The sequence below is a fragment of the Halomonas sp. 72 genome, from assembly GCF_052379785.1.
Taxonomy (GTDB): domain Bacteria; phylum Pseudomonadota; class Gammaproteobacteria; order Pseudomonadales; family Halomonadaceae; genus Vreelandella; species Vreelandella citrativorans.
In genome coordinates, this window is the sequence record NZ_JBQSYY010000008.1 from 56,285 (window position 1) to 113,955 (window position 57,671).

Annotated in this window: 46 protein-coding genes and 2 tRNA genes (2 of these 48 running past the window's edge); 30 read left to right on the forward strand and 18 right to left on the reverse strand. The window is 55.4% G+C overall.

Annotation, left to right across the window (positions count from 1 at the left end; all coding sequences use genetic code 11):
- The 5 genes from hslU to ACT3T6_RS09745 all read right to left on the reverse strand — a co-directional run.
- On the reverse strand, positions 1 to 717 hold the 5' portion of the coding sequence (gene hslU, locus ACT3T6_RS09725; protein ID WP_172117388.1) for an ATP-dependent protease ATPase subunit HslU. 606 nt of this gene lie to the left of the window's left edge; only the first 717 of its 1,323 coding nucleotides appear in the window; the start codon lies at positions 715 to 717; the stop codon falls past the left edge of the window.
- Between the two features lie 10 nt (positions 718 to 727).
- Complete coding sequence (hslV, locus tag ACT3T6_RS09730) at positions 728 to 1,261, reverse strand: ATP-dependent protease subunit HslV (protein ID WP_172117389.1); 534 nt, start codon at positions 1,259 to 1,261, stop codon at positions 728 to 730.
- A gap of 174 nt (positions 1,262 to 1,435) precedes the next feature.
- A complete protein-coding gene (locus ACT3T6_RS09735) occupies positions 1,436 to 2,191 on the reverse strand; it encodes an SPOR domain-containing protein (protein WP_193053293.1) in 756 nt (251 codons plus the stop codon).
- 3 nt (positions 2,192 to 2,194) lie between these two features.
- Positions 2,195 to 3,880 carry an arginine--tRNA ligase gene (argS, locus tag ACT3T6_RS09740; protein ID WP_172117391.1) on the reverse strand — a complete coding sequence of 562 codons (1,686 nt, stop codon included), beginning with the start codon at positions 3,878 to 3,880 and terminating at the stop codon, positions 2,195 to 2,197.
- A gap of 168 nt (positions 3,881 to 4,048) precedes the next feature.
- A complete protein-coding gene (locus ACT3T6_RS09745; RefSeq protein WP_193053292.1) occupies positions 4,049 to 6,268 on the reverse strand; it encodes a primosomal protein N' in 2,220 nt (739 codons plus the stop codon).
- Positions 6,269 to 6,416: 148 nt separating this feature from the next.
- Between ACT3T6_RS09745 and rpmE the strand changes: the two genes are divergently transcribed.
- Together rpmE and ACT3T6_RS09755 are read left to right on the forward strand one after the other, a co-directional pair.
- Positions 6,417 to 6,632: a 50S ribosomal protein L31 gene (gene rpmE / locus ACT3T6_RS09750; protein ID WP_087105934.1), complete on the forward strand. Its 216-nt coding sequence runs from the start codon at positions 6,417 to 6,419 to the stop codon at positions 6,630 to 6,632.
- Between the two features lie 356 nt (positions 6,633 to 6,988).
- On the forward strand, positions 6,989 to 8,260 hold the full coding sequence (locus ACT3T6_RS09755; RefSeq protein WP_172117393.1) for a malic enzyme-like NAD(P)-binding protein: 1,272 nt from the start codon (positions 6,989 to 6,991) through the stop codon (positions 8,258 to 8,260).
- A 109-nt stretch (positions 8,261 to 8,369) separates the two neighbouring features.
- On the opposite strand, the gene ACT3T6_RS09760 is transcribed toward ACT3T6_RS09755, so the two are convergent.
- Positions 8,370 to 9,197 carry an acyl-CoA thioesterase gene (locus ACT3T6_RS09760; protein ID WP_193053291.1) on the reverse strand — a complete coding sequence of 276 codons (828 nt, stop codon included), beginning with the start codon at positions 9,195 to 9,197 and terminating at the stop codon, positions 8,370 to 8,372.
- 107 nt (positions 9,198 to 9,304) lie between these two features.
- Here ACT3T6_RS09760 and tadA point away from each other — a divergent pair, with 107 nt between their 5' ends.
- Positions 9,305 to 9,757, forward strand: a complete 453-nt coding sequence (gene tadA / locus ACT3T6_RS09765; RefSeq protein ID WP_217883834.1) for a tRNA adenosine(34) deaminase TadA — start codon at positions 9,305 to 9,307, stop codon at positions 9,755 to 9,757.
- Positions 9,758 to 9,887: 130 nt separating this feature from the next.
- Here tadA and fni read toward each other — a convergent pair whose 3' ends face one another.
- Together fni and mltF are read right to left on the reverse strand one after the other, a co-directional pair.
- On the reverse strand, positions 9,888 to 10,931 hold the full coding sequence (gene fni / locus ACT3T6_RS09770; RefSeq protein WP_193053290.1) for a type 2 isopentenyl-diphosphate Delta-isomerase: 1,044 nt from the start codon (positions 10,929 to 10,931) through the stop codon (positions 9,888 to 9,890).
- Between the two features lie 357 nt (positions 10,932 to 11,288).
- Positions 11,289 to 12,755, reverse strand: a complete 1,467-nt coding sequence (gene mltF / locus ACT3T6_RS09775; protein ID WP_193053289.1) for a membrane-bound lytic murein transglycosylase MltF — start codon at positions 12,753 to 12,755, stop codon at positions 11,289 to 11,291.
- A 182-nt stretch (positions 12,756 to 12,937) separates the two neighbouring features.
- Between mltF and purL the strand changes: the two genes are divergently transcribed.
- The 8 genes from purL (at position 12,938) to nadA (ending at position 23,283) form a co-directional block, all read left to right on the forward strand.
- Positions 12,938 to 16,873 carry a phosphoribosylformylglycinamidine synthase gene (gene purL, locus ACT3T6_RS09780; protein WP_193053288.1) on the forward strand — a complete coding sequence of 1,312 codons (3,936 nt, stop codon included), beginning with the start codon at positions 12,938 to 12,940 and terminating at the stop codon, positions 16,871 to 16,873.
- A 128-nt stretch (positions 16,874 to 17,001) separates the two neighbouring features.
- Positions 17,002 to 18,762, forward strand: a complete 1,761-nt coding sequence (locus ACT3T6_RS09785; protein ID WP_193053287.1) for a DEAD/DEAH box helicase — start codon at positions 17,002 to 17,004, stop codon at positions 18,760 to 18,762.
- Positions 18,763 to 18,884: 122 nt separating this feature from the next.
- Positions 18,885 to 19,802 (forward strand): segregation and condensation protein A, encoded by a 918-nt coding sequence (locus ACT3T6_RS09790; RefSeq protein WP_172117567.1) that lies wholly within the window; start codon positions 18,885 to 18,887, stop codon positions 19,800 to 19,802.
- Entirely contained in the window at positions 19,799 to 20,611 is an 813-nt protein-coding gene (gene scpB / locus ACT3T6_RS09795; RefSeq protein WP_172117398.1) for an SMC-Scp complex subunit ScpB, read from the forward strand. Before ACT3T6_RS09790 ends, scpB begins: the two co-directional genes overlap by 4 nt.
- Positions 20,598 to 21,464 carry a 23S rRNA pseudouridine(2605) synthase RluB gene (gene rluB, locus ACT3T6_RS09800; RefSeq protein ID WP_172117399.1) on the forward strand — a complete coding sequence of 289 codons (867 nt, stop codon included), beginning with the start codon at positions 20,598 to 20,600 and terminating at the stop codon, positions 21,462 to 21,464. Before scpB ends, rluB begins: the two co-directional genes overlap by 14 nt.
- 274 nt (positions 21,465 to 21,738) lie before the next feature.
- A tRNA-Lys gene (locus ACT3T6_RS09805) sits at positions 21,739 to 21,814 on the forward strand.
- 54 nt (positions 21,815 to 21,868) lie between these two features.
- Positions 21,869 to 21,944, forward strand: a tRNA-Lys gene (locus ACT3T6_RS09810).
- Positions 21,945 to 22,251: 307 nt separating this feature from the next.
- Entirely contained in the window at positions 22,252 to 23,283 is a 1,032-nt protein-coding gene (nadA, locus tag ACT3T6_RS09815) for a quinolinate synthase NadA (RefSeq protein WP_172117400.1), read from the forward strand.
- 83 nt (positions 23,284 to 23,366) lie between these two features.
- Here nadA and ACT3T6_RS09820 read toward each other — a convergent pair whose 3' ends face one another.
- Positions 23,367 to 24,827 carry a M48 family metalloprotease gene (locus ACT3T6_RS09820; RefSeq protein ID WP_193053286.1) on the reverse strand — a complete coding sequence of 487 codons (1,461 nt, stop codon included), beginning with the start codon at positions 24,825 to 24,827 and terminating at the stop codon, positions 23,367 to 23,369.
- 155 nt (positions 24,828 to 24,982) lie between these two features.
- Here ACT3T6_RS09820 and ACT3T6_RS09825 point away from each other — a divergent pair, with 155 nt between their 5' ends.
- Together ACT3T6_RS09825 and ACT3T6_RS09830 are read left to right on the forward strand one after the other, a co-directional pair.
- On the forward strand, positions 24,983 to 25,243 hold the full coding sequence (locus tag ACT3T6_RS09825; protein WP_193053285.1) for a sulfurtransferase TusA family protein: 261 nt from the start codon (positions 24,983 to 24,985) through the stop codon (positions 25,241 to 25,243).
- A complete protein-coding gene (locus tag ACT3T6_RS09830; protein WP_193053284.1) occupies positions 25,243 to 26,340 on the forward strand; it encodes an AI-2E family transporter in 1,098 nt (365 codons plus the stop codon). Before ACT3T6_RS09825 ends, ACT3T6_RS09830 begins: the two co-directional genes overlap by 1 nt.
- A 106-nt stretch (positions 26,341 to 26,446) precedes the next feature.
- Here the strand turns inward: ACT3T6_RS09830 and ACT3T6_RS09835 are convergent, their stop codons facing one another.
- Positions 26,447 to 26,923, reverse strand: a complete 477-nt coding sequence (locus ACT3T6_RS09835; RefSeq protein WP_193053283.1) for a peroxiredoxin — start codon at positions 26,921 to 26,923, stop codon at positions 26,447 to 26,449.
- Positions 26,924 to 27,174: 251 nt separating this feature from the next.
- Between ACT3T6_RS09835 and dapA the strand changes: the two genes are divergently transcribed.
- The 3 genes from dapA to purC all read left to right on the forward strand — a co-directional run bounded on the left by dapA (position 27,175) and on the right by purC (position 29,885).
- Positions 27,175 to 28,059, forward strand: a complete 885-nt coding sequence (gene dapA, locus ACT3T6_RS09840; protein ID WP_193053282.1) for a 4-hydroxy-tetrahydrodipicolinate synthase — start codon at positions 27,175 to 27,177, stop codon at positions 28,057 to 28,059.
- Positions 28,060 to 28,154: 95 nt separating this feature from the next.
- A complete protein-coding gene (gene bamC, locus ACT3T6_RS09845; RefSeq protein WP_193053281.1) occupies positions 28,155 to 29,138 on the forward strand; it encodes an outer membrane protein assembly factor BamC in 984 nt (327 codons plus the stop codon).
- 30 nt (positions 29,139 to 29,168) lie between these two features.
- Positions 29,169 to 29,885 carry a phosphoribosylaminoimidazolesuccinocarboxamide synthase gene (gene purC, locus ACT3T6_RS09850; RefSeq protein ID WP_172117407.1) on the forward strand — a complete coding sequence of 239 codons (717 nt, stop codon included), beginning with the start codon at positions 29,169 to 29,171 and terminating at the stop codon, positions 29,883 to 29,885.
- 9 nt (positions 29,886 to 29,894) lie between these two features.
- Here the strand turns inward: purC and tsaA are convergent, their stop codons facing one another.
- Positions 29,895 to 30,626, reverse strand: coding sequence for a tRNA (N6-threonylcarbamoyladenosine(37)-N6)-methyltransferase TrmO (tsaA, locus tag ACT3T6_RS09855; protein WP_193053280.1), 732 nt, complete (start codon positions 30,624 to 30,626; stop codon positions 29,895 to 29,897).
- 100 nt (positions 30,627 to 30,726) lie between these two features.
- On the opposite strand from tsaA, the gene ACT3T6_RS09860 reads away from it, so the two are divergent.
- A complete protein-coding gene (locus ACT3T6_RS09860) occupies positions 30,727 to 31,257 on the forward strand; it encodes a GNAT family N-acetyltransferase (protein ID WP_172117409.1) in 531 nt (176 codons plus the stop codon).
- Positions 31,258 to 31,288: 31 nt separating this feature from the next.
- On the opposite strand, the gene nadC is transcribed toward ACT3T6_RS09860, so the two are convergent.
- Positions 31,289 to 32,143: a carboxylating nicotinate-nucleotide diphosphorylase gene (gene nadC, locus ACT3T6_RS09865; RefSeq protein ID WP_193053279.1), complete on the reverse strand. Its 855-nt coding sequence runs from the start codon at positions 32,141 to 32,143 to the stop codon at positions 31,289 to 31,291.
- Positions 32,144 to 32,250: 107 nt separating this feature from the next.
- On the opposite strand from nadC, the gene ampD reads away from it, so the two are divergent.
- From ampD to ACT3T6_RS09900, 7 genes are all read left to right on the forward strand, one after another.
- Positions 32,251 to 32,835 (forward strand): 1,6-anhydro-N-acetylmuramyl-L-alanine amidase AmpD, encoded by a 585-nt coding sequence (gene ampD / locus ACT3T6_RS09870; protein ID WP_193053326.1) that lies wholly within the window; start codon positions 32,251 to 32,253, stop codon positions 32,833 to 32,835.
- A gap of 382 nt (positions 32,836 to 33,217) precedes the next feature.
- On the forward strand, positions 33,218 to 35,890 hold the full coding sequence (aceE, locus tag ACT3T6_RS09875; RefSeq protein ID WP_172117411.1) for a pyruvate dehydrogenase (acetyl-transferring), homodimeric type: 2,673 nt from the start codon (positions 33,218 to 33,220) through the stop codon (positions 35,888 to 35,890).
- A 59-nt stretch (positions 35,891 to 35,949) separates the two neighbouring features.
- On the forward strand, positions 35,950 to 37,980 hold the full coding sequence (gene aceF / locus ACT3T6_RS09880) for a pyruvate dehydrogenase complex dihydrolipoyllysine-residue acetyltransferase (RefSeq protein ID WP_193053278.1): 2,031 nt from the start codon (positions 35,950 to 35,952) through the stop codon (positions 37,978 to 37,980).
- 310 nt (positions 37,981 to 38,290) lie between these two features.
- Positions 38,291 to 38,944, forward strand: coding sequence for an adenylate kinase (gene adk / locus ACT3T6_RS09885; RefSeq protein ID WP_172117413.1), 654 nt, complete (start codon positions 38,291 to 38,293; stop codon positions 38,942 to 38,944).
- 105 nt (positions 38,945 to 39,049) lie between these two features.
- The gene (tsaB, locus tag ACT3T6_RS09890; protein ID WP_172117414.1) at positions 39,050 to 39,748 is read left to right on the forward strand and encodes a tRNA (adenosine(37)-N6)-threonylcarbamoyltransferase complex dimerization subunit type 1 TsaB; all 699 of its coding nucleotides are present in this window, start codon (positions 39,050 to 39,052) and stop codon (positions 39,746 to 39,748) included.
- The gene (locus ACT3T6_RS09895; RefSeq protein ID WP_172117415.1) at positions 39,745 to 40,452 is read left to right on the forward strand and encodes a class I SAM-dependent methyltransferase; all 708 of its coding nucleotides are present in this window, start codon (positions 39,745 to 39,747) and stop codon (positions 40,450 to 40,452) included. The genes tsaB and ACT3T6_RS09895 overlap by 4 nt, the downstream gene beginning before the upstream one ends.
- Positions 40,453 to 40,502: 50 nt before the next feature.
- Positions 40,503 to 41,630 carry a phospholipase D-like domain-containing protein gene (locus ACT3T6_RS09900; protein WP_172117416.1) on the forward strand — a complete coding sequence of 376 codons (1,128 nt, stop codon included), beginning with the start codon at positions 40,503 to 40,505 and terminating at the stop codon, positions 41,628 to 41,630.
- 26 nt (positions 41,631 to 41,656) lie between these two features.
- Here ACT3T6_RS09900 and ACT3T6_RS09905 read toward each other — a convergent pair whose 3' ends face one another.
- A complete protein-coding gene (locus ACT3T6_RS09905) occupies positions 41,657 to 42,325 on the reverse strand; it encodes a YecA/YgfB family protein (protein ID WP_172117417.1) in 669 nt (222 codons plus the stop codon).
- A gap of 69 nt (positions 42,326 to 42,394) precedes the next feature.
- Here ACT3T6_RS09905 and ACT3T6_RS09910 point away from each other — a divergent pair, with 69 nt between their 5' ends.
- The 3 genes from ACT3T6_RS09910 to ACT3T6_RS09920 all read left to right on the forward strand — a co-directional run bounded on the left by ACT3T6_RS09910 (position 42,395) and on the right by ACT3T6_RS09920 (position 46,031).
- Positions 42,395 to 42,976, forward strand: coding sequence for a SprT family zinc-dependent metalloprotease (locus ACT3T6_RS09910; protein WP_193053277.1), 582 nt, complete (start codon positions 42,395 to 42,397; stop codon positions 42,974 to 42,976).
- A gap of 170 nt (positions 42,977 to 43,146) precedes the next feature.
- The gene (acs, locus tag ACT3T6_RS09915; protein WP_193053276.1) at positions 43,147 to 45,096 is read left to right on the forward strand and encodes an acetate--CoA ligase; all 1,950 of its coding nucleotides are present in this window, start codon (positions 43,147 to 43,149) and stop codon (positions 45,094 to 45,096) included.
- Positions 45,097 to 45,368: 272 nt separating this feature from the next.
- Entirely contained in the window at positions 45,369 to 46,031 is a 663-nt protein-coding gene (locus ACT3T6_RS09920) for a LuxR C-terminal-related transcriptional regulator (RefSeq protein ID WP_016916171.1), read from the forward strand.
- Positions 46,032 to 46,104: 73 nt separating this feature from the next.
- On the opposite strand, the gene ACT3T6_RS09925 is transcribed toward ACT3T6_RS09920, so the two are convergent.
- From ACT3T6_RS09925 to ACT3T6_RS09940, 4 genes are all read right to left on the reverse strand, one after another.
- Positions 46,105 to 50,049 carry a hybrid sensor histidine kinase/response regulator gene (locus ACT3T6_RS09925; protein ID WP_172117420.1) on the reverse strand — a complete coding sequence of 1,315 codons (3,945 nt, stop codon included), beginning with the start codon at positions 50,047 to 50,049 and terminating at the stop codon, positions 46,105 to 46,107.
- A gap of 90 nt (positions 50,050 to 50,139) precedes the next feature.
- A complete protein-coding gene (locus ACT3T6_RS09930; protein ID WP_172117421.1) occupies positions 50,140 to 50,661 on the reverse strand; it encodes a hypothetical protein in 522 nt (173 codons plus the stop codon).
- 102 nt (positions 50,662 to 50,763) lie between these two features.
- Positions 50,764 to 52,560, reverse strand: a complete 1,797-nt coding sequence (locus ACT3T6_RS09935; protein WP_193053275.1) for a sodium:solute symporter family protein — start codon at positions 52,558 to 52,560, stop codon at positions 50,764 to 50,766.
- A 6-nt stretch (positions 52,561 to 52,566) separates the two neighbouring features.
- Positions 52,567 to 52,827 carry a DUF4212 domain-containing protein gene (locus tag ACT3T6_RS09940; protein WP_087105999.1) on the reverse strand — a complete coding sequence of 87 codons (261 nt, stop codon included), beginning with the start codon at positions 52,825 to 52,827 and terminating at the stop codon, positions 52,567 to 52,569.
- A gap of 720 nt (positions 52,828 to 53,547) precedes the next feature.
- On the opposite strand from ACT3T6_RS09940, the gene ACT3T6_RS09945 reads away from it, so the two are divergent.
- The 3 genes from ACT3T6_RS09945 to ttcA all read left to right on the forward strand — a co-directional run bounded on the left by ACT3T6_RS09945 (position 53,548) and on the right by ttcA (position 57,092).
- On the forward strand, positions 53,548 to 55,362 hold the full coding sequence (locus ACT3T6_RS09945) for a putative nucleotidyltransferase substrate binding domain-containing protein (RefSeq protein ID WP_172117424.1): 1,815 nt from the start codon (positions 53,548 to 53,550) through the stop codon (positions 55,360 to 55,362).
- Positions 55,363 to 55,370: 8 nt separating this feature from the next.
- Positions 55,371 to 56,021 (forward strand): DNA polymerase III subunit epsilon, encoded by a 651-nt coding sequence (locus ACT3T6_RS09950; RefSeq protein WP_193053274.1) that lies wholly within the window; start codon positions 55,371 to 55,373, stop codon positions 56,019 to 56,021.
- A 159-nt stretch (positions 56,022 to 56,180) separates the two neighbouring features.
- Positions 56,181 to 57,092: a tRNA 2-thiocytidine(32) synthetase TtcA gene (gene ttcA, locus ACT3T6_RS09955; protein ID WP_193053273.1), complete on the forward strand. Its 912-nt coding sequence runs from the start codon at positions 56,181 to 56,183 to the stop codon at positions 57,090 to 57,092.
- Here the strand turns inward: ttcA and fnr are convergent.
- Positions 57,079 to 57,671, reverse strand: partial view of a fumarate/nitrate reduction transcriptional regulator Fnr gene (gene fnr, locus ACT3T6_RS09960; protein ID WP_087106005.1) — the 3' portion only. Its footprint extends 160 nt past the window's final position; the window shows 593 of its 753 coding nt (coding positions 161-753); its start codon lies beyond the right edge, outside the window; the stop codon is at positions 57,079 to 57,081. The genes ttcA and fnr overlap by 14 nt on opposite strands.

Sequence of the window (57,671 nt, forward strand, 5' to 3'; positions counted from 1 at the left end):
ACGCGCTTTGATTTCATCTTCATTCACCAGCTTGCCGGCTTCTTCATCGCGCAGCAGTACCAGCGCTTCTTTGACCGTTACGCGGCGCTGCTCGCGTTTCTGCTGGCCCATGTTGGAAAACAGGCTCTGCAGTTGATTGGTCATCTCTTCCATGCCGGGCGGCGTCATGATGTCGACACCCGCGCTCTGGGAAGAGACCTCTATATCGATCTCTTTATCATCCAGCTGGCCTTCGCGCAGTTTTTTGCGGAAGCTCTGACGCGTGCTGGAGTCTTCACGAGGCTTGTCTTCCTGGCCGCGGGGCGGCGGCAGAAGCGCATCAAGCACGCGATCTTCAGCGGCATCATCGGCACGATGGCCAACTTCCTCTTTGGCATGCTCGCGCACCATTTTCATGGCCGATTCCATCAAATCACGAATGATGGATTCCACATCGCGGCCAACGTAGCCTACCTCGGTAAATTTAGTGGCTTCTACTTTGATAAACGGCGCACGGGCGAGTTTTGCTAAACGACGCGCAATCTCGGTTTTACCCACACCGGTTGGCCCGATCATCAAAATATTTTTCGGGGTTACTTCAGGACGCAGGTCGTCGTCAAGCTGCATGCGGCGCCAGCGATTGCGCAGCGCAATGGCAACGGCGCGCTTGGCGTCTTGCTGGCCGATGATGTATTGATCAAGCGCGTGGACGATTTCGCGGGGTGTCATCTGAGTCATTAAGTCAGCCTCAACGTTCGTTGGTATTCAGCTCTTCGAGCGTCACGTGATGGTTGGTGAATACACAGATGTCACCGGCAATTTGGAGCGATTTCTCGGTGATTTCACGCGCGGAAAGCTCGGTATTCTCAAGCAGCGCTCGGGCACTTGCCTGGGCAAAGTTGCCGCCTGAGCCAATCGCGATAATGCCGCGTTCAGGCTCAACGACATCGCCGTTGCCGGTAATGATCAGCGAGGCGCTGTGGTCAGCGACGGCAAGCAGCGCTTCCAACCGGCGCAGGGCGCGGTCGGTGCGCCAGTCTTTGGCTAGCTCAACGGCCGCCTTGGTCAAGTGACCCTGGTACTTTTCAAGCTGGGCTTCAAAGCGCTCAAACAGCGTAAATGCGTCAGCGGTGCCGCCTGCAAAACCGGCGAGCACTTTGCCACGGTAAAGGCGACGCACCTTGCTGGCGTTGCCTTTCATCACGGTGTTGCCAAGTGATACCTGGCCGTCGCCTGCCAGGGCAACCTGATTACCGCGACGTACGGATACGATAGTGGTCATGGAGATAACTCCTTGGGGGAGGCGTGCTCCCGATAACTGAACGGCCGCTTAAACGATGATAGAGCGACCGCCTATAAAAGACGATGAACAATAAAATGCGGGCGGCTGATAAAAAATCAACCGCCCGCTGGGTAACGCCTACCGCTTTATTCGTTTGAGGCCCGGTTCTTAAAATCAGTTTTGCAGCTGTATCAACAAGGGTTCAATGCCTTGCGTGGTCATTAAATCCTGGGCGCGGTTCAACTCGCGTGTGTCTTCGTAAGGGCCTACCTGGACACGGTGCCACGTATCGCCGCCCGCTTGCACTTCGCTGATTTGCGCCAGTAGGCTCAAATTACGTAACCGGCTGCGTAGTTGCTCGGCATCGCTTAGCTCACGAAACGAAGCGGCCTGCAATACGTAGCGATTAGGCGCGCTGGTGCTGGTGGGGGCTGTCGGCTGCGCGGTACTTGCCTGCTCTTCCGGCCGCGTGTTGGCCGCAATCACCTGAGCGATAGGGTCGTCAGTTGATGATGTTTGGGGTGAGGCGCGCTCGGCGGCTTGCACATCAACTTGCTCGGCAACTTCCGGGCGGGTAACGCTTGAAGGAAGCGTGACGCCTGGGGCAATGACCTCGGTCTCAGGCAGCAAGGTATAGAACTCGAACGTGGGCATCGAGGGTTCGCTTGCAGTTTCGTTTTCCCTGGCGGCGGCACGCTCGGCACTTTCGGGTTTGGAGAGTACCGTTGCCTGCGGCTGGTCACTTGGCGTGTCCTGCCAGGGCGCCGTGCCGTGCTGGTGCTGAGCAAGGAAAAAACCTGCGGCCATACCGGCAAGACCCCATACCCACCCCGGCAGGCGAAATCCTCTGCCTTTGGAGGAGCGAGGGGCTTTACGCTGCGAGGTAGCGCCCTGGCGAGGGCGAGCAGGCTTTTTGCGCGGGCTGGCCATGGCTTACATCTCCTCGGGGGCACTAACGCCCATCAAGTCCAGGCCATTACGCAGTACCTGACGGGTTGCCAGACCCAGCGAGAGACGCACGTTACGAAGCGTATCGTCTTCGACCATGACTTTGACCGCGTTGTAGCAGGTATGGAAATCCCCCGCCAGGTCCAGTAGATACTGCGCCACTTGCTGCGGTTCGCGGTTTTTCGCCGCGTTTTGAACCACTTCTGGATAGCGCGCCAGGCGGTTAAGCACGGCTTTTTCCTGGTCGCTTCCCAGCAGCGCGAGATTGGCAAGCGCCAGGGCGTGATCAAAAGGCTGGCCCGCTGCCTCTGTTTTACGCAGCATGCTGCTTACGCGCGCGTGGGCGTACTGAATGTAGTACACCGGGTTGTCGTTGGACTGTGAGCGCGCCAGGTCAATATCAAAAGTTAGCTGGGAGTCGGCGCGGCGTGCCGCGAGGAAGAAGCGCGTGGCATCACGGCCCACTTCATCAATCAGGTCACGCACCGTAACGTAGCTGCCTGCCCGCTTGGAGAGTTTTACTTCGACGCCTGAGCGCGTGACCATCACCATCTGGTGCAGTACGTAGTCGGGCCAGCCTTTGGGAATGCCCACTTCCAGCGCTTGCAGGCCCGCACGCACACGGGTAACGGTCGAGTGGTGGTCGGCCCCCTGCTCGTTAATCACGGTGGTAAAGCCGCGCTGCCATTTATCCAGGTGGTAAGCAACGTCGGGCAGGAAGTAGGTATAGCCGCCTTCACGCTTGCGCATGACGCGGTCTTTGTCATCGCCAAAGTCAGTGGTACGCAGCCACATGGCGCCATCTTCTTCATAGGTGTGGCCGTTGGCGACGAGTTTTTCAACCGCTTCGTTGACCTTGCCGTCCTGATAAAGCGATGACTCCAGGAAGTACACGTCAAATTCAACGCCGAAAGCCTTTAGGTCCAGATCCTGTTCGCGACGCAGCCAGGCAACGGCAAACTCTTGAATAGCCTCCAGGTCATCAGCGTCTGCCTTGGCGGTTACTTCGCGATCATCAGCAGTGACCGTTTTACCCGCCAGGTAGTCGTTAGCGACATCGGTAATGTATTCGCCGCGATAGCCGTCTTCCGGCCAGCTTTCATCATCAGGGCCCAGATTTTTGGCGCGCGCCTGTACCGAACGGGCCAGGTTGGCAATTTGCGCGCCGGCATCGTTGTAGTAAAACTCACGCGTGACATCGTAACCGGTTGCTTCCAGCAGGCGGCACAGGCAGTCGCCAATCGCGGCGCCGCGGCCGTGGCCTACGTGTAACGGGCCTGTTGGGTTGGCCGATACAAATTCGACCTGCACTTTTTCCGCCTTGCCCATCATGCTGCGGCCAAAGGCGTCGCCGCTATCCAGCACTTGCGCCACAATTTGGGCGGCGGCATCTGCGGCGGCAAAAAAGTTGATAAACCCGGGCCCAGCAATTTCGGTTTTTTGAAGTGCATCGCTTTCTGGCAGCGCGGCAATCAGCGCCTCGGCCAGCTCACGAGGGTTCTTACCAGCAGGCTTGGCCAGCATGAGTGCCAGGTTCGTGGCGTAATCGCCGTGCGCCTTGTCTTTGGTGGGGTCAACTTTGATGTTGGGCTGAAGGTCATCAGGCAGCACGCCTTGGTGCTTAAGCGCATCAATGGCGCCGTTGAGCAGGGAAACAATCGTGTCTTTCATTTAGGTATCCGGGTAACGTCGGTGGCGGCGTGTGCAAGTGCGCACTTACGAAGTGCATCAGCAAAGCGGCCATTATCAGCATTTGGCGCGCAGTTTCAAAGGTGTTGATGCGATCCTTGCATAAGTGCCCTTGGTAATCCTGGCTATTTTCAACGGCGGCGCCGCAGGCTAGGCAAGCGTTTGAGGGTCGATATCAATCGACCAGCGCACCTTGCGCGCCTCGCGGTTGGCCTCAAGCCATTGCACCAGCCAACTGGCCGCCACGTGCAATTGACTGCGCTTATTGGCGGTCAGCATCAAGTGCATGTGGTAGCGATTTTGGCGTCGCTCCATGGGCGCAGGCACGGGGCCCAGGCAGTAAGTGGTAAGGCCTGAGGTTTTCAGCCACTCGCGCAGCGCTTGGCCCGCCTGTTGCGCTAAGGCAAGGGCCGCCGGTTCCTGGGGGCTTTCGATCCGTAGTAGTGCCATAAACGTGAACGGCGGCAGGTGTGCCTGGCGGCGCTCTTCCAGCAAGTTTCTCGCCAATGCTCCGTAGCCCTGTTCGGCCAGCAGCCCTAAGTGGGGGTCATCCGGATGCAGTGTTTGCACCAGTACTCGCCCCTGGTCGGCTGCGCGTCCTGCGCGCCCAGCCACCTGTTCCAGCAGCTGCGCGCTATGCTCCAGGGCACGGAAGTCGGCGGCGTAAAGGCCGCCGTCAGCATTCACCACAACCACCAGTGTGACATGAGGCAGATGGTGCCCTTTGGCAAGCATCTGCGTACCCACCAGCAGGCAAGGCTCACCCCGCTGAATCTCCTTTAGGATCTGCTCAAAGCTGTCTTTCTTGCGGGTGCTGTCGCGATCAATACGGTGCACGGTGACCTTGGGGAAAAGGCCCTGGAGCGTCTCTTCGGTACGCTCGGTGCCGCTTCCCAGCGCGCGTAAGTCGCCGCTGCCGCACTCGGGGCAGGCATCCGGCAGGGCACGACGACTATCGCAGTGGTGGCAGGCAAGTAACGGCGGCTGGCGGTGCAGCGTCATGCGTGAATCGCACTGGCCGCATTCCGCCATCCAGCCGCAGGCGTGGCAGGCAAGCGACGGCGCAAAGCCGCGCCGGTTGATGAAAATCAGCACCTGCTTGCCCGCACTCAAGGTGCTTTTGATCGCTTTGATAGCACCCGGTAGCAGGCCCCCCTGGCGGCGCTGGTGGCGTAAATCAAGAAGCTCCAGCTTGGCGGGCTGATGACGGCTGGGCCGCTGAGTAAGGCGCAGGTGGCGATAACTACCGGAAAGCGCCTGCTGTAGGCTCTCAAGCGAAGGCGTGGCGCTGCCCAGCAGTAGTGGAATGCCGTGGTAATGAGCGCGTGCAACGGCCAGGTCGCGGGCGTGGTAACGCAGCCCGTCGTGCTGCTTGTAAGAGCCGTCGTGCTCTTCATCGACAATGATCGCGCCTGGGTTGGCAAGCGGGGTAAAGATCGCCGAGCGTGTTCCGATGATAATCAGCGCCCGCCCGTTTGCCGCGGCTTCCCAAACGTCCAGCCGTTCGGGGTCGGTTAAGCCGGAGTGGAGTGCCACCACGGGCACCCGAAAACGGTTTCTAAAGCGCGCCAGGGTTTGCGGCGTCAGGCCGATTTCCGGCACCAATACCAGCGACTGCTTGCCTTTGGCGGCAATTGCTTCAATAAGCTGCAGATACACTTCTGTCTTGCCGCTGCCGGTAACGCCTTCCAGCAGGCAAGGGTGGTAGCTTTCAAGCTTTTCGTGTAGCGCCGCAAGGGCGGTGGCCTGCTCACGATTGAGCGGCAGTGCCGGTGTGGCAAGCAAACTGCCACTCGGCGTCTCGGGGGCGGTCAGGGTGATTTCCTGGTGGGTGACCAGCCCCTTCTTGCCCAGTGCTAGCAGCTGGTCGCGGCTAAAGCCGTGGGCGCTGACAGCCCGTGAAGGCAGGCCGTGCGGATGCTGGCATAAAAGCGCATACAGCTCGGCTTGTTTGGGCGCTCGGCTTAAATCCGGCGGGGTATGCGTTACGGCAAACCACAGCGTTTGCGTGCGCCCAGCCATTGGGTGGCCCTGGCGCAGCCGTGCAGGCAGCGCATGATGGAGCGTATCGCCCAGGCTGTGTTGGTAGTAGCGTGCGGCAAACCGGCATAGCCACAGCCAGTCATTGGGAAGTGGTGCATCATCCAGCGCTTCGCTGACAGCACGTAACTGGCTGCGTGGTAGTTCGCTGGTGGCAGCCAGTTCAACTACCACGCCCACCACTTCGCGCCGCCCAAAGGGTACGCGTACACGAAGCCCAGGCTGCCAGCCGCAAGGGGGAGTGCGGCTGGCGGGCAGGTAATCAAACAGGCGTCGGAGTGGGGACGGCAAGGCGACTTTTAGCACCTGCAAAGAAACAGTGTCAGGCAATTGGCCTCCGGCGATAAGTTTTGCTAAAATATGCGGCCGCTCTGAATCTAAACGATCAGACGGTTAACCGGTTAGTAGTTTTTCCAAACCCGTATGCGGTGCCTGGCAACGGATCAGGTGGCGGCATACCGCTTGAGAGATCATCACGATGAGACAAGGTATTCACCCGAATTACAATACGGTCACCGCTAACTGCTCTTGCGGTGCTAGCTTCCAGGTAGGCTCTACTTCTGGCCAGGATTTCTCGCTAGACGTATGCTCCAACTGCCACCCGTTCTACACAGGTAAGCAGAAGCAAGCGACCACCGGTGGCCGTGTAGAGCGCTTCAACAAGCGTTTCGGCGCTGCTGTTAAGCGCGGCTAATCCTGACGGATCAGCCACACTGCAAGTGCGGGTAAAATACCAGGTACTTGTAAGAAAAACCCACGCTACGGCGTGGGTTTTTTTATGGGCGAATTTCTATAAATGCCTGTTTGGATGAACAAATGGCGAGATGGAAGGGTTTTTCATAAATGCTGCGATACAGCAATAAGCAATGCGTTATAGCTAAAATGCTTCTGCATAAGATTCAGCAAATGGTTGGGAAAAGTAATTAACGTGAAGGAAAAATCGCTAAAAAAAGCGTTTTCTTTTTGAGTTGACGGCGCGCTTGAGGCGCCTTGGGTTTTTCTATATTCTGGAAGCACTTATATCTATTTTAGGCTAATTGGACCCTCATTATGACGGATGCAAATAAGCAGGCAGCACTGGACTATCATGCGAAACCGATTCCTGGCAAGCTATCGGTGGAGTTAACCAAACCCACCGCAACAGCCCGGGACTTGGCACTGGCATATAGCCCAGGCGTTGCTGAGCCGGTTCGCGAAATTGCCCGCGATCCTGAAAATGCTTACCGTTATACGGGCAAGGGAAATTTGGTCGCCGTTATTACCGATGGCAGCGCCATTTTAGGCTTGGGGAATCTTGGCCCGCTGGCCAGTAAGCCGGTGATGGAAGGCAAGGGCGTATTGTTCAAGTGCTTTGCCGGGATCAACTCGGTAGATGTTGAAGTAGACGCCGAAAGCCCGCAGGCGTTTATCGACACCGTTGCCCGCATTGCCGATACCTGGGGCGGCATTAATCTTGAAGATATCAAAGCGCCCGAGTGCTTTGAGATTGAAAAAGCGCTGGTTGAGCGCTGCAATATCCCCGTCTTCCACGATGACCAGCACGGCACGGCTATTGTAACGGCTGCGGGTATGCTGAACGCGTTGGAAATCGCTGGTAAAACGATAGATAGCGTGAAGATCGTTTGCATGGGGGCCGGTGCGGCAGCGATTGCCTGCATGCGCCTGCTGGTTTCGTGTGGCGCCAAAAAAGAGAACCTGGTGATGCTGGATCGCCGTGGCGTTATCCATACCGGCCGTGAGGGTATCAATGAGTACAAGGCAGAGTTTGCGCTGGATACTGACATGCGCACGCTGGATGATGCTATCGACGGCGCCGATGTGTTTATTGGACTTTCTGGCCCAGGCTTGCTGTCGGCTGAGCAGGTTAAAAAGATGGCCGCTGACCCGGTGATTTTCGCCTGCACCAACCCGGACCCGGAAATTCATCCTGACGTTGCCCGTGAAGCGCGCCCGGATGTGATTATGGCGACCGGCCGTTCAGACTTCCCAAACCAGGTAAACAACGTGTTGGGCTTTCCGTTTATTTTCCGTGGGGCGTTGGATGTGCGCGCTACACGGATTAACGAAGCCATGAAGCTTGCCGCTGTGCATGCGCTTAAGGATCTGGCCCGCGAGCCGGTTCCCGAGGAAGTGTTGAATGCCTATGAGCGTACGGAAATGAGCTTTGGTCGTGAGTACATTATCCCCACGCCAGTCGATATTCGCTTGCTGGAGCGCGTTTCTTCCGCGGTGGCCCAGGCGGCAGTAGATTCAGGCGTGGCGCGCAAACCGTACCCGGCTCACTACCCGCTCAAAACGATCGATGAGGCTTATGGCCAGTGATGTTTCGGGTGTTGTTTAACACGCCGGTTTAATCGCTACTATCAACGCCCGCACTTGCTGCGGGCGTTGTGCTTTTAAGGAGCGACGTCTAAAGGCTTTTGTACGAAGCTTAGCGAATCGGCGCGTCATGCATGCGAGTCAGCCCTTCCTGTGCGGTAGAGGCAATCAAGCGGCCATCACGGCGATAGATATGACCGCGTGCCAGGCCTCGCGAGTCGCCTGCCCAGGGGGAATCTATGACGTATAAAAGCCACTCATCCAGCCGTGCGTCCTCATGAAGCCATAGCGCGTGGTCAAGGCTTGCGATACGCAGCTTCGGGTCAGTGAACTGAATGCCATGGGGCAGTAAACTGGTGGTCAGCAGATTGAAATCAGAGGCGTAGGAGAGCAAGTGCCGGTGCAGGGCGGGGGCATTGGGTAGCGTGCCTGCAAAGCGGAACCATAAACACTGCCCGGCCGGGTCGCCGCCATCTGGGTTGCCTTTAATATGCAAAAACTCGATAGGGTGGCCCGGAAAGCGTGAGTGCTTGGCGGCGCCGCTCTCAATCAAGGCTTCCGGCGACTCGACTTGAGGCATGGCGCGCTGGTGATGAAAACCTTCTTCAGGGCTGTGAAACGAGGCGCTACAGAAGAAGATCGGTCGGCCTTTTTGAATCGCCGTAACGCGGCGCGTGGTAAAGCTCCCGCCATCGCGTACGTTATCCACCTGATAGACCACGGGGCGGTGCGGGTCGCCAGGGCGAAGAAAGTAACCGTGTTGAGAGTGTGGGTGACGCTCAGCGGGTACTGTACGTGAGGCCGCCGCGAGCGCTTGACCAAGCACCTGTCCGCCATAAAGCTGAGGAAAGCCCAGGTCCTGGCTTTGCCCTCGAAAGAGCGTCTCTTCGAGGACTTCAAGCTCAAGCAGGTTTACTAACGTATTCAGCGCGTCGGTCATTCCAGGTATCCTTGGTGCTATCTATTGTTGCCCATAGTGGCGGACATCACATACGGCGAGGCCGCCGTTGCTACCATCATTTTGCTACCTTAGCGGAGTTTGCCTTGATACGCAGCGATGAATTTTACATGCACCGTGCCCTTGAACAGGCACATTTGGCGGCTGAGGCGGGCGAAGTGCCGGTAGGGGCCGTGGTGGTGAATAGCGAAGGAGAGATTCTTGCCGCTGCCCACAATGCGCCGGTGCTGAGCTGTGACCCAAGCGGCCATGCGGAAATTCGTGCCCTGCGTGAAGCCGGGCAGCAGAGTGCCAACTACCGGCTGGAAGGGTGTACGCTGTATGTCACGCTGGAGCCGTGCATGATGTGCGCGGGCGCCATTGTGCATGCACGCCTAAAGCGTTTGGTTTATGGCGCTGCTGAGCCTCGTACCGGTATGGTGGAATCCAAGGCTAACCTGCTGGCCCAGCCGTGGTTTAATCACCATGTAGAGGTGACGGCGGGCGTGCTGGCGCCATCGGCCAGCAAGTTATTAAAAGCGTTTTTTGCGGCAAGGCGCTAGCGTGTTTTATAGCTCTCTCTGGCGTGTCACTGGATAAACATCACTTGGTGGCCACGCACAATGAGTTGCAGAGCAAAGGCTTGGAGTGCGTGAACGTGGCTATATAACGGTGATATGACCGCGTAGTGGCTTATGCCCCCGCCTCAACCTGCGTAAGCGTCGTGTGCTTTAACGCCACCAGGTCCGCGCTGCCGGTACAAAAACAGGCAACGCGCAGCTGCTCAATGAGCGTTTGAAAGTGCTCGATAACGGCATCGCTTGAGGTGGTGGCGCTGCCCAGCACCGCCGCTGCCTGACCTACCAGATGAGCGCCTAAACAGAGCGCTTTAGCCGCATCAATACCGCTGGCCACCCCGCCTGAAGCGATCAGCGGCATACCGGGCAGTGCCTGGCGCAAATCGTGCAATGCTTGTGAGGTGGGGATTCCCCAGTCGGCGAAGGCCATAGCGATGGCACGCGCTTGTGGCGTGCTGGCGCGCTCACCCTCAACGGCCGCCCAACTGGTGCCACCCGCGCCCGCAACGTCCAGCATCGCCACGCCCGCTTCGGCAAGTTGACGACCCACAGAAACAGACAGCCCAGCCCCCACTTCCTTGACCACCACAGGCACGTCCAGCGCGGCCACGGTGCGCTCAATGGCGGTGAGTATGCCACGCCAGTCGCGATCTCCACCGGTTTGCAGCGCTTCCTGTAGCGGGTTGAGATGAATGATTAGTGCGTTAGCTTCGATCATATCAACCGCGCGGCGGCCATAATCAAGCCCGCGTTCGCCTTTAATTTGGGCGGCTCCCAGGTTGGCCAGCAGTGGGATATCCGGGGCAATTCGGCGCAGTTCACTCGTGAGGCCCCAGTTGGCTTCGCCTTCAATGGCTACGCGTTGTGAACCCACGCCCATGGCAAGGCCCAGCGTTTGAGCGGCCTCTGCCAAGTGCCGGTTGATATCCTTGGCTCGGCTCGCTCCGCCGGTCATCGAACTGATGAGGATGGGTGCTTTTAGAGGTTGCCCGAACAGGTAAGTCCCCAGATCAATATCATCCAGGTTTAATTCCGGCAGCGCACAATGCTCAAAGCGCCAGTGTTCAAAGCCTGGGCGAAGGGTACTAGCGGCCTGGTTTGGGTGTAGCACGATATCCAGATGGTCGTTCTTACGCTGCGTCAGTTCGGTGTCTTTCATCGTCACTCCCTTCAACCTGAACCTGGCGGAAGCCGTCTGCCAAGTAGGAAACAGTACGTGGTCGGTTAGCTGATGGCTGTGCATGCCTTCCGGCGAAGTCATTAATGGTTTTCGATGTAACCAACTCTTATCTATCTAACCCGTTTCTATGGGTCTAACCAGACATGGCCAACTGCTTATCCAACCAGGTTGGCATAAAGTACTCAGGTACAATGCCCTGGTCGCAGGCGCAGGATAAACGCTTGTAATCGCCAGTACGTTTTTACCTGCTATTTGAAAAGCGTAATCCAAACGCCAGAAATTTTCTTTAACCACGAAGGGCAAGGTGGGGGCGAGTTGGAAGGCTCTGTAGTGAGGCTATTGATTCAACGGCGGAATTAACTCAAATGGCAGTAGGAGAGAATCGCTGGTTGCGGTTTGACCTAACTGGAAAAATTGCTGACGGCTGTGCTCAACGTACTCCAGCATCTCGTAGTAGCGCCGGATATTGCGCACATAAATGACCGGCTCACCGCCACGCGCATAGCCGTGGCGCGTTTGGCTATGCCACTCCTGTTGCTGTAACAGGGGAAGCGCCTCGCGAACATCTTGCCAGCGGTTGGGGTCCCCACCGAGCTCTTGGGTAATTTTACGGGCATCGTAAAGGTGACCAAGGCCAACATTGTAGGCCGCCATGGCCATATAAAGACGATCATCTCCGGTAATGCTTTCAGGCAGGCGGTCTTTAAGGCTGCGCAGGTAGCGGGCGCCCCCATCAATGCTTTGCGCCGCGTCTCGGCGGTTATCCACACCCATTTCGCTGGCGGTAGGGTGGGTGAGCATCATAACGCCTCGCACGCCGGTGGGGGACACCGCTTCCGCGTCCCAGTGGGATTCCTGATAACCCACTGCCGCCAGCAGTTTCCAGTCAAATCCTGTGTCACGTGCCGCCTGCTTAAACAGGTCGGTAAACTGGGGTAGGCGCGCATCCAGGTGCGCCAAAAAGGTGCGCGTACCCACATACTCTAAATAATCATCATGACCAAAGTAGCGGTTAACCAGATGGTCGAGCGTGCCATTTTCCTGAAGGGTTTGCAGGAAGTCATTGGCGGCTTCGAGCAGCCCTAAACCGCGGCCGCGAGGAAGCGCCCATACCATGGAAAGCGGGTCGCCCATTAAAAATCCGCGCTCTACATCGGGGAAAAAGAGTCGGTTAAGCCGGAACTGATGATCAAAAATAACCGCTGCGTCGAGTACGCCGCTCTCGACCTGGACAAGCAGTTCATCGACATCCAATGCGTGAGACTCTTTCCAGCTTAAGTCAGCGTAGTCGCGCTGCAACTCGCGCAGCGCTTCGCTGGTACCTGCCTGGCTTAGCGTGCCAATCTCAAGGCCTACCAGGTCGCTGGGTGCCTTTATGCCGTGTAAACCGCGCCGGTACACCAGTAGTGGTTGCATTTGAATGATGGGGCGCGTGTAGTGCACATCGGATGCGTCAGGGAGTAGTGGTAGGGCGGCAGCGCCAAAATCGCCTTGTTCACGCACGGCCGACAAGACGCTTTCAGGGTGATGTTTGGCGTTGAGATTGAGGCTTACTCCCAAATACTCGGCAAACTGATGCATCAGCTCATACTCAAACCCAGTGGGTCCCTGGCGACCCTCGTAGTAAGTCGTGGGCGTGTTGCGCGTCTGAGCCGTGATAAAATCTTTTGCCTGGATATGCGTTAAATGCTCGCCAGGTGGTACCTTGGGCAAGGTGGGCGCAAGTACCAATAAGATAATGATAATAAAGGTTAAATAAAGGCGAGTGTGCGCTAAAAAATGGGCATGGATCAATGTCGGCATAAGGTCTTGTCGGGATGAAACAAGCAGCCACAATACCCAGCCATCGTCATGCTGTCACCTTGTTGATTTCGTGTGGCCGCCGCTTTCCAGTATCATAGGGCCCAATGAGTGTCATTTAAGGGGCCGCTTGGCGGCCTGCTATTTCCCTGCACGAATTCTCCCTGCTCTAGAGGCTTCAGGATATGCTCGAATTGCGAGGCGCGCCCGCCCTTTCTACCTTCCGTCATACACGGTTGCTAACGGTGCTGCGTGAACGTGTTCCCGAGGTGGAGGCGCTGTCTGCCCACTATGTTCATTTGATTGACCACCGTGAAGAACTCAGTGATGCCTCTCACGAGCGTTTGGCGCAACTGTTGGATTACGGCACCCCCACCCATGCCGAGATACCTGCCGACGCTCAACGTTTTCTGGTCGTACCGCGGTTAGGCACCCAGTCGCCCTGGTCATCCAAAGCGACGGATATTGCACATAACTGTGGGCTGTCGGGCATTCGCCGGATAGAACGTGGAGTTGATTATCGGGTAGGGTTTAGCCGTGCGCCCAGCGAAGAGAGCCTGGCTGCGCTGATGGCGCTGTTGCACGACCGAATGACCGAAACCGTGCTTAATGATGCGGCTGAAGCGGCGGCGCTATTTGCTCACCACGACCCGGCACCGCTGGGTAGCGTGGACATTTTAAACAGCGGGCGCGAGGCGCTGGTAACCGCTAACCGTGAATTGGGCCTGGCGCTTGCCGATGACGAAGTCGACTACCTGGTCGATGCCTTTAACGAGCTTCAGCGCAACCCCTCCGACATTGAGCTGATGATGTTCGCCCAGGCGAACTCTGAGCACTGCCGGCATAAAATCTTCAACGCGGACTGGATCATTGACGGCGAGCCGCAGACCCATTCGCTGTTCAAGATGATCAAGAACACCTTTGCGACCTCCCCTGAAAACGTCTTGTCGGCCTATAGCGATAACGCTGCGGTTATCAAAGGCAGCCAGGCGGGGCGTTTTTATCCCACGCCGCTGACCGGCGCTGAGGGAGAGCGTGCGCTGTACGGAACACATCAGGAGCCGATTCATATTCTGATGAAGGTGGAAACCCATAACCATCCGACTGCGATTGCGCCGTTCCCTGGTGCGGCGACAGGCTCGGGTGGTGAGATTCGCGATGAAGGCGCCACCGGTATCGGCGGTAAGCCGAAAGCGGGCCTTTCCGGTTTTACCGTTTCCAACCTGCGTATCCCCGAGTTTGTACAGCCTTGGGAAGCGTTTGATTATGGCAAGCCCGAGCGCATGCAGTCCGCCCTTGCCATCATGCTGGAAGGTCCGATTGGCGGCGCGGCGTTTAATAACGAGTTTGGTCGCCCGAACCTTACCGGTTACTTCCGTACCTATGAGCAGGACACCCTCAACGAGGGCGGCATTGAGCGTCGCGGCTTCCACAAGCCGATCATGCTGGCGGGCGGTTACGGTAATATTCGCGCCCAGCACGTTCAAAAGGGCGATATTCCTGTCGGCGGTAAGCTGATTGTGATGGGTGGCCCAGCGATGTTGATCGGCCTGGGCGGCGGCGCGGCCTCCAGCATGTCTTCAGGCACCTCAAGTGCCGACCTGGACTTTGCTTCGGTACAGCGTGAAAACCCGGAAATCGAGCGACGCGCTCAGGAAGTGATTGACCGCTGCTGGGCCATGGGAGACAAAAACCCGATCTGCTTTATCCACGATGTGGGGGCGGGGGGGCTTTCCAATGCGCTGCCGGAGCTTGTTAAAGACGGCAACCGGGGTGGGCTGTTCGATTTACGGGCGGTGCCTAATGCTGAGCCGGGTATGAGCCCGCTTGAAATCTGGTGTAACGAAGCGCAGGAGCGCTACGTGCTGGCCGTTGCGGCTGAGGACCTGGCAACGTTTGATGCGCTGTGTAAGCGCGAGCGTTGCCCCTATGCGGTGGTGGGTGAAGCGCAGGCTGACCACCACCTTGAAGTGCGCGATGGCCACTTCAACAGCAAGCCGATTGACCTGCCCATGAGCGTGCTGTTCGGTAAAGCGCCGAAAATGCAGCGCAGCTTTGAGCGCCATGCGCCAGAGCTTTCCGGTGTAATGCTGGATAATCTCGACCTGCGTGAGGCGCTTGATCGCGTCCTACGCCTGCCCGCCGTGGCCTCCAAGAGCTTCTTGATTACCATTGGCGACCGCTCAATTACAGGCCAGGTGGCGCGTGACCAAATGGTCGGCCCTTGGCAAGTGCCGGTTGCGGATGTAGCGGTCACAACGGCCAGTTATGACACCCATGCCGGTGAAGCGATGGCGATGGGGGAGCGTCCGCCGGTTGCCTTGATTGACCCCGCCGCCAGCGCACGCCTGGCGGTCGCCGAGGCGATTACGAATCTCGCGGCAGCGCCCATTGCCAAGCTAAGCGATATCAAGCTTTCGGCTAACTGGATGAGCGCCGCTGATCACCCTGGCGAAAATCAGGCGCTTTATGATGCGGTTCACGCGGTGGGGATGGAGCTTTGCCCGGCGTTAGGGATTGCGGTGCCGGTCGGCAAAGACTCCATGTCGATGCGTACGTCTTGGCAGGATGTGAGTGACCAAGGGGATAGCGAAGAGAAAAGCGTTACATCACCGCTGTCGGTAGTGATTACCGGCTTCGCGCCTGTGACTGATGCGATGGCAACCCTGACGCCACAGATCAACCTGGATCAAGATGAGTCGGATCTTATTCTGATCGACCTGGGGAGCGGTCAAAATCGCTTGGGCGGCTCTGCGCTGGCGCAGGTATATGGTCAGGTAGGCGATACCTGCCCGGATGTCGACGACCCAGAAGATATCAAAGCCTTCTTTGAGGTGATTCAGGGGCTTAATCGTGACGGTAAGCTGCTGGCGTACCATGACCGTAGCGATGGCGGCTTGTTGGTCACGCTGTTGGAAATGGCCTTTGCGGCGCACGCCGGCCTTGAGATCAAACTCGACTGGATGATTGACGAGCCCGTTGAAGCGCTTAATGCGCTGTTCTCGGAAGAGCTTGGCGCGGTGATTCAGGTCAACCGCGAGCACACCGAAGAGGTGTTGGCGCAGTTTGCAGTCGCGGGTATTGAAACCTGTGGCGTTATCGCCCGGCCGCGTTACGACGACCAGGTGCGGGTAACTCTGTTTGAAGAGCCGCTGTTGGAAACCACGCGCCAATTGACGCAGCGTACCTGGTCTGAAACCAGCTATCGCCTGCAGGCACTGCGTGATAACCCCGAGTGCGCTAAAAACGAGTTCGACAACCTGCTCGATACGCGTGACCCAGGCCTCTCGGCGACGCCCACGTTTGATATTGACGAGGATGTCAGCGCGCCGTTTATCAATATGGCCAAGCCCGCTGTTGCGGTACTGCGTGAGCAGGGCGTTAATGGCCAGGTCGAGATGGGCTGGGCATTTGATAAAGCCGGCTTTGAAGCCATTGATGTTCACATGAGTGACATTCTGGAAGGCCGTGTTGCGCTTGATGAGTTCAAAGGGCTCGTTGCCTGTGGCGGTTTCTCTTACGGCGATGTGCTAGGCGCGGGTGGTGGTTGGGCGAAGTCCGTGCTGTTTAACGAGCGGGCACGCGATCAGTTTGCCGCCTTCTTTACCCGCGAAGACAGCTTCTCGCTGGGCGTGTGTAACGGATGCCAGATGCTTTCGCAGTTGAAGTCGTTGATCCCGGGGGCTGAAAACTGGCCAGGCTTTGTACGTAACGAGTCCGAGCAGTTTGAGGCGCGGGTAGCCATGCTGCGCGTTGAAAAAACGCCCTCGGTTCTACTGGCCGGCATGGAAGGTTCCCTGCTGCCTATTGCGGTGGCCCATGGGGAAGGCCGTGCTGAGTTCCGCGATGCCGCGCACCTGCGTAGCATGCAATCCAGCAATCAGGTTGCGCTTCGTTACATTGATAACTATGGGCAGGTGACCACGCGCTATCCGGCTAACCCTAACGGTTCGCCGTCAGGTATCACCGGATTAACCACCTCCGATGGCCGCGTCACGATCATGATGCCTCATCCGGAGCGCGTTACCCGCGCGGTCACCAACTCCTGGCGTCCGGCAGAGTGGACAGAAGATGGTGCCTGGCTGCGCATGTTCCGCAACGCGCGTGTTTGGGTCGGTTAATATCTCACGCCGTTAAGCCATGCGTAACACATAACGGCGGCCCTTGGGCCGCCGTTATGGCTAACGCTGTTCTTGGCTGCTCTTGCCCGCTTGAGCCAGCAAAGTAATTTTCTGGCTGTTGGAGTTGTATGCCACCACCTGCTTTACGCCCTTACCAAACGGACGCGGTGAAACGTGTTGTTACGCATTTCCGTGCGTCCAGCGAACCCGCGGTGGTGGTATTACCTACGGGAAGCGGGAAGTCGTTGGTGATTGCCGAACTGGCCCGCTTGGCGAGAGGTCGCGTACTGGTATTGGCGCATGTACGCGAGCTGGTGGAGCAGAATCACGCCAAGTATCAGGCCTATGGGCTTAAAGCCGATATCTTCAGCGCGGGTTTAAAGCGCAAGGAAGCGTCGCGCCAAGTCGTGTTTGGCTCGGTGCAGTCGGTAGTGCGTAATCTGGAGGCGTTCAATGACGAAGGCTTCACTCTGCTGGTCATTGATGAGTGCCACCGGGTGTCGCTTGATAAAGACGCAAGCTACCGCCAAGTGATTGATCACCTGCGGGCACAAAACGCGAAGTTGAAAGTGTTAGGGCTGACCGCGACGCCTTACCGGCTAGGCCAAGGGTTTATCTACCATCGCCATTACCACGGCATGGTGCGCGGCAGTGACGCAAGCTTTTTTCGTGACTGCGTGTTCGAACAGCCGCTGCGCTTGATGGTAAAGCAAGGCTATCTTGCCGAACCCAAACGCCTGGATATGGCGATTGAAGGGTATGATTTTTCCATGCTGGCGCCTGCAGAAAACGGCCATTACCGTGAAGCCGAGCTAAATCGCGTCGTGGCAGGCAATCGCGCCACTCCCATGATTATCAACCAGATTGTTGAGCGCGCCACAGAGCGGCATGGGGTGATGATATTTGCAGCAACTGTCGCCCACGCTGAAGAGATCATGGGGTATTTGCCTGCCGACCAGGCAGCGCTGATTACCGGAGCGACCCCGTCGGCGGAGCGTACTGAGCTGATTAATGCGTTTAAGGCGCGTGAGCTTAAATACCTGGTGAATGTCTCGGTACTGACGACCGGCTTTGATGCGCCCCATGTGGATTTGATTGCGATGCTTCGGCCTACGGAGTCAGTCAGCCTTTACCAGCAGATTGCGGGCCGAGGGCTTCGGCTCTCACCGGGTAAGCAGGATTGCCTTATTTTGGATTACGCGGGCAACCCCTGGGACCTTTACGCACCAGAAGTGGGCGAGCCAAAACCGCCGGGCGACAATGAGCCGGTGCAGGTTGAATGCCCGGCCTGCGGCCACGCTAATCTGTTTTGGGGCAAGCGCGACGGCGAACTGGTCATTGAGCATTTTGGGCGTCGCTGCCAAGGGCTGCTTGACGATGATAAAGGCAAGCGCCACCAGTGTGATTTTCGCTTTCGCTTCAAGGTGTGCGATAGCTGTGGCGCTGAAAATGATATTGCGGCGCGTCGCTGTCACGGTTGCGAACAGCTGCTGGTGGATGCGGATGACAAGCTTAAAGATGCACTCAAATTAAAAGATGCCCGTGTATTACGGGTAAGTGGCATGCAGTTGGACGCAACCCTTAATGGCCGAGGCCTGCCGCGTCTGAAAGTGACCTATTACGATGAGGATGGCACAACACTCTCTGAGTGGTTTGCTTTGGAAACCCCCGCCCAGCGCCGCGCCTTTTATGCCGCCTTTTTGCGTCGGCATTTACGCGCTCCGGGCACGCCTTGGCAACCCCTCAAGCCAGAGGACGTTATTAGCGAGCAGCGCCGCTTGCGCCATCCGGATTTTGTGGTTGGGCGCAAGGTGGGCCGACATTTCCAGATTCGCGACAAGCTCTTCGACTACGAAGGACGCTATCGTAAAGCTGCCGAAGCAGGCTAACGCACCGTGCGCCAGGCGCAACGTCAGGTGCTGACTTTGTTACACTGCTTTCTAATGCCCACTGACCAAGAGATACCGACTGAGTGAGCGACACACACAACGCCACCGCTGATCCTGAACGCATGGCGACGTTGGCACAAGAGCCCGTCGTCGAAGCGCTTGGGCGGCTGTTCGATGAGCCGATTACTCAACTGCCGGAGGATTTGTATATTCCTCCCGAGGCGCTGCGCGTTTTTCTGGAAACCTTTGAAGGACCGCTGGATCTCTTGCTTTACCTTATTCGTCGGCAAAACTTAGATATCTTGACGATCAACGTGGCCGCGATTACTCATCAGTACATTGAGTACGTAGAGCTGATGCAGGCGATGGAGATCGAGCTTGCCGGTGAGTACTTGCTGATGGCCGCGATGTTGGCGGAAATTAAATCGCGCTCGCTACTGCCTCGGCCGCCCAAAGCGGAGGGCGAAGATGAAGAGGACCCTCGGGCAGAGCTGATTCGTCGCCTGCAAGAGTACGAGCGTTTAAAAGCCGCTGCTGAAACGCTGGATACGTTGCCTCGTGTAGGGCGGGATTGGTTTAGCGTGCAGGCGGGTTTACCCCCGCTTGAGTCGCGGGTGATTCACCCGGATGTAGAACTGGACGAACTGCTGAGTGCGCTTTCCGATATCCTTAAACGTGCCGAATTAACCCAGTCCCATCAGATTAGCCGTGAGGTACTGTCTACCCGCGAGCGTATGCTCAAGATCATGGAGCAGCTCAGCGAAGACAGCGCGCACCAACGCTACACGCCTTTTGAAGCCCTGTTTATCCTGGAAGAGGGGCGGGCAGGCGTGGTCGTCACCTTTATGGCTATTTTGGAGCTAGCGAAGGAGGCAATGATCGAAATTGTCCAGAACGCACCGCTTTCTCCTATCCATGTTCGAGCGCGCAGCGGCGCGATAGTCGATGAAGAAGAAGCCGTTTTTGAAGCGCTTGCTTTAGAGGAAACAGACGGCGCCTTTGAAGAGCCTGCCTTTGAGCCTGATGAGGAGGCACCGTGAAGGACACGACCTTAGACAACATTATAGAAGCCGCGCTGCTCGCCGCAGGCGAACCGTTGGATGTCGAGCGGCTCGAAACCCTGTTTATCGACGATGAGTGCCCGCCGAGACGAGAGTTGCGTGACGCGTTAGCGCGCCTTGCTCTGCGCCATAAAGAGGGTGCGTTAGAGTTGGTAGAAACCGCATCAGGGTTTCAACTGCGTATTCAGCCACGCCTTGCGCATTGGGTATCACGCCTCTGGGACGAACGCCCCCAGCGCTATTCGCGTGCGCTGCTTGAAACGCTGTCGTTGATTGCCTATCGGCAGCCCGTTACCCGTGGTGATATCGAAGAAGTACGCGGGGTCAGCGTGAGCAGTTCGATCATGCGCACCTTAATGGAGCGTGGATGGGTTCGTGTGGTTGGTCACCGCGATGTGCCCGGACGGCCCGCCGTCTATGCCACTACACGAAGCTTTCTGGACGATTTTGGCCTGAAAACACTGGATGCACTTCCCCCCATGCATGAATTGGTTAATTGGGAGGAAAGAGAAGAGGCTGAGTTACCGGTTTCACAAGAGGCTCTCCTTGAAGAGGAGAGTGAGGAATCAAGGCCCAAAGAAACACTGGACGAAGCGCCAGAAAGCGTGCAGGATGCGCCACCCAAGACGGCTGAGAGAGCCGACGACCACGCCGAGACGGCGTTAACCCAGCCGCTAAGTTTTGCTGATTTAGAAGCTCGACTTGCGGCACGTGCGCAGCGCCCACATGATGACAGCGCACGCACGCAGACCAATGATATGAGGTCAGACGATCATGACTCAGAGTAACCACACCCCTCCCGTTAGTGAAAAACTCCAGAAAGTGCTTGCCCGAGCGGGACTGGGTTCGCGGCGCGAAATGGAAACCGCTATTTCTGATGGCCGAGTAAAGGTCAACAGCCAGGTCGCCAAGCTGGGTGACCGCGTTGAAATGCGCGATAAAGTAAGTTTCGATGACCGCCCCGTTACACTGCGACCCGAGAACGAAGCGCCGCGTCGCGTCATCATGTACAACAAGCCAGAAGGCGAGCTGTGCACCCGTAAAGACCCGGAAGGCCGTCGTACCGTATTTGAGCGTTTGCCACGGCTAAAAGGCGAGCGCTGGATTGCCATTGGCCGACTGGATATCAATACCAGCGGTCTGCTGCTTTTCACGACCGATGGCGAGCTTGCCAACCGGTTAATGCACCCCTCAACCCAGGTTGAGCGTGAATACGCCGTGCGCGTAATGGGCGAAGTAAAGCGCGAACACATCGTAGCGATGGTGGATGGCGTTATGCTGGAAGATGGCCCTGCGCGCTTTACCGATGTGCAAGAGTTTGGTGGTGAAGGTATCAACACCTGGTTCCACGTCGTCATTCTTGAGGGACGTAACCGCGAGGTGCGCCGCCTGTGGGAGTCTCAAGAGCTTACGGTTAGCCGTCTGAAGCGTGTACGTTACGGCAACATATTTATTGATAAGCGTGCTAAAGCGGGAGAGTGGATCGAGCTTTCGCAAGACGAAGTCGATGATCTCGCCACGATCGCTAACCTTGAAACACGTAAGGTGCCTGAGCTGACGCCGGACGAGAAGAACCGTTGGAGTCGCGACAAAAATAAGCGTCGTCCGGTACAAACAATGCGCAAGCCTAAACGCCGCTGATTTTACACCTGCCCGAATCAGGGGGGCGGTTCGCACTGGCCAGCCATCAATCGCTTGATGGCTGGCTTTTAACTATCTGGGCACCTTAAAACGATCGTTGCTGTACCGGGCATGATCGTGGCGGAAGAGGCTCGCATGGGCCATAAAACCCGCTTTAATTACACTGCGGGATCAAACGGCTAGCCTGGCTAATCCTGTGGGTGTAGTGCGGGAGAAAGTTAAAAACTTCTTGCCATGGCTAATCATGGTCTGTACTATATGCATCCGTTCGAAGGGGTCGTTAGCTCAGTTGGTAGAGCAGTTGACTTTTAATCAATTGGTCGTAGGTTCGAATCCTACACGACCCACCATCGAACAGCACGTAATTAGACATACCGCTATGTCAGCACGGTAAGCAAAAATTTGGGTCGTTAGCTCAGTTGGTAGAGCAGTTGACTTTTAATCAATTGGTCGTAGGTTCGAATCCTACACGACCCACCAAATTCAACGCCCTTGGTAGCTTGCTGCCAGGGGCGTTTTGCTGTGTGCCTGATGCGTACAGCCGCGCAATATACCACTTGCAGAAGACAACAATTTGCCACCACAATGGCTTCATGCAATGTGATTAAGCAACGTTCATTAGAGAAAGCTGTTAAGAGAAAACAGCTTAGAGAAATAGTTAGTAGCGCAGTAGGTCACCGCGAGAGACGCAGCGGCCTGTTGCAATCGCGAGCGGCATGTGTGGATGACACAGGTCGCGACTAGTGTTTAACAGGGGGATTCCCTGTTCGTCACAGTGGTAGACACGATGACTATTATGACTTCTCAAGCTGAGCTTGATGCTCCGCTCCCTAGCCCGTATTGCCCTACTCGTATTCCCGCAGAAGACCAGGCGCGTGTTGAAGAGATAAAGCAGTTGCTGCACACGCACAATGCCGTCCTGGTCGCGCACTACTACACCGATGACGCTATCCAACAGTTAGCGGAAGAAACCGGTGGCTGCGTGGCAGACTCCCTTGAAATGGCGCGCTTTGGCGCTCGACATGACGCTACCACGCTGATTGTGGCAGGTGTGCGTTTTATGGGGGAAACAGCCAAAATCCTTTCGCCTGAAAAACGCGTATTGATGCCCACGCTGGAGGCAACCTGCTCGCTGGATATTGGCTGCCCGGTAGATGCGTTCAGCGCCTTTTGCGATGCGAACCCCGACCGAACCGTGGTGGTGTATGCCAATACATCAGCAGCTGTCAAAGCGCGTGCTGACTGGGTGGTGACGTCATCCATTGCCGTTGACGTGATTGAGCACTTGCAGGCAAAAGGTGAAAAAATCCTTTGGGCACCGGATAAGCATCTGGGGGGATATATTCAGAAAAAAACCGGCGCTGATATGCTGATGTGGGACGGCGCCTGTATTGTGCATGAAGAGTTCAAGGCGAAAGGTATTGAGGACTTAAAACGCCTTTATCCTGATGCGGCGGTGCTGGTGCATCCTGAATCGCCGGACGCGGTGGTCAACATGGCGGATGTGGCGGGGTCGACGTCCCAGTTAATCAAGGCCGCTCAAACATTGCCCAATAACCAGCTTATCGTGGCAACAGATCGCGGCATTTTCTTTAAGATGCAGCAAGCGGTGCCGGGCAAGACATTGTTTGAAGCACCGACAGCCGGTAATGGCGCTACCTGCCGAAGCTGCGCACACTGCCCGTGGATGGCCATGAATGCACTGGATAATCTGGCGGATGCGCTGCGCTACGGCAGTGGGGAAATTCATGTTGATGAGTCGCTACGCCAGAAAGCGCTAAAGCCGCTTGAGCGTATGCTGAATTTCAACGCTAAATAGAACAGCTTCACGCTGTGATCAGTCCATCAGGCTCCTGGCCCTTCGCAGGCCAAGAGCTTTATGCGTGTCATTCATTTCAGTCGTTAAAAGTCATCCAGCGCTTTACGGTATTCAATAAAGGCTTCTCGGCGCTGTTCAATACGTGCAAGCGCTTGCTGGTCGTTCTCTTGCTCGGCTGCGTTACGCGCCAGTGAGAGTTGCTGAATGCCTCGGTCAACTCGCCCTGTCAGCTGTAAATGCTCGGCGCGCGCCAAATGCCCCCAACCGTTGTGCCCGCTTCGCCCAGCGGCTTCAGCTAGCAGGTTAAAGCCAGGAGGATATTCAGGGTTTTGCGCTGTTATGTTACGCAGGAGCTGATAAGCGGCTTCTGGGTCTCGCTGCAGTTGTGCCTCTGCCAAAATCAGTTGGGCGGGCAGATAAGACGGCATCAGCCTCAAAAGGCGCTGGCTTCGGGTAATGGCTTCATCATAGCGTTGGGCCTCCAGCGCGACGCTTGCCGCAGATGCAGGCAGCATGCCGTAATCCGGTAGCTCAGTGGCCAGTTGATCGAGCATTTGTAAGGCTTGATCCGTTTGGCCATTACGCGCAGTCATTAATGCCTCTAGATAGCGGCGTGCCGGCTCTTCTGCGTCATCCTGGGCAAGGCGGGAAGCGGCTTGTTGCGGGGAGTTTTGGTAAATGCTTAATAGGGCGCGAGCGCGCATCATGTCGTAAAGCGTATTGCTGGTATAGGTGCTGGCCACACTGAGCTGCGAGGCACGCCCTTGTGCATCGCTTAAGCGGCTATCTGAAACTGGGTGGGTCAATAGAAACTCAGGAGGGTTGCCGCCTTGTAGTCGCGCCAAGCGTTGCATGGCAGAAAACATGCGGACCATAGCATGAGGGTCGTATCCAGCATCGGCCATTGCCTGTAAGCCGATTCGATCAGCCTCTTGCTCAAAACGTCTTGAGTAGCTGAGCTGGTCCTGGATCAGGGCAGCCTGTGAGCCCATGGCGGCGGCAAGGCCCGCTTCGCCACCTCCGCTGGCCGCTACCAGCATGCCCGCCAGCATGGCGGCCATGGCAGGAAGTTGCGTCTGTTCTGCTCGCGCGCTACCTCGGGCGTAGTGGCGCTGTGATAAGTGGCCAAGCTCATGAGCAATCACCGAGACAAAAGCACCTTCATCTTCAGCAAAGGCAAAAAGCCCGGAATTGATTCCCACCACGCCACCGGGAACGGCAAAGGCATTCAGTGATCGGTTATCGACCATCACCATCGTCGTTTGCAGGTCCCCCAATTGGCTGTATGGCAGCAGGCGCGCTACAAGGCTTTCCAGGTAATCGCTTACGATTGGGTCTTGCCACTGAGGCGCTTGGGCTCGGAACTGACGTAGCCATGCTCGGCCCAAACGGAACTCTTCACTACTGGCTGATGACGAGGCACCGCCAAGCGTGGGCAGATGATAGTCATTAAGTGCGTAGTTTGGCGGGCTTGAGACGCTAATGCTGCAAGCAACAATTAGCGCGCAGAGCCCGCGGGGATAAGCAGTCCGTATGTGCGGCATGGCATCCTCATTGATAAGGGTAAAGCGCAGCGATTACTGCTGTGACATTGATTGATGCTGTGAAGTGCCGTTAAATCAAGTGAACAGTGATCATCGCAACATAAACAGTTTATGCAACAATGGCGAGATCATGCAGGCATTTTTAGGGAGCAGGTATGTCTGAATCATTCGTACGTTTTCATCCAGACGTGGTGCTTGATGCGTGTGGGCTGCCGTGTCCGATGCCGTTACTCAAAACTAAACAGGCGTTAGCCGGTTTGGCGGCTGGGCAGTTGCTTGAAGTGCGTGCCACTGATGCAGGCTCATGGCGCGATATAGCGTCGTTTACTGATCAAGGCAATCATGAGATGGAGGCGCGAGAGCAGCATGAAGGCACGTACTTTTTTTGGATACGAAAGGCGGGAGACGCACACTAATGACCATGCGTACTATTCTTAAAAGCTGGATTGAACGCTATTTTTCTGATGAAGAAGCACTCGTCTTATTGCTGGTGTTGGTGGCTGGCTTTACGGCCATTATCTGGTTTGGCCACATGCTGGCGCCGTTTTTTACCGCACTGGTTCTGGCTTTTCTGCTGCAAGGGGTGGTGAGCGCTTTAACGCGAAGAGGGATACCTCATCTGTTAGCCGTTATTCTTATTTTTCTAGCCTTTATCAGTGTCCTGTTAACCCTTGCGTTCATTTTAATGCCGCTGATTTGGAATCAGCTGGTAGGGTTTGTACATGAAACGCCGCGAATGTTTGCCAGCGGCCAAGGGTGGTTGGATGAGATGCAGGCGCGCTACCCTAACCTGGTTACGCCTGATCAAATGCAAAGCTGGATCGGTGTAGCAAGCCGTGAAATTAGCCAGTTAGGCCAGCGTGCGCTGACGCTCTCATTGGCCTCTTTGGGTAATGTCATGTCGCTGATTATTTACCTCGTCCTTGTGCCCATTCTGGTCTTCTTTATGCTGAAGGACCGCGAGGCGCTGGTTGGGTTCGCGGTTTCGCTGTTGCCACAAAAGCGTGCGCTGTTAACGCGCATCTGGCAGGAAATGGATCATCAGATTGCGAACTATATTCGGGGCAAGTTCATCGAAATCATCATTGTGGGTACGGTAGCGTTTGGCACCTTTACCTTTTTTGGCTTGCCGTATACAGCGCTGCTGGCCGTTCTGGTGGGCTTTTCGGTGCTGGTGCCTTTTATCGGCGCTGCGGTGGCTACACTGCCGGTCATGGCGGTAGCAGGTTTTCATTTTGGATTAAGCGATCAGTTTATTTATGTGCTGGTTGCCTATGGCGTGATTCAGGCGCTGGATGGAAACGTTCTGTCACCAGTGCTGTTTTCTGAAACCAATAATATTCATCCCGTTTCCATTATTGTCGCGGTGCTTTTCTTTGGCGGTATTTGGGGCTTCTGGGGCGTGTTTTTCGCCATTCCGTTGGCCACGCTGCTAAAAGCGTTGGTCTACGCTTGGCCGCGGGGTGTTCGTGAGCAGGATGAGGAAGACGGTATTATCCAGACGGAGTCATAAGACCGTACAGCCGCTGCCCGGGTGTTAACAATGCCCTTGGCTTAACACGCTGAGTCTGTTGAAAAGTTAACGCCCGCTCGGTGACGACACCGGGCGGGCGTTTTTATTAACGACTCGCGTGTAGTGCTTCAGCGGCAGCCAGCACTTCCTCTACGTGGCCTGGCACTTTAACGCCACGCCATTCGTTGGCAAGGTTGCCTGCTGCATCTATTAAGAAAGTACTGCGCTCAATGCCAAGATGCTCCTTGCCGTACATTTTTTTCAGTTTGATAACATCAAATATCGTACAGACAGTTTCATCCTTGTCGGAAATGAGCGGGAAGTTAAAATCCTGCTTGGCTTTAAAATTTTCCTGGGCACGCAAACCGTCCCGAGACACCCCTAAAATAACCGTATTGGCGTTATCGAACGCTTTTTTATGGTCGCGGAAATCGCCGCCTTCGGTGGTGCAGCCGGGTGTGCTGGCCTTGGGATAAAAATAGATAACGACCTGTTTGCCACGTAGTTCCGACAGTGTGATTGTCGTATCGCCCGTCGCACTTGCAGAAAAATCGGGGACAGGTTGGCCTAATTCGATATGCATGCAGACTCCTAATCGTTGACGACTTATAGGGTGATTACACGCAACCTGAGGCAGCATGTCAAAGGCATGATAGGTGTGCATCACAAACTCACAGCGGTTTGCGCTGTACAGGCTCGAATCGCCTGAGTACCATTTACCCTCTGTAGGCCCAAACGGGCAGTCGCCATGATGCGTAAAAGAGTGGTTCGGCGCCTTGTCTGGATGTCCATGTTGGGCTTGGTCTCATAATTTTGTAGATGAGGAATAAACGGATGATCACAGGCAGCATCGTCGCCCTGGCGACGCCGATGAAAGTCAATGGCGACATCGACTGGGAGGCGCTTCGTCGTCTGGTGAACTTCCACCTTGATAACGGAACAGACGGCATCGTTGCCGCAGGCACCACTGGCGAGCCCACGACCATGACGTTTGCAGAGCACTTTGACGTGATCCGCAGTGTGGTGGAGGAGGTCAACGGACGCATTCCGGTGATCGCCGGTACGGGTGCTAATGCGACGTCTGAAGCCGTTGAGCTTGCTCGGTACGCCAGTGAAGTAGGGGCTGATTACTGTTTGTCCGTTTGCCCCTATTATAATAAGCCGACTCAGGAAGGCTTGTACCAGCACTTTAAGGCGGTGGCAGAAGGCAGCAAACTACCGGTCATCATGTATAACGTGCCGGGGCGTACCTGCTCTGACCTGTACAATGAAACGGTTGTACGCTTGGCAGGCGTTGATAACATCATCGGTTTGAAAGATGCCACTGGAAACCTTGAGCGCGCAGAAGATCTAATTTCGCGCTTAAAGGGCAGTGACTTTATGCTGTATTCCGGTGATGACGCGACGGCCTGTGAGTTTATGCTGATGGGTGGGCATGGTGATATTTCGGTGACGGCGAACGTTGCCCCTAAGGCAATGCATGAGCTATGTGTGGCCGCTGTCGCTGGCGACGCAGATAAAGCGCATCAAATTAATACCCGTTTAATGCCGTTGCATACTAATCTGGGCATTGAATCCAATCCTATACCGGTAAAATGGGCGCTTAACCGGATGGGGTATATGGATGCAGGTATTCGTTTGCCACTGACATGGTTATCCGAGAAGTACCACGCCACTGTCAGTGAAGCGCTGCAACTGGCGGGCGTGATTGAGGAGTAATGCTCTTTCATTACACCCAGCGCGATACCCTTTGTTACCGGGAGCACAGTGATGTGCTGCCGGTTAACTGATTTGTTGACTGTTAAGGTGGCTTGATGAGCTTTGTGCTTGAAAAACGTGCGCTTAAATGGATACCGCTGGCACTCGTAACGGCTGTCGCTCTGGCAGGTTGCGCGCGCGATGGTTATTACCACGACCGTAACCTGGATTACACAGAAGCCGCTCCGGCGCCCCCTCTGGTGCTGCCAGAGACCCGCAATGCGCAGCGCTATCAGGATGCACTGCCCGTTCCTCAAGTAGCCATGCAGGGTGCCCGCATCGAAGAAGCTGCGGAAATACGCGCTCCTCAGTCGTTATCGATTGGCAGTGGTCTAGAGCCTGAATACGTGGAACGCCGGGAAGCAGATAGCCAAAGCTGGCTAGTGGTGGCGGCCGATACGGGCGCCGTCTGGCCGCAGTTGGAGTCCTTTGCGCGTAGCCGTCAACTAGGTGTGGAGCAAAGCGATGCGTCGCAGGGCGTTATCGTAACGTCGCAGGCCGATTTACGTCTGCAAAGTGCCATGCGTTCTGGCAGCAGTGAAGTGCGCTGTGAGCGTGGTGGCCAGACCATGACGAGCTGTCTTGACGCGTTGGAAGAGTTTCTGGGGGCGCGTAGCGCGTCACAGAGCGTGGCTTCCTCCTGGAATGCCCAGCGCTTGAATACCCAGCAAACGCTACAGCTTCGTCAGCAGGGTGATGAGTGGGAAGCTGTCATTCCCCAGCCGATTGATCGTGTTTGGGCTGAACTCAATCACTATCTCGCGTTGGATTTCACCCTGCAAGGTCAGCGTAATCTGCTCGCTACCAGCCCGGAGCGTCATGAATTTCTGGTGGAATACATGACCGAGACTGAGCGTGGTCGCAACCCGCTGCAAATTGTATTTAGTGCCGATGTGCGCAAGATGCCCCAGGAAATACGTATTGTGCTGCAGCCCGATGGCAATCAGACCATTTTACGCGCGGTGAATGCCAGTGAGCGTGAGTTTAATGCCGATGACCAGCGTGAGCTGTTAGAACGTGTTGCTGGCTATTTACGTTAATCTGTTTATTTGATCCCTTTCGGAGCTGTCATGGAAAAGCGCCAAGAACTTTATGCCGGTAAGGCAAAATCTGTATATCACACCGATGATCCGGATCTGCTGGTGCTGCAGTTTCGTGATGACACCAGCGCTTTTGATGGTAAGAAGAAAGAAGCGCTGGCCCGTAAAGGGATGGTCAATAACGTCTTCAACGCATTTATTATGGAGCGTTTGCAAGAGGCCGGTATCCCTACGCATTTTGAAAAACAACTCTCCGATACCGAGAGCCTTGTTAAAAAAATGCAGATGATTCCGGTCGAGTGCGTGGTACGCAACATCGCTGCGGGTGGGCTGGTAAAACGTCTGGGCGTTGAAGAAGGTGTTGCACTTACGCCGCCTACCTTTGAGCTGTTCTTGAAGAACGACGAAAAAGGCGACCCGATGATCAACGAGTCGTTGGCAGAAACCTTTGGTTGGGCAACGCCCGAGCAGCTGGCCAAGATGAAAACGCTGACCTTCAAGGTTAACCACGTGTTAAAGCAACTGTTTGCCGAAGGCGATATGCTGCTGGTGGACTACAAGCTTGAGTTTGGCGTGTTCAAAGGCGAAGTGGTGCTGGGCGATGAGTTCTCTCCGGATGGCTGCCGCCTGTGGGATGCCAATACCCGCGAGAAGCTGGATAAAGACCGCTTCCGCCAAGGCCTGGGCGGTGTGATCGAAGCCTATGAAGAAGTAGGTCGGCGTCTGGGAATCACCTTTCCTGCCTGATCGTCCGTACTAGCCAGTCATGATGTCGATAGCCACCACTTCTAACGTGGTGGCTTCGTCGTTGTGTAGGGCTCGAAACTTCACATCGACATCGCGCAGCCTAACGCCGTAGACACGCCCAGGCTCCTCGCTTTGCTTGTAAGCGGGGCGTGGGTCTTGCCCAAGCACTTGCTCGATCAAGGCATACAAGCTTGCGCTATCAACGCGGCGTGCCAAGGTATCCAGCGCATCGTGGCTGAACGTGACGGGCAGCAACACGGGGGCTTGCGGTGCAAAACCGGCGACAGCTTCAGGGCGTGCTTCGGCCCAGGGCAGGTAGGGCTTGATATCGACCACCGGGGTGCCGCTCACCAAATCGCAGCCTTCGAGTCTTAAACGAACTCCTTGGTGTGTGTCGATACCGACAAGCGTTACCAGCGAGAGGCCCAGCCGATTAGGTCGGTGGGTACTGCGGCTGGCAAATACGCCTACCTTGCGGTTGCCCCCAAGCCGTGGTGGGCGTACTAATGGCGTCCAACGCTCTGGGCTTTGATGAAAAATAAATGACACCCAAAGATGGCTAAAATCCTCCAGTCCACGCACCGTTAAGGGGTCGTTATAGGGTGCCGTTAGCACGAGACTGGCGTTGGCCGCCTGCGCCAGGCCCGGTTGGCGGGGTATGCCAAACTTGTCCGGGTAGTCGCTAACAACGTAACCGATAGGCGTCAGCGTAAAGGACGCACTTTCAGGGGCATTGTGCATGCTACTGCCTTATGCTGAGATAGGCGGCCAAGTATAAAGCAGGCTGACGTTATACGCCGAATGCTTGATCCCCATTTTGATAACTGCTTAGAGGTGATGCATGCCAACGACAGAGGAGCTTTCTGCGCCAAAAGCCCCGGCGGCGAGGGTGACCTACCGCGCCGCTTTAGCGCGCGACGCCGCCGATCAGGCAGAAGTGTTTTACCATGCGGTCATGCAAGGCGCAGCCAGCCACTATGAGCTTAGCCAGCGGCGCGCCTGGGCCAATGCGCTGCCCCGTGAAGCCAGCGCCTGGGCGGTTCGCCACGCGCTTTACACCACACTGGTGGCGGTGTGCGACGGGCGCTGTGTGGGCTTCCTTGAGCTTGATGTGAAGGAAGGGCGTATCGAAACGCTGTATGTGTGGCCCTCGCTGACCGGGCGTGGTATTGGCACCACACTGCTGATTCATGCTGAGCGTATGCTGTTGGAGCAGGGAGTTGATCGCATAGAGATTGAGGCGAGCCTGATGCTTTATGACCGCCTGCTGCGCCGAGGCTGGGAAAACCTGGGCGAGCAGTGGGTTGAACGAAGCGGTGAGTCACTTCAGCGCTATCGGATGGAAAAGCGCCTGAGTGCGATTGAAACCTGAGCTTGAGACTAACTCTGAAGCTGACCCATGGCTATACGCTATAGCTGCGGGTAATTCGCATGGAGAGATCAATGGACTGGATATCTTTGGTCAGCGCGCCGCTGGAAATACAGTCGACCCCCGTATCGGCAATCGCTTTGAGCGTAGCCGCATCGACATTGCCTGAGGCCTCAAGCGTGGCGCGCCCGCCGTTCAGTTCGACTGCTACGTACAAATCTTCAAGTGCGAAATTATCCAGCATGATGATATCAGCTCCGGCCGCCAATGCCTGATCAAGCTCTTCAAAGGTCTCTACTTCCACCTCTACCGGCACATCCTTGGCAAGTGCCCTTGCATGACTCACCGCGGCCTTGATGCCGCCGCATGCCGAAATGTGGTTCTCCTTGATTAAGAATGCATCCCAAAGACCTATTCGATGATTGTGGCCTCCGCCACACGTAACGGCGTATTTTTGCGCCAAACGCAGGCCGGGAAGCGTTTTGCGGGTATCGAGCAGGCGAACGCCGGTACCCTCAATCAAGTTGACGTAGCGGCGCGTTGCGGTTGCCGTGGCAGACAGCGTTTGTAGCATGTTGAGCGCCGCACGCTCCCCGGTTAACAAACTACGTGCCGGGCCTTCCAGTTCCAAAAAGCCTTGGCCTTCATCCAGCAAGTCGCCGTCAGCGGCTAGCCAGCGAAGCGTGACGCGCGCATCCAACTGCTGAAAAATTTCATCGACCCACGCAGTCCCACACAGCACCGCAGACTCACGGGTAATCACCGTCGCCGTTGCCCACTGGTCCTCGGGAATTAGCTGGGCAGTAATATCGCCTGAGCCTATATCTTCGTTAAGCAGGCGAGTCACGCAGGTGCTGATCTCTTCAGCTAGCGCATTTTGGTTATTCATGGCGGTGAGCTCTCTGGGCATGATCAAATGAGACCGGCATTATAGTAAAAGAGGGCCGCTAATGAGAGCAGTGAAAAGAGCGCGACGTAAAGGAGACTTTGTGGGTGATTAATGACCAGACACACGACGGCTGGTGGGGCAGGGCGCGCAGGGTTGACTCGCCCAATTATGATGCGCGACCTACTGATGACGTATCGTTATTGGTACTGCATGCGATCAGCTTACCTCCTGGGCAATTTAGTGGTGATGCGATAGAGGCGCTGTTCACTAATCAACTGGCAACGGACCAGCACCCTTTTTTTGCCGAGATTGCCCATTTACGCGTTTCAGCGCACCTGCTTATCCGGCGTGATGGTGAGTGCGTGCAGTTCGTGAATACGGATCAGCGCGCCTGGCACGCTGGGCGTTCACGCTGGTGGGATAGCCACGCCATGCAGTGGCGGCAGGCATTGAATGACATTTCACTGGGCATTGAGTTGGAAGGTGATGACATAACGCCCTTTACCAAGGCGCAGTACCACGCGCTGGCAGAAGTCACTCAGTGGTTAATGGTTCGCTACCCTGCGCTTGATGCGTCACGAATGACGGGCCATGCGCATATCGCGCCGCTGCGTAAAACGGACCCAGGGCCCGCCTTTGATTGGGCCTATTTTTACCAGTGTTTGGCGAAAATCCACCTTGATACGCTTTAAAAAGGGCGATTAAGTTGTTCAACGACAAGAAAATAAAACGGTAGTTTAGCTACACTGCCTACGCATAAAGAGTAATAGGAAGCACTGTCGAAGCGTCTATGTTGCAGTGCAATAGTTTGTTTTCGATACGCTTTTCCACTACTCCGGAATTGGCAGCGTGGCGACTTTGCGGTATCTTCCTATATACAAAAGGCTAACTTTTACGACATTTATGTAGCTTTACTACATTCAGTGGTCTGTAGCTCGTTGAATATAGAGCTAAAAAAACATTAGCGTTACCGCGCAAATGCTTTTCTGCGGTGGCCATCAATCACCGCAGCTGCCCCAAACCCGTACGGGTTGGCGGGGCTCATGTCATTTATCGTCATTCGGAGAGACCTCTATGAGTCTGGAGACAAGAGAAGATCTCGATCCGGTCGAAACCACGGAGTGGCTGGAATCCCTGGAATCGGTGCTGGATCGTGAGGGCGAAGATCGCGCCCGTTACCTGATGACCCGCCTGGCGGATCGATTGCGCCGGGACGGGATGAAGGTGCCCTTCTCGGTGACAACCCCGCACCGCAACACGATTCCGCTGCATCGTGAAGCGCGGATGCCTGGTGATCTGTTCATGGAGCGGCGCATTCGCTCCTTGATTCGCTACAACGCGATCGCCCAGGTCATTCGTAATAACCGGGCCAACCCCGGGCTTGGCGGCCACATTGCCAGCTTTATGTCATCGGCAACCCTTTATGATGTGGGCTTTAACCACTTCTTCCGTGCGCCTAAAGATGACTTCGCTGGCGACCTGATCTACATCCAGGGTCACGTAGCGCCGGGCATTTACGCACGCTCCTTCCTGGAAGGTCGTCTGTCTGAAGATCAGATGGATAGATTCCGTCAGGAAGTAGATGGCGATGGCTTGTCATCGTATCCGCACCCTTGGCTGATGCCGGATTACTGGCAGTTCCCGACCGTCTCCATGGGCCTTGGCCCAATCCAGGCGATCTACCAGGCCCACGTGATGAAGTACCTGCATCATCGTGAAATGAAAGACATGTACGATCGTAAGATCTGGTGTTTCATGGGCGATGGCGAGTGTGATGAGCCGGAATCCCTGGGTGCCATCTCACTGGCAGGTCGTGAGAACCTGGATAACCTGATCTTCGTTATCAACTGTAACTTGCAGCGTCTGGACGGCCCTGTACGCGGTAACTCCCGCGTTATGGACGAGTTTGAAGGCGTTTTCCGCGGTGCCGGTTGGAACGTAATTAAAGTCGTTTGGGGTCGTCACTGGGATCCGTTGTTTGAGAAGGATAGTAAAGGCGTCCTTCAAAAACGTATGGATGAAGCGGTCGACGGTGAGTACCAGAACTACAAGGCTAACGGCGGCTCTTACACCCGTGAGCACTTCTTTGGTAAGTATCCTGAAACCGAAGAAATGGTTAAAGATCTTTCCGATGATGATATCTGGAAGCTCAATCGCGGTGGCCACGACCCGTTCAAGGTCTATGCGGCCTATCATGAAGCCGTTAACTCCACTAACGGTAAGCCGACGGTTATCCTGGCGCATACGGTAAAAGGTTACGGTATGGGTAGCGGCGATGGCGAAGCAGCCAACGAAGCGCACCAGGTGAAAAGCATGGAGTACGAAGCACTGCGGACCTTCCGCGACCGCTTCGGTATTCCGCTTTCCGATGAGCAGCTCAAGGAAGTGCCTTACTACAAGCCGGAAGATGATTCGCCCGAGCTTAAGTATATGCACTTGCAACGCGAGCGTTTAAACGGCTACCTGCCCAGCCGCAAAAGTGATTTTGAAGCGTTGGAAATCCCCACGCTTGAAGACAAAACCTTCGCCACGCAAATGGCCGGTTCAAAAGGTCGTGAAGTATCGACCACCATGTCCTTTGTGCGCGTGCTCAATGGCTTGGTTAAAGACAAGAAGCTTGGCAAGCTGGTCGTTCCGATTATCCCTGATGAAGCGCGTACCTTCGGTATGGAAGGTATGTTCCGTCAGCTCGGCATTTATACCGCCGAAGGCCAGAAGTATGAGCCGATGGATAAAGGCCAAATCATGTACTACCGCGAGGACCAGAAAGGTCAGGTTCTCGAAGAAGGTATTACGGAAGCCGGCGCGATGTCCGCGTGGATGGCGGCTGCCACGTCTTACAGCAATAACCACCTGACGCTGTTGCCGTTCTACATCTACTACTCGATGTTTGGCTTCCAGCGCATTGGTGACTTGGCCTGGGCCGCAGGTGACCTGCAGGCACGTGGCTTTATGGTCGGTGGTACCGCCGGGCGTACGACGCTTAATGGCGAAGGTTTGCAGCACCAGGATGGCCACAGCTTAATCCAGGCGTCGACCATTCCTAACTGCCGTAGCTACGACCCCACGTACGGTCACGAAGTCGCTGTCATCGTTCAGGATGGTTTGAAGCGCATGTTCACTGATAAAGAGAACTGCTTCTACTACCTGACCGTGATGAACGAGAACTACGAGCATCCGGAGCTTGAAAACGTACCGGTCGACGATATCGTCAAAGGCATGTACCTGCTGCGTGAGACGAAGGGCGACAAGGGCCGCGTTCAGCTGATGGGGTCTGGCACCATTCTGCGTGAAGTGGAAGCCGCCGCTGAGCTGCTCGAACAAGACTGGGGTGTTGGCGCTGATATCTGGAGCGTGACCAGCTTTAACGAACTGCGTCGTGAAGCGCTGCTGCTTGAGCGTGAATCCTTCCTGAATCCGGACGCTGAGGCCAACAAGCCGCACGTCACGAAATGTCTGGAAGGCCGTGACGGTCCGGTCATTGCTTCGACGGACTACATGAAGCTCTATGCGGATCAGGTCCGTGCATGGGTACCAGGCGACTATACTGTTCTGGGTACCGATGGCTATGGTCGTTCAGACACGCGTAAGAAGCTGCGTTACTTCTTCGAGGTGGATCGCTACTTCGTTGTTGTAGCGGCCCTGCGAGCACTGGCTGAGCGTGGCGAGATTGAACGTAAGCAGGTTGGCGAAGCCATGAACAAATATGGCATCGACGCTAACAAGCCGAACCCGCTGACCAGCTAAACCGCTGCCCGGCGGGTTAAGTACCCGCCGGCTCGATCCGATTTGAAAGGAGCGCGACCTTGAGTAGCGAAATCATCAAAGTGCCCGACATCGGCGGTAGCGAAGGTGTCGAAATCATCGAGATCGCGGTGTCGGAAGGCGACGTCATTGCAGCGGAAGACACCCTGATCACGCTGGAGTCTGATAAAGCCAGCATGGATATACCGGCCCCGAAGGGCGGTAAAGTCGTTAAAGTGCTGGTTAAAGAAGGCGATACCGTTTCCGAAGGCGACGATATCGTTGAGCTGGAAGCGGAAGGCGGCGGCGATGCCGAGGAAGAGGGCGACAAGCAAGCGTCCGAACCCGAGCAGAAAGAAGCCCCTGCGGCCGAAGAGAAGTCCAAGTCCGAGCAGAAAAGCGCCAGGAAATCCGGTGGCGGTAAGCAAACCGTGGATATCAAGGTGCCGGACCTAGGCGGCTCTGACAACGTTGAGATCATCGAAGTCGCGGTGAGTGAAGGCGATAGTATCGATGCTGAAGATACGCTGATCACCCTGGAGTCTGATAAAGCCTCCATGGATGTGCCGAGCCCGCATACCGGCAAAATTGTCGCGTTTACCGTTAAAGAAGGCGACACGGTTTCTGAAGGCGATGTTATCGGCCAGATGGAAGTCGAAGGTGAAGGTGGCGACGAGGCCGATGATGAAGCGCCTGCTGAGGAAGAGGCGAGCGCCTCCAGCAGCGAACCTGAAGATACCCGCAGCGACGACAGCGAAGACGACGCGGCCAGCGGCGAGCCAGAGCGCAAGGAGATCCGCGTTCCGGATATTTCCGGCTCTACCGACGTACCGATTATTGAGATCGGTGTGGCAGTAGGCGATGAGATCAGCGAAGAAGATCCGTTGATTACGCTGGAATCTGATAAAGCCTCCATGGACGTTCCCAGCCCCTATAAAGGCAAGCTCCTTGAGCTGACCGTTAAAGAGGGTGATACCGTTTCTGAAGGCGATATCATTGGTTATATGGAAGTAGCGGGCGCGAAGAAAGCCGCTTCCAAGCCAGCGCCGAAGAAGGAGACTGCTCAGAAAACCGCTGAGAAGAGCACTGCCAAGCAGAGCGCATCAACCGTAGGCGGTACGCCCAGCCCTGAAGCGCAAATGGCCGCGCACAAGCCGCGTGATGGCAAGTTGGTACACGCAGGCCCAGCCGTGCGTATGCTGGCCCGCGAGTTTGGCGTCGACATTGGCCTGGTTAAGCCCAGCGGCCCCAAAGAGCGCGTGCTCAAAGAGGACGTTCAGGCCTATGTGAAGCAGGTCATTGCGAACCAGGGCAAGGCGCAAGCATCGGGCGGAGCAGCTGCCGCCACGGGTGGCGCCGGTATTCCGCCGATTCCGGAAGTCGACTTCAGCCAGTTCGGTGAAGTAGAAGAGAAGCCGATGGGCCGCCTGTTGAAAATGGGCGCGACCAATCTGCATCGTAGCTGGCTCAACGTGCCCCACGTGACCCAGTTTGACGAAGCGGATATCACCGAGCTTGAGAACTTCCGTAAGTCGATGAAAGCCGAAGCCGAAGCGCAGGGGGCCAAGTTAACCCCGCTGCCCTTCCTGGTGAAAGCGTGTGCTTTTGCGCTGCGTAAGTTCCCGCAGTTTAATGTCAGCTTAAAAGGCGACGGCGAAACGCTGGTATGGAAGAACTACGTTCATATCGGTATTGCTGTTGATACCCCTGATGGCTTGATGGTGCCGGTACTGCGTGATGCCGATAAGAAGTCCTTGATCGAGATTGCCAAGGACATGGCAGAGCTGGGTAAAAAGGCACAAACCAAGAAGCTCAAGCGGGAAGAGATGACCGGTGGCTGTTTCACTATTTCGAGCCTGGGTTCGATTGGTGGCACGGCGTTTACGCCGATCGTGAATGCGCCTGAGGTGGCTATTTTGGGTGTTTCCAAAGCCCAAATGAAGCCGGTTTGGGATGGCGGTGCCTTCCAACCGCGCTTGATGATGCCGCTGTCGCTTTCCTATGATCACCGGGCGATTAACGGGGCGGATGCTGCGCGTTTCACGGCATTCCTGGCGGATGTGTTGACCGATATTCGCCGCTTGTTGCTGTAATCAGGTTGTCGGCATGATGTGGATTGTCGTGGCGCCGTTTGATGCGGTATCACGGCAATCCACGCAGCAGTATATGAGAAAGTAGCTGCAAATTAGGTTTAGTCAACGGCGCCCAGTGATGGGCGCCGTTTGCGTTTAGCGCTTCAAACGAGGCGGTCGGTGCGCCTGGCGTGCATCACTTGGCTGTTTTATTTAAAAAAATCTTACAAAAATACCCTTCTCAGGCTTTTGGGGAGTTGTGCCGCATGAGTGGCCCGGTTATTGTCGGTTAATTCATTTTATTGCGTTTTACTTTCAAGGAGCAGTGGCCATGCGTTTAATCCTGTTGGGTGCCCCCGGCGCGGGGAAAGGGACTCAAGCTCAATATATTTGCGAGCAGTTCAAGATTCCTCAGATTTCCACCGGGGATATGCTACGCGCGGCAATCAAAGACGGCACCGAGCTGGGGCTAAAAGTTAAAGAGATAATGAACAGTGGTGGCCTGGTGTCTGATCAGATCATTATTGACTTGGTGAAAGAGCGTATCAGCCAGCCAGATTGCGAGAATGGGTTCCTGTTTGACGGGTTCCCGCGGACCATCCCTCAGGCCGATGCCATGAAAGAGGGTGGCGTGAAGATTGACCACGTGCTTGAGATCGCTGTCCCGGATGAAGAAATTGTCAACCGCTTGGCGGGTCGCCGCGTTCACCCGGCGTCCGGGCGTGTTTACCACGTCGATCATAATCCGCCTAAAGAGCCTGGCAAAGACGATGTAACGGGCGAGCAGCTTATTCAGCGTGAAGATGACCAGGAATCAACCGTGCGTAACCGCTTGTCGGTTTATCACGATCAAACGGCACCGCTGGTGGATTACTACCAGCAGTGGGCAAACAAGGACGCTGAAGCAGCGCCCCAGTACCACCGTGTTGAAGGCGTAGGCAGCGTTGCCGATATTACGCGCCAGGTAAAAGAAGCCCTTGGCTGATTAAACGATGCTCGCTAAGCCGATGGCCCGCCAAGCGCGGGCCATCGTCGTATGGGCGCACTAAAGGTATAATGTTCGACTACTTATCACGAGTGCGGAATTGCTATGTCGTTACACCTTCTTGCGCTAGATGCCTCATCCAGCGCCTGCTCGGTAGCACTGCTACGTCAGAACGGCGCTGACCGCGAATGTCTAGCGCGCTACGAGATGACGCCGCGTGCGCATACTCGGCGGTTAATGCCGATGGTGGACGAGCTGTTAGCGCAAGCGCAGATTACACCGGCGGCGCTCGACGCCATTGCCTTTGGACAAGGGCCGGGCTCATTTACCGGGCTGAGAATCGCTACCGGAACGGCACAAGGCTTGGCCTTTGGTTTGGACCGGCCATTACTCGGCGTCTCAACGCTCAAGGCGTTGGCTCTCCAGGCCCACCGGCGCTTTCACTTTCGCTATATCGTCACTGCTCTGGATGCGCGTATGGGCGAGATCTACGCGGCCACATGGCACTGTTTGAACGATAGCGTGAGTCTGGAACAAGCTGAAGCCGTGTTGGCCCCGGAAGCGTTTTCGCTACCTGAAGCTGAAACTGACTGGGTCGGCGTAGGCTCAGGTTTTACGCTTTGGGAGCGCTTTGCAGCCACGGTGCAAGTGAGCATGAGCCAGCACCTGGTTGATATGGAACCTCGTGCTGAAGAGATGGCCTGGTTGGGTGCCGATGATTTAGCGGCAGGGTTAGGTCAGCCGGCGCATCTGGCTCAGCCGGTGTATTTGCGCAATAACGTTGCCTGGAAAAAGCCGGCATGAGCCTGCCTGAAAAGGCCGTACTCCCAGAAGGACTGGCGCTTACGTATTGCGAGGGACGTTTAGTGCTGGCAGGGGATGAAAAACGCTATGGTAAACCGCTAAGCGTTGATTTCGTGACGGGTAAAGCAGCCCATCGGCGTCAGTTTGGCGGTGGGCGAGGCCAACTGGTTGCCAAGGCGTGCGGGCTTGCTAAAGGCGTGACGCCAAGCGTTGTCGATGCGACGGCAGGGCTTGGGCGGGATGCCTTTGTACTGGCTGCACTGGGCGCTCATGTGCTGCTGGTTGAGCGTGTCAGCGCGATTGCCGCGCTGTTGGAAGACGGCCTGCTGAGAGCCGCTAAAGCGCATGATATCGCTGATATCATCGCTCGCATGACCTTACGCCATGGCGACGCGGCTCAGTCGCTTGAAGCGTTGGTTGCCAAGGCCGCGTTTGATCCACAGGTCGTGCACCTGGACCCGATGTTTCCGCATCGGGAAAAGTCGGCGCTGGTCAAAAAAGAGATGCGCCTGTTTCGCGAATTGGCGGGCGATGACGATGATGCGCCGCGTTTGTTGGAAGCCGCTCTGGAGGTAGCGACACACCGGGTGGTGGTAAAACGTCCCCGTAAAGCCCCTCCGATTGCAGGCCCCGCGCCTCAGCATGTGTTGGAGGGAAAGACCAGCCGCTATGATCTCTATGTTAAGCAGTCGCTTCATCGTTGAGTCGATACCCATTACGCATTAACGAGGTATTTCATCAGGAGCAGAGCGCTATGAAGTATCAGCCCCTGACATGGCATGCGGGCAATCGATTTACCCTGCTGCCAGAGGCGTCTCGCTTTCTACCCGCCATGCTTGAAGCCATCAACCACGCCAATCACTATGTGTTGGTTGAGCTTTACTTGATGGAGTCGGGAGCGCTTGCTGACCAGGTGATACAAGCACTAACAACGGCAGCCCAGCGGGGTGTAAGGGTGTATCTGCTGTTGGATGGCTTTGGTTCCAAGGGGCTTGCTAGCAGCGACCGCGAGCGGCTTCTTGACGCGGGCGTGGCGCTGCGCTTTTTCAATCCGGTGGGGCTCCACTCACTGGCCCGGAACCTTAGTCGTGACCACCGCAAAATTATAGTGGTCGATGGACAAATAGCCTTTACCGGTGGGTTTGGCGCCGTCGATGAATTTTTAGAGGCATGGTACGACATTGCCGTGCGTATTGAAGGCCCGGTCATCGCCGACTGGGAGATGCTTTTTCGCACCCTTTGGCGTTCGCGCTTAACACGCGCAGAGGATAAGCGTCCTCCGGCGCCTCTTCCTCAACAGCGCCAGGCAGAGGCGTTTGAAGGCGGGGCAATCGGCCGAGCCATACAGGGCCGAGGCTACCGGTATCAGGCGATTCGTCACTCGCTTTACCGCCGGGTGCAGGGCGTTCAAGGGCGCCTTTGGCTCTGTACGCCCTATTTCGTGCCTACGTTTACACTGCGCCGTCGCTTGGCGCGGGCTGCAAAGCGGGGCGTGGATGTACGCCTTTTGCTGCCCGGCGCGAAGCATGACCACCCCAGCGTGCGTTACGCAGGACAACGTTTTTATCAGTCGATGCTTAAAGCGGGCGTACGCATTTACGAATTCCAGCCGACGTTTATTCATGCCAAATTTGTACTCGCGGATGACTGGGTGAGTATTGGCTCGTGTAACTTCGATCACTGGAATCTGCACTGGAACCTGGAGGCCAATCAGGAAGTGATGGACGAGCGGCTTGCTCAGGATGTGTGCGCTATGTTTGAGCGTAATTTTTCGGCCAGCAAGGAAGTGCTGGCCGAGGAGTGGGCCGCGCGCTCCTGGAAGCAGCGCGCCTTTGAATGGATATTTGGTACGCTGGATTCAGTGATTACCCGGCTTAAGTAACGATACCGGGTTGAATGAACACTGACTTAGCGACGCTTGCGGTTCTTGGCAGGCGTTTTTTTGCGCGGCTTGGGTTTGGGCGTTTCCGGTGGAACGCGGTAATGCAAATACAAATCAAGCACGAGCTCTGGCAATTGCGCGACCAGGCTTTCCTGGTGTGCCGTGTCGCTTGCCATCTCGGCCATGTCGGGCTCATCATCAAATAGCCCGGAAAGCAGCATAAAGGGCAAAAGCAGTGTTGCCGCGGCTTCTTCATCCTCCTGGAACCACGCGCTTTCATCGCTGAAGACGCCTTCCATAAAGCCCGCGCACCAGTCGCCAATCGGTGTTTCTTCCGCAGGCAGCCCATCCAGGGTTAAATCAAAAGGCAGTTCAGGAAGCCCGCCTTGCTCCAGCACGGCCATTGCATTGTTGCGCAGCAGGGTTAGCAGATTAACAATTTCATTGCGCTCGTTATCATCGGCATAGCGCGGTTCGCCTTGAAACAGCTCAACGAGCCACTGGGCCGGTGATACTTCGCTGGGGGCTACCGCGAGTGCCACGAGAAAGCCGTGGGCGGAGATCACGTCCAGCGCGTCTTCATCGACCTGGTCTGAGTCGAGGAAATCATCCAGCCTGTCGAGCTGCTCATCGGTCAGCAGTGGCTGCGGAGGGACAGTCTCTGGCGCGTTTGCATCGTCGGGGCGCTCTGCCATAGCAAGCCTCATGAGTTGGGTCGTTTAAAAAATGATACTAATGGGTAACCATCATTTAGGCATTCATTAATGACAAGTTTATCACTAATAGGCGCATCGCTAACGGGTACATTGCCGCTGCCGCCTTGGCCGGAAGATGAATTGGCGGCGCTGTCACCCGAGGCGCTACAAAAAGCGGCATTAAGCCGGGTCGAGCAAGCGTGGCAGCGCTGCCTGGAAGTGTATCCGCAGTTGCCGCGGCCCCGGGTATGGTTTGACTTAAAGGGCGCTTCAGCGGGGCAAGCCCATTGGGCGCGCGGTGGCCTGCGGTTTAATTTTATTTTGCTTAGTGACAATCGTACTGCGTTTTTTAGCGATGTGATTCCGCATGAGATGGCGCATTGGCTGGTGTTTCATCTACGTGATGGGCGACGCTTAAAACCACACGGGCAAGAGTGGAAAACCGTGATGCGGGACTTGTTTGGGCTAGCCCCTCACGTTACCCACCGCTTCGACGTTCATAAGGCTCAGCCTGCACCTTACCGCTATCAGTGCGCCTGCCGTGAACACCTGTTGACGGCCAGGCGTCATGCGCTAGTTAACAAGGGGCGCCGCTATCGTTGTCGTCATTGCCAGGAGACGTTGGTCTATATCGCTTACGATAATCGTTGAAAGTCATCCAGGTTGCTGTTTTTTAAATAAAAAATGTTAATACCAATGTCTAAGAGGAAGCCGCCTAAGGGAGGTTTATGCTAGGGGAACATTCAGTGGTGTCGGGGCAACAAAGAATAATACCGACTACATTCCTATTGAGAGTGCGTTTCTACGGACATGAGGCAACTATGAGCGAACATCAAAACGTCTATCCGGTGCGCGATGCTATCGCCGCCAACGCCTGGGCCGATAAAGAAAAGTTCACGGCCATGTACCAGCAGTCCAAGGATGATCCCGAAGGTTTCTGGGCAGAGCAGGCCAAGCGTCTTGATTGGATTAAAGTGCCAACCATCATCAAGAACACCTCATTTAAACGGGATAATGTGGATATTCGGTGGTTTGAGGACGGCGTACTCAACGTGAGTGCCAACTGCCTTGACCGGCACCTTGAACAGCGCGGTGATCAAACGGCGATTATCTGGGAAGGCGATAATCCTGATGAATCCAAGCACATTACCTATCGTGAACTGCATGAGCGCACCTGCCAATTGGCCAATGCCCTGAAGTCGCTGGGTGTTGAGAAAGGCGATACGGTGACGATGTACATGCCCATGATCCCAGAAGCGGCCATGGCAATGCTTGCCTGCGCACGGATTGGTGCGGTCCACTCGGTCGTCTTTGGTGGCTTTTCGCCCGATGCGGTAGCCCAGCGGATTATTGGTGCTGATTCCAAACTGATTATTACCGCCGACGAGTCAGTGCGTGGTGGCAAACACGTGCCGCTCAAGGAGAACGTCGATTCAGCACTCACCCGCGAAGGCACCGACGTCTGCAAGAACGTACTGGTCGTAAAACGTACCGGCGGTGACATCGACTGGAAAGAAGGCCGCGATCTCTGGTTTGATGAATTGGTTGATCGACAGCAAGCGGTGTGCGACGCCGAGCCGGTGGGCGCCGAAGATCCGTTGTTTATCCTGTATACGTCCGGCTCAACAGGTGCACCTAAAGGCCTTAAGCACACGACGGGTGGCTACCTTACCTACGCCGCCATGACTCACCAGTATGTGTTTGATTACCAGGAGGGCGAGGTCTATTGGTGCAGCGCTGATGTGGGCTGGGTGACCGGACACAGCTATATCGTCTACGGGCCGCTTGCCAACGGTGCGACCACGTTGATGTTTGAAGGCGTGCCCAGCTATCCGACTCACGGGCGCTTGGGTGAAATTGTTGATAAGCATAAGGTCAACATTCTGTACACCGCGCCCACTGCCGTGCGTGCCCTGATGGCCCATGGTGACAACGTGATGAGCACCAGCTCACGCGACAGCCTGCGCCTGCTGGGTTCGGTAGGCGAGCCGATTAACCCGGAAGCCTGGGAGTGGTTCTATCGGGTGATTGGCAACGAAAACTGCCCCATTGTGGATACCTGGTGGCAAACGGAAACCGGCGGCATCATGATTTCTCCGCTGCCCGGCGCAATGGATCTAAAACCTGGCTCTGCCACGTTGCCCTTCTTTGGCGTACAACCAGCCCTGGTGGATAACGAAGGCCACCAGCTTGAAGGCGCCGCCGAAGGCAATCTGGTGATCCTTGATTCCTGGCCGGGGCAGGCGCGCTCTATCTGGGGCGATCACGAACGCTTTGTGCAGACCTACTTCTCCACCTACGATGGCATGTACTTCACCGGCGACGGCTGCCGTCGTGATGAAGATGGCTATTACTGGATTACCGGACGTGTGGATGACGTGCTTAATGTGTCGGGCCATCGCATGGGCACCGCAGAAATAGAGTCCTCGCTGGTTGCGCACTCGGCGGTGGCTGAAGCGGCGGTGGTAGGTTTCCCCCACGATATCAAGGGGCAGGGCATCTATATCTATGTAACACTGAACGATAGTATTGAGCCATCTGATGAGCTTAAGAAAGAGCTGACCCAGTGGGTACGTAAAGATATTGGGCCTATTGCCTCCCCCGATGTGATCCAATGGGCGCCGGGGCTGCCTAAAACGCGCTCGGGCAAGATTATGCGGCGTATCTTGCGCAAGATTGCGGCCAACGAATGTGATGGCCTGGGGGACACAAGCACGCTGGCTGATCCCTCAGTGGTTGACGAATTGATTGAGCATCGAGCCAATCAATAGTAGCTTACTACTCAGTGGCTTAAGCGTGATGAGTGCTACGTAAGTTGATGAGTGTCAGCCAAAAAGAGCGCAAATAGCAGCATGCTGCGCTTATGCGTTGTAGTGCCGACCAGAGGGTCGGCACTGTTGCGTTTAAAAGGGTGACATAATGATGACAAAATATGCAGGTATGCTTGGGCATGAAGAAACCTTGGGGTACCATGCGTTGACCGTTTGAGCCTAGCGTCGTAGCGGCACGTATTTCCGCTGCACGAGGAACCGGAGGAATATCCATGGCAGTAGCCCATAAGTTTATCGTTGCAGACGACCATCCGCTGTTTCGTGCAGCGCTCACTCAGGCCTTGCGCCAATTAGCCCCGCAGGCTGAGATTGTCGAAGCCGACACCATGGAAGCCACAACGGAAGTGGTTAATCGCCATCCTGATGCCGACCTGATCTTGCTGGACTTGCACATGCCAGGTGCGCATGGCTTTTCAGGGCTCATTCAGTTGCGTGGCCAAATGCCGGATATTCCGGTGGCGGTGGTGTCGGGCAGTGATGAACCTTACGTCGTGCGGCGGGCAATTGACTACGGTGCTTCGGGCTTTATTCCTAAATCATCGTCGTTGCAGCTGATTGCTGAAGCGGTAGGCGAAATTCTTCAGGGTGAAGTCTGGCTGCCAGAGGCGTTGGCTAACGTGTTGGAAGAGACCAGTGAAGAGGAGTCGCGCTTTGCTGAAGCGATTGCTTCGTTAACGCCCCAGCAGTTTCGTGTGTTGAATATGCTAACCGAGGGGCTGCTCAATAAGCAGATTGCCTACGAGCTCAACGTTTCTGAAGCAACGATTAAAGCTCATGTGACGGCGATTTTACGCAAGCTGGGCGTTCATTCGCGCACACAAGCGGTCATTGCGGCGCAAAAACTGGAAGTCGAGCCGCCTAAAGTCGAGTCATAAACGCTCTCGTGGCGTGATTAAAAAAAACCGCTTACGCACAACGTAAGCGGTTTGTTTCTGCGGTACATATAGGCTAGGTATTGGCCCGGCTGGCCTGTAACGTGCGGGTCAATAGCGCGCGAAGGGCGGCAGGTTTTACCGGTTTCAGCAGCAGTTGATAGCCGTCGCGTTTGACCTTGTCCGCAACGGCTTCGGTACGGTCAGCGGTAATCACAATGCCGGGCACCGCGCCCGATAAACGCTCGCTCAGTGCGTCCAGAGCCATCAAGCCGGTCACTTCATTGTCCAGGTGGTAGTCAGCGAGGATCGCATCCGGGTCGCCATCCATGTTGCGCAGGATGGATTTAGCGCCCCCAATGCTGGTGGCGGTAAAGACTTCACACCCCCAGCCGCTGAGCATGGCGGTCATGCCTTCCAAAATCAGGGTTTCATTGTCGATACACACAACGCGCGCACCGGCTAGCTTATTGCCGCTGCGCCGGTTGGTAGGCTCTTGCTGCTCGGCAGCGGTGATTGCCCTGGCCGCTACTACAGGCACGCTGACGGAGAACACGGTACCAGTACCTTCCCAGGAGCGAACCTTAATCGGGTGGTCAAGCACTCGGCTCATGCGGTCAGCAATCGAGAGCCCAAGCCCCAGGCCTTTTTCACTCTCCTTGTGACGCGATACCTGATCCAGACGGCGGAACTCCTGAAAGATTTCCGTGAGCTTGGACTCGGGGATGCCGGGGCCGCTGTCCCAGACTTCTATTAAAAGCCGCTGCCCTTGGCGACGACAGCCCAGCAGCACATGCCCATCCTGCGTATAACGCACCGCGTTGGAAAGGAAGTTTTGCACGATCCGGCGCAGCATCTGCGGGTCCGAATCAACCCATAGCTGGGTTGGCACAACGTTGAGATCCAGGCCGCGGTTATCGGCCATGACTTCAAATTCAGCGCGCAGCGGGCGGAATATATCGGCGAGTGCAAAGTGGCTGCGGCGCGGTGTCAGCGCGCCGGCGTCCAGTTTGGAGATATCCAGCAACGTGCTCAACAGCTCTTCAGCGGCCTGTAGCGAGTTATCAATATGCCCGATGGTACGCTGCGTATCCGGAGTGGTTACGTTTTGCATAAGCGCTGACGTAAACAGCCGAGCAGCATTCAGCGGCTGCAATAAATCGTGGCTTGCTGCTGCTAAAAAGCGTGTTTTAGAGGCGTTGGCATCTTCCGCCAGTTGCTTGGCCTGGCGCAGGGCCTGCTCGGCCTCGGCGCGAACACGGTTCTCCTGACGCAGGGCGGCGTTGGCTTCAGAAAGTGCTTGGGTACGCTCGCGAACGCGCTCTTCTAGTGTTTCATTGGTCTCTTCAAGCGCTATTTCAGCTTGTCGACGCTCAGTAATGTCTTGATAAAGCGAGAAAAAGCCCAGAATCGACTGGCTGTCGCCAAAGTGAGGGGTATAGGTGACCAGCATATGGCGCATGACATCGTTGACGTGCATGGAGACTTCAAAACTTACCCGTTCTCCATTCAGTGCTCGGGCGACCCAAGGGCCACGCTCTTCTGACTGCTTAAGTGACAGCACATCCTCAAAGCGCCGGCCAATCACCGCATTACGATCAATGTTAAATGCTTGCTCATAGGCGCGGTTGGTAAACAGGTAGCGGCACTCTTTATCAAAGTAGGCAATGAGCGCAGGGACATTATCGGTGTAAATACGGATATTGTTTTCGGAACGAATCAGTGCCTCTTCAATCCGCTTTTGCTGGGTAATATCCTGGTACGTGTAAACAAATCCACCGCCGGGCATCGGGTTACCCTGAACTTCCAGCACGCTGCCATCCTGACGATAGCGTACGTAGCGATGAGGGTGACCTTCGCGAATATTATCCAGCAGTAGCTGGACATGCTCTTCGGGGTCGCCCGGGCCATATTCGCTGTTATGAGCGTTATAGCGGAAGATGCGATCAATTGGCGCGCCGACGCGAATTAAATGGTCGGGAAAGCGGAACAGCTCAAGATAGCGTTGGTTCCAGACGACCAGGCACAGATTTTGGTCAACAACGCTAATCCCCTGGTTAATGTTTTCGATAGTGGCCTGCAGCAGTGCCCGGTTGAACTCCAGTACCTGTGACGCTTCATCCACAATAGAGATAACATCGGAAATGCCGATTCCGCGTCCTTGTAGCGCTGAGTTAACGACAATGCGTGCCGAGGATGCGCCGAGTACCGAGGCAAGAAACCGCTCGGTAAATTGAATAACATCAATGGAGGCGCGTGTGCTGTAGTCCAGTGGCTTGCCCAGGCGGCGCGCGTAATCCTCAAATGCCCGTTCCACCTGGCTTGCGCCCAAAAAGCGCTCACATAATACTTTTAGGTCGCCCACCGTCGTGGCACCTGTCCACGGGCGGTTCACCGAGGTCTGGCGCGTTTCAACACTATCGACAAATAGCGAGGCCTGGATACGCTCAACCACTCGCTGCGAGGTCACCTGGGAGATGAAGATATAGCAAAACAGGTTAACGCCCAGCGATAGCATGACGCCATGGGTAAAGCTATCCCCCAGGTTCAGGCCAAAAAGGGCAGTGGGAGAGAGCCAGGCAATCCCCATCGGGCCGTCAGAGAGCCATGCCAGGGGCAGCACGCCGGCATTCGTCATGGCGGGCAACAAGAGGCTGTAAACCCAGATGGCAAAGCCTGCGTTCATTCCCACGATAACGCCCAACCGGTTACCGCGTTTCCAGTAAAGCCCGCCAATGACCGCAGGGGCAAACTGCGCGGCGGCCGCAAAGGAGAGCATGCCGATAGAAGCAAGCGAAGTGAGCTCGACGATGAGTCGGTAAAAGCCGTAGGACATCGCCAACACGACAGCAATGGTGATGCGACGGGCTCGCAGGACCAGGCGTCCGTAGTCGCGGGCTTTGGTATCAAACCAGCGCAACCGGAACAGGGCCGGGATAACAATTTCATTGGAAATCATGATGGAAACGGCGACTGCTGCAACAATCACCATGCCGGTGGCGGCTGAAAACCCGCCAATGAAGGTCAGCAGCGTTAACCACTCATGGCCCGAGGCCATGGAAAGCGCCAACACATAGGTATCAGGCTCGACGCCGCTCTCTGAAAAGAGCAGTAACCCGGCTGCGGCCAAAGGCACAACGAAAAAAGCGATAGCCAACAGATAAAGCGGAAACAGCCAGCGGGCTTTGGTGGCGTCATCCGGGTGAATATTTTCAACCACGGCGACATGAAATTGACGTGGCAGGCAGAGAATCGCCAGCATCGCGAGCAGCGTTTGTGCCCAAAAGCTTTGGCCGAAGTCCTGGTTGGCGAGCTGACGCTGAAGGCCAAGCTGGCTCTCTGCGTGCCCCATTAGCTCGCTCAAGCCATCGAACATGCCCCAGGTAACAAAGGCGCCTAGCACAATAAATGCGACAAGTTTGACGATGGATTCAAACGCGACGGCATGAATCAAGCCTTCATGGTGCTCGGTCGCATCGGTATGACGGGTACCAAACAAAATGGCAAACACTGCCATAATAACGGCTATATAAAAGGCGGTGTCGCCAAAGAGCGGGCTTCCCACGCTATCGCTGGCATCGGTTAGCACGCTAAACGTGGACGAGACAGCCTTTAGCTGTAGCGCGATATAGGGAAGCGTTCCGATCAGCGCGACCAGGCTTGCAAACGCGGCAAGCGACTGCGTCTTTCCGTAGCGCGAGGCGATAAAGTCCGCGATAGAAGTGACGTTTTGGTGTTTGGCAACGCGGATCATTTTGGCGAGAACCGGCCAAAACAGTAAAAATGTCAGGATAGGACCAACAAAAATACTCGCAAAGGACCAGCCTGCCGTGGCTGCCTGGCCTACCGCGCCGTAAAATGTCCAGGAGGTGCAGTAAATGGCCAGCGCCAAGCTATATATGAAGGGGCGTCGGCGGCTGGAGCCGTGGGTGCGGGCACGGCGGTCGCCGTGCCAGGCAATACCGAAGAGAATCGCGATATAAAGAAAGGATACCGCGACCAGCAGCCCACCGTGAAACATGCCTATTTCCCCCACCAACGTTTATCTCGCCCAGCGAGCGGCGCGTGTAAAGAGCCCCATTCTAGGCGAAGAGCAACGCTTGCGTCTCTCCTATGCGTCGGCATTCCCGCATACGGTGGCTAACAGCGTGGATGTTTCGCGCAAGAGGCGAAGTTCGCTCAACTGCGCCTCGCCAGCCTCGTTGCTTAGCGGCACCAGTTCACGGCTTTCGCAGTTCAGCAAGTAGGGTTGAGTAGACACAAAATCAGTATGACGGCGAATGAACTGGTAAAGAATAAACTCTACCACCTGGTCGCCTTCAATATCGCGGGTAATAATGTTGTCGCTATCCACCACGCTAAACTGGGTCGTGATGGGGAAAACAAACGTCCATGGGCGCCATACTTCTGTTCCGGTGGCACTACTGACGATGACGGATGATTCAGGTAACTGGTGTTGTTTGTGCTCAAACCACGAGTACTCCACGTGAATCTGATAACCGAGCATACCCAGCCCCGCAAACACCGGCACTATCCATTTAGGAAGCCGGTTGCGAGATAGATTGCGCAGAATCAAACCAATCCCCGCAGCGGCCAGTGCAGCAAAAATAGCGGCAATCAAGTGCCATATCATAAAGCGATTTCCTGAAAGAGAACGGGCTTCCCAAAGGAAGCCCGGTTCGACATGGATTCCGTGAAATGCGCTCTGGCGAGCGCATTCAGGAACGATTATGGCTTAGTGATCAACTGCGGCACCAGCACCTTTTGGATAGCGTACGCTTTGCACTAGCTCTTGGATCTCTTTAGGCGGCGGCGCCGTCATGCTAGAGACAAGGAAGGCAACGGCAAAGTTGATCATGGCACCCACCGCACCGAAGGAGAGCGGGGAGATACCGAACAGCCAGTTATCCTGCGTATTGGGCAGCATGTTGGTGCCCGGGATAAAGAACCAGCCGAGGTAGGTAAAGATATACAGCAGGGTACACGCCAGGCCTGACAGCATACCGGCCACGGCTCCGGTGCTGTTCATGCGAGTTGAGAAAATACCCATCATCAGTACCGGGAACAGCGAGGCGCCGGCAATACCGAAGGCCAGGGCGACGGTCTGTGCCGCAAACCCTGGCGGGTTCAAGCCAAGATAGGTGGCCAGCAAGATAGCCCCGCCCATTGAGATACGTGCTGCTAACATCTCCTTCTTCTCGCTGATATTCGGGTTGATCGTGTTCTTGATTAAGTCATGACTGATCGCCGACGAGATAGCGAGAAGCAGACCCGCCGCTGTCGAGAGGGCGGCCGCAATACCGCCCGCCGCGATCAAGCCAATTACCCAGCCGGGTAGGTTGGCGATTTCAGGGTTAGCCAGAACCAAAATGTCATTGTTGACCGTCAGCTCATTGCCTTCCCAGCCGCGACTATCAGCGATAACGTCAAACTCAGTGTTGGCATCGTTATAGAACTGGATGCGGCCATCATCGTTAAAGTCAAAGAACGTGATCAGGCCAGTCTCTTCCCAGGTGCGGAACCACTCAGGACGATCTTCGTAGAGGATTGGCTCGGCACTGGCCTCCTCATAATTTTCAACCTGGCCGGTTAGCTCCGGATAAATGGTGGTCATCAGGTTCAGACGTGCCATGGAGGCTACGGCTGGCGCTGTTAGGTACAACAGAGCGATGAAGACCAGCGCCCAGCCCGCAGACCAGCGTGCGTCAGCCACCTTGGGAACCGTGAAGAAGCGAATGATAACGTGGGGAAGGCCAGCGGTACCGATCATTAGCGAGAGCGTGAACAGCACCATATTCAGCTTGTTGTCGACGTCGGCGGTGTAATCTTGAAATCCAAGTGCCATGACGACATCATCAAGCTTTTGCAGCAGTGGCAGGCCAGATTCCGTGTGGGAGCTGAACATACCGAACATGGGGATGGGGTTGCCCGTCAACTGCATGGAAATGAACACAGCCGGGATGGTGTAGGCCACAATTAGTACGATGTACTGGGCGACCTGAGTATAAGTGATGCCCTTCATACCGCCGAAGACGGCGTACAGGAAAACAATCCCCGCAGCGATCCAGATGCCCCAAGTGCTAGGTACTTCCAGAAAGCGTGAAAAGGCAACGCCAGCCCCGGTCATTTGCCCGATAACATACGTAACCGATGCGATAATCAGGCAGATAACCGCGACTACCCGAGCGGTACGGCTATAGAAGCGCTCACCGATAAAGTCTGGAACGGTAAACTTGCCGAATTTACGCAGGTAGGGAGCGAGCAGCATAGCCAGAATAACGAAGCCGCCGGTCCAGCCCATTAGGTAGGTTGAGTTGGCGTAACCGCCAGAGGCGATCAGGCCCGCCATGGAAATAAACGAGGCCGCTGACATCCAGTCGGCCGCTGTGGCCATACCGTTAGTGATCGGGTGAACACCACCGCCAGCCACATAGAACTCTTTTGTGGAGCCCGCGCGCGCCCATATCGCGATACCGATATAGAGCGCAAAGGAGGCGCCTACAAAAAGCAGGTTGATTGCAAATTGGCTCATTCTGACTTACTCCTCAAGGCCAAATTTCTTATCGAGCTGATTCATTCTCCAGGCGTAGAAGAAGATCAGAGCAATAAAGGTAAGGATCGAGCCCTGCTGAGCAAACCAGAAGCCCAGGTCTGTTCCCCCTATTTGAATGCTTGCTAGAAGCGGTCTAAACAAAATCGCACATCCGTAAGACACGAATGCCCACACAATAAGGCATCCAGTAATTAAACGAACGTTGGCTTTCCAGTATTCCGCAGCATTGGATTTGTCATCTGCCATTGTGTTGCTCTCCACTTGTGTTTTTAGGTTTGGAAAGTTCACCAGGAATAGCGTTTAGCATGTCAGGGTAATTGCACGCTAAAACTACCTACCGCTTGGTCTTGTCTCTTGGTTGGTTATTGGTTGTTGCCGTTGATACAAGCATTTTATGAGATTTTGGTAAGTTTTGGTTAGCACTGTGCAATTACCCTGAATGATGCATTGTCAATACTGAACAATAATCGCTAAAAAATAATCCCAGACTTTGGTATCACTATCTATTATAGACTAAATAAAGAGTTTCAAATGGCTGAATATTAGCGTTTTTATGTGCATTTTTTCAGCAGACTACTCGTTAGTTGAACGATGGTCTAGGGTTTGGTTAAAAGATAATATTTGCTACTTTAAAATAGCGTTCAATGCTAACGGTTAGTTGCTGGGTAGGTGCTACTTTAGTCGTTTAAACCAACGTCGAGGCGACGTTGGAATAATAGATAAAGGTATATAGAGTAGTATGTGTTTCTTAGTGGCAGGTTTCTGTACAGGCTTATTTGGGTTAATCGGTTTACTTTATTGAGAAGGACTTATGCTAGGCAGTCGTCTGACGCTACCGTTACTAATAAAAAGTAGTAGGCTGGCTCTTAAGCACCGTAAACCAGAAAGAAGTACTTCACCCGTTGATTGACGTACTTCCAATTTTACGGACGTCGCTTTTTTCTTTTGTAGTGTAAGGACATGCCCATGGTTGATGTTGATTTGTCCCAACTGCCATTTACCTTGCTTGATGACACGGGGCGCGAGCATGTTCGTCGAGGCATGGACCTTGCCTATTTTGACCGCGATGACATTATCCTGGAAATGGGCGAGCAGGGTGCTTACGTTTTTCTTATTCATAAGGGAGACGTCGCTGAGATAGACCCTTCCTTGCCTGCGGCAAGTGCTCACATTGGGCACTACACGGCAGGGGACTTGTTTGGCGCCATTAGCATCTTGAACGGAAAAAGCCGCTACCGTTTTCAGGCTGAGCAGGAGTGCCTTTGCTACACCATGCCCAGCCTTCTGTTTAGCCAGCTGTGTCGCCAGTACCCTCCTTTTGAGCAGTTCTTTAGGCAGTCACTTGCTCACAAGGCGCGCTTGTTGACAGAAAAGCGCGCCGACGGTGGCGTCACCATGGCAGGCTTTATGCTGGCCCGCATTAGTGAATGTATGCGAGCGCCCCTGCTGATGGATGCTTCTACCACTATTGCCGGGGCGGTTGAAAAGCTTAACGAAAGCCATGCTGACAGCCTGCTGGTGGAAACCCAAGGCAAGCTTGGCATGGTGACGAAAACCGATTTGCTCAATGGTCTGGTCGTGAGCGGCTTCACGTCAGCCACTCTGGTGGGTCAGGTGGCGCACTTCTCCCTTGTTACGGTAACGCCTGAGCAGTACCTGTTTGAAGCCCTGGTGTTAATGACTCGGCACAAGGTTACCCGCGTTGTGGTGATGGAGCAGGCCGCGTTAAAAGGCGTGGTCGAGCTGACGGATGTGCTGAGTTATTTTTCCAGTCGAAGTTACGTTGTTAGTCTGCAGGTGGAGCAGGCTGATGACTTGGAAACGTTGGCAGTTGCTAGTCATCGTACCCCTGAACTCGTCACGGCTCTTATGGCACAAGGCGTTAAGCTTAATTTTGCCATGGACCTGCTGGCGGCCTTGAATGGCCGGATTATGAGCAAGGCCTGGGATTTTGTTATCAATGAGGAGCATCATCAGCATAGCTGCCTGATGGTGATGGGGAGTGAAGGGCGCGGCGAGCAAATTTTGAAAACGGATCAGGATAATGGTCTGATTTTAGACGACGACGCCCAGTGGCCAAGTGTCGCCGATGATATGCAGGCCTTAACCGAGACGCTCATAAAACTGGGTTACCCGCCGTGCCCTGGTAATATTATGGTCTCTAACCCCGAGTGGGTTGCCAGCGTTTCTCAGTGGAAGAAGCGTATTGCTCAATGGGCCAACGTGCGCGATGGCGATAGTTTAATGAAGCTTGCCATTATGCTGGACGCTCATTCAATGGCAGGTAATCCATGTTTACTTGAAAGCGTGCGCGAGGCGCTATTTGCGCGCTGTGCCCATGATGAAATTCTGCTTTCCTACTTTGCGCGTGCGGCTCTACGTTTTTCAACACCGCTGACGCTTTTTGGTTCGCTTAAAAAGCCTCAGCACGGTATCGATATCAAAAAAGGCGGCATTTTTCCGATTGTCCACGGTGTACGTACCATGGCGCTTGAGCGGCGCATCAGCGTAACCTCGACGCTGGGTAGGTTGGAGGCACTGGTTGATGATGGCCGTCTTGAACGGCGCACAGCTGATGATTTAGGAGAGGCACTTTCACTGTTGACCGAGCTGCGTCTTAAACAGCAACTTAGCGGGCAGGATATGGACGATGCGCGCTCCAATCACGTGGTGGTGCAAGAGCTCTCGTCGCTTGAGCGCGATTTATTGCGCGAGTCGCTACATATCGTTAAAGACTTTAAACAGCGCCTCTCCTATCGTTACCATTTAGAGTATTCATGAGCAGCGCTATGCAAGGCAGCAAAAAAGGCATGGCACTGCTGGGGCAAACGCTGCGCAGAACGTTTAAGCGTGAGCGAGATCGGCGCCGCTATGCGAATTCGCCTTACGCCTGGCTTTTCCAGCCCTATATGGGGGAAGAGCTAGTGGCGCTGGCTTGTGAATCACTACCCGGTGAAACGCCGGTATTAAGTGTGGCTGCTGTGGTACTTAATCAACAGCAAGTGCACACAAGCCAGGCGTGGGTGGCAACGTTTGCCGACCCACAAACGGTTGACCAGACGGCGCTGCGCCAGCATCGGCGGCTTTACAATCCCGCCACGGCGGTACCCCTCTGTGCCGAGACACTGCATGCGTTTACCGATTTTATTGGCAACCGGCCGCTGGTCGGGTGGCAACTGGACCAGCAGTTTTGCATGCTTAATAGAGCTTTTAGAACGCACCTCGGGTTTGGGCTGCCTAATGTTCAGGTCGATGTGGCCAAACTGCATCAACGCCAATTGCGCCGTTTACACCCGTTAGTGGAGTCTTCCCAACCGTTTTCCGAGGCGCTGGCCTGCTGGCAAGTGCCTGCTATCTCGACCCAGAGATTGTTAGGTAAGGCCACCGCAAGCGCCTTGCTGTATATGCGCTTACAGCGTGATATGGCGCAATCGGGTTAGCTTCAAGCGTAATGGCGCCTGTGCCGATGGCCGTATTGATAACCATAGTGATGACCGTAGTTATGACCATAGTAACGACGTGATTTTGCCAGTTGGGTGAACGGCGGGAGTCTTGTTAGAATAGCGGCTGCTCCTTCTACCATTGGCAGTGCTTATATCATGCAACACCTTGATCATTTTGACCCCGCCGCGGCAACCGTTGCACCGACGCCTGACCTGCAAGGCCAGCCGGCGCTTGAGGATGCCAAACAGAAACGCGAATTCAACAAGTTGCAAAAGCGGCTGCGGCGCGAGGTAGGTAATGCAATTATCGATTACCAAATGATCAATGAAGGTGATCGGATCATGGTCTGCCTCTCGGGGGGTAAAGACAGCTACACCATGCTTGAGATTTTACGCAACCTGCAGCGCAATGCGCCGGTAAATTTTTCACTGGTGGCGGTCAATATGGACCAAAAGCAGCCTGGTTTTCCTGAGCATATACTGCCCCGGTATCTGGAAAAACTCGGCGTGGAGTACCGCATTCTGGAGCGCGATACATACTCGGTAGTGAAAGAAAAAACGCCGGAAGGCAAGACAACTTGCGCGCTTTGCTCGCGGTTAAGGCGCGGGTCGCTTTACGGGTTTGCCGAAGAAATCGGCGCCAACAAGATCGCCCTTGGCCATCATCGTGAAGATATTCTGGAAACGCTGTTTCTCAATATGTTCTTTGGCGGCAGCCTGAAGGCAATGCCGCCCAAGCTGCTTTCCGATGACGGCAAGAATGTCGTGATTCGTCCGCTGGCCTACTGTAAAGAGGCGGATATTGCGGAGTTTTCGCGCCTGATGGAGTTCCCGATTATTCCCTGTAACCTGTGTGGTTCGCAGCCGAACATGCAGCGTCAGGTCGTTAAGGAAATGCTGGCCGAGTGGGACAAAAAGCATCCGGGTCGTTTGGAAAGCATGTTTAAAGCGGTCACTAACGTCGCGCCTTCGCAGCTAGCCGACCGCGACCTGTTTGACTTTGCGGGACTGGAAACCAAACAGGAAGCACTCATGGCGGGGCGTATTGAAGCATTTAACGTGAGCTAATCACCGGCTCTTCCTCTTCAGCAAGCGCTATAAGCCGCTGCATATCGAGGATGTTAACCTCGCGCCCTGAGACGGCCACCACATCTTGCTGCTGAAAACGGCTCAAGATACGGCTGACCGTCTCAACCGCCAGCCCCAGATAATTGCCGATATCCGCACGCGCCATTGAAAGCCTAAAGCTGTAAGGCGAGTAACCCCGACGCCGAAAACGCTCTGAAAGCGTCAGTAGGAAACTGGCCAGCCGCTGGTCGGCGGTTTTGCGCGACAACAGGCGCATCATGCGTCGGTCATCACGAAGCTCCTTGCTCATACTGCGGTACAGCTGACCACGAAGCTCTGGTAGCTCCTCTGAAAGCAGGTCCAGCCGGTCAAAGGGGATTTCGCAGATGGTGGTGGTTTCAAGGGCAATCACGCTGCCTGGGTAGTGCTCTTCGTCAATGCCGTCCAATCCGACAAGCTCGCTGGGCAAAAAGAAGTTAGTGAGCTGGTCGTTGCCATTACCTTCGCTGGTTACCTGTTTTAGGCTGCCTGAGCGAACGGCATACACGCTGGTAAAACGGTCGCCTTGACGAAACAGTG

What these genes read in the sequence shown, in the direction of transcription:
- hslV (WP_172117389.1), bottom strand. Translation starts at nt 1,261, where the DNA reads ATGACCACTATCGTATCCGTACGTCGCGGTAATCAGGTTGCCCTGGCA.
- ACT3T6_RS09735 (WP_193053293.1), bottom strand. Translation starts at nt 2,191, where the DNA reads ATGGCCAGCCCGCGCAAAAAGCCTGCTCGCCCTCGCCAGGGCGCTACC.
- argS (WP_172117391.1), bottom strand. Translation starts at nt 3,880, where the DNA reads ATGAAAGACACGATTGTTTCCCTGCTCAACGGCGCCATTGATGCGCTT.
- rpmE (WP_087105934.1), top strand. Translation starts at nt 6,417, where the DNA reads ATGAGACAAGGTATTCACCCGAATTACAATACGGTCACCGCTAACTGC.
- ACT3T6_RS09755 (WP_172117393.1), top strand. Translation starts at nt 6,989, where the DNA reads ATGACGGATGCAAATAAGCAGGCAGCACTGGACTATCATGCGAAACCG.
- ACT3T6_RS09760 (WP_193053291.1), bottom strand. Translation starts at nt 9,197, where the DNA reads ATGACCGACGCGCTGAATACGTTAGTAAACCTGCTTGAGCTTGAAGTC.
- fni (WP_193053290.1), bottom strand. Translation starts at nt 10,931, where the DNA reads ATGAAAGACACCGAACTGACGCAGCGTAAGAACGACCATCTGGATATC.
- mltF (WP_193053289.1), bottom strand. Translation starts at nt 12,755, where the DNA reads ATGCCGACATTGATCCATGCCCATTTTTTAGCGCACACTCGCCTTTAT.
- purL (WP_193053288.1), top strand. Translation starts at nt 12,938, where the DNA reads ATGCTCGAATTGCGAGGCGCGCCCGCCCTTTCTACCTTCCGTCATACA.
- ACT3T6_RS09785 (WP_193053287.1), top strand. Translation starts at nt 17,002, where the DNA reads ATGCCACCACCTGCTTTACGCCCTTACCAAACGGACGCGGTGAAACGT.
- ACT3T6_RS09790 (WP_172117567.1), top strand. Translation starts at nt 18,885, where the DNA reads ATGGCGACGTTGGCACAAGAGCCCGTCGTCGAAGCGCTTGGGCGGCTG.
- rluB (WP_172117399.1), top strand. Translation starts at nt 20,598, where the DNA reads ATGACTCAGAGTAACCACACCCCTCCCGTTAGTGAAAAACTCCAGAAA.
- nadA (WP_172117400.1), top strand. Translation starts at nt 22,252, where the DNA reads ATGACTATTATGACTTCTCAAGCTGAGCTTGATGCTCCGCTCCCTAGC.
- ACT3T6_RS09820 (WP_193053286.1), bottom strand. Translation starts at nt 24,827, where the DNA reads ATGCCGCACATACGGACTGCTTATCCCCGCGGGCTCTGCGCGCTAATT.
- ACT3T6_RS09825 (WP_193053285.1), top strand. Translation starts at nt 24,983, where the DNA reads ATGTCTGAATCATTCGTACGTTTTCATCCAGACGTGGTGCTTGATGCG.
- ACT3T6_RS09830 (WP_193053284.1), top strand. Translation starts at nt 25,243, where the DNA reads ATGACCATGCGTACTATTCTTAAAAGCTGGATTGAACGCTATTTTTCT.
- ACT3T6_RS09835 (WP_193053283.1), bottom strand. Translation starts at nt 26,923, where the DNA reads ATGCATATCGAATTAGGCCAACCTGTCCCCGATTTTTCTGCAAGTGCG.
- dapA (WP_193053282.1), top strand. Translation starts at nt 27,175, where the DNA reads ATGATCACAGGCAGCATCGTCGCCCTGGCGACGCCGATGAAAGTCAAT.
- bamC (WP_193053281.1), top strand. Translation starts at nt 28,155, where the DNA reads ATGAGCTTTGTGCTTGAAAAACGTGCGCTTAAATGGATACCGCTGGCA.
- purC (WP_172117407.1), top strand. Translation starts at nt 29,169, where the DNA reads ATGGAAAAGCGCCAAGAACTTTATGCCGGTAAGGCAAAATCTGTATAT.
- tsaA (WP_193053280.1), bottom strand. Translation starts at nt 30,626, where the DNA reads ATGCACAATGCCCCTGAAAGTGCGTCCTTTACGCTGACGCCTATCGGT.
- ACT3T6_RS09860 (WP_172117409.1), top strand. Translation starts at nt 30,727, where the DNA reads ATGCCAACGACAGAGGAGCTTTCTGCGCCAAAAGCCCCGGCGGCGAGG.
- nadC (WP_193053279.1), bottom strand. Translation starts at nt 32,143, where the DNA reads ATGAATAACCAAAATGCGCTAGCTGAAGAGATCAGCACCTGCGTGACT.
- aceE (WP_172117411.1), top strand. Translation starts at nt 33,218, where the DNA reads ATGAGTCTGGAGACAAGAGAAGATCTCGATCCGGTCGAAACCACGGAG.
- adk (WP_172117413.1), top strand. Translation starts at nt 38,291, where the DNA reads ATGCGTTTAATCCTGTTGGGTGCCCCCGGCGCGGGGAAAGGGACTCAA.
- tsaB (WP_172117414.1), top strand. Translation starts at nt 39,050, where the DNA reads ATGTCGTTACACCTTCTTGCGCTAGATGCCTCATCCAGCGCCTGCTCG.
- ACT3T6_RS09895 (WP_172117415.1), top strand. Translation starts at nt 39,745, where the DNA reads ATGAGCCTGCCTGAAAAGGCCGTACTCCCAGAAGGACTGGCGCTTACG.
- ACT3T6_RS09900 (WP_172117416.1), top strand. Translation starts at nt 40,503, where the DNA reads ATGAAGTATCAGCCCCTGACATGGCATGCGGGCAATCGATTTACCCTG.
- ACT3T6_RS09905 (WP_172117417.1), bottom strand. Translation starts at nt 42,325, where the DNA reads ATGGCAGAGCGCCCCGACGATGCAAACGCGCCAGAGACTGTCCCTCCG.
- ACT3T6_RS09910 (WP_193053277.1), top strand. Translation starts at nt 42,395, where the DNA reads ATGACAAGTTTATCACTAATAGGCGCATCGCTAACGGGTACATTGCCG.
- acs (WP_193053276.1), top strand. Translation starts at nt 43,147, where the DNA reads ATGAGCGAACATCAAAACGTCTATCCGGTGCGCGATGCTATCGCCGCC.
- ACT3T6_RS09920 (WP_016916171.1), top strand. Translation starts at nt 45,369, where the DNA reads ATGGCAGTAGCCCATAAGTTTATCGTTGCAGACGACCATCCGCTGTTT.
- ACT3T6_RS09925 (WP_172117420.1), bottom strand. Translation starts at nt 50,049, where the DNA reads ATGTTTCACGGTGGGCTGCTGGTCGCGGTATCCTTTCTTTATATCGCG.
- ACT3T6_RS09930 (WP_172117421.1), bottom strand. Translation starts at nt 50,661, where the DNA reads ATGATATGGCACTTGATTGCCGCTATTTTTGCTGCACTGGCCGCTGCG.
- ACT3T6_RS09935 (WP_193053275.1), bottom strand. Translation starts at nt 52,560, where the DNA reads ATGAGCCAATTTGCAATCAACCTGCTTTTTGTAGGCGCCTCCTTTGCG.
- ACT3T6_RS09940 (WP_087105999.1), bottom strand. Translation starts at nt 52,827, where the DNA reads ATGGCAGATGACAAATCCAATGCTGCGGAATACTGGAAAGCCAACGTT.
- ACT3T6_RS09945 (WP_172117424.1), top strand. Translation starts at nt 53,548, where the DNA reads ATGGTTGATGTTGATTTGTCCCAACTGCCATTTACCTTGCTTGATGAC.
- ACT3T6_RS09950 (WP_193053274.1), top strand. Translation starts at nt 55,371, where the DNA reads ATGCAAGGCAGCAAAAAAGGCATGGCACTGCTGGGGCAAACGCTGCGC.
- ttcA (WP_193053273.1), top strand. Translation starts at nt 56,181, where the DNA reads ATGCAACACCTTGATCATTTTGACCCCGCCGCGGCAACCGTTGCACCG.